This is a genomic window from Nostoc sp. NMS4 (assembly GCF_017115095.1).
Lineage (GTDB): Bacteria > Cyanobacteriota > Cyanobacteriia > Cyanobacteriales > Nostocaceae > Nostoc.
Genome location: NZ_JABXKI010000139.1, coordinates 1 through 48,116 on the forward strand (window position 1 = coordinate 1; position 48,116 = coordinate 48,116).

Genomic DNA, 48,116 nt, shown 5'->3' on the forward strand with positions numbered 1-48,116 from the left:
CGATGCCACCTCTGGTACGTCAGGTTTTTGACCGCAATACCCGCGACTTTAAAACTAGCTTGTTCGGTGCTTTAACTGATGCAGTGAAGCAATGGCTGACTAAAACAGAAGTAGTCAGTGGCTACGTATTTGAACCCCAACGCAAAGCTGCGATCGGCTATTTTCAAGTGCAACTTGACCGGAATGGTGAAGTTCCCCATACGGCAACGCTGACGGTTCATCCTGCTTATACCTGGCTTTATCCAGAATTATTATCCCAACTGGCTCGCATTGCCCAAGATTTTCCCCAACAAGGGTTACAACTAGCCTCTTCAGACTATCAAGCAGAGCGAGAAGAATATTTGGAGCGAATTGGGGCAAAACGCATAGAACATACATTAGTGATGTCTCGCTCGGTGTGGCATAAGCTACGGGAGTCTAAATTTGTCTCCTTAGAAGGAATCCAGTGGACTGATATGCTGCAAGGTTTACAACCGACTCGTAAACCGATACCAGGTGGGATGTCATGGATACAACCAGGAAAGTTGCCATCATCAGATAAACCTCTGCAAAGCTTGTCAGAACCGATTAACTTTTCGGTAAAAAACCCTAGTATCGAAACATCGCCGATTTCTGAATCAGCAGATGGACAGCAGGAGAATTAGTGTGATATCCCAAGGGCAACCAAAACCCTTTATTTCAGCATTGGGACTAGATTTTGGTCGCAAGCGGATTGGTGTGGCTGGGTGCGATCGCACGGGTTTAATTGCCACGGGAATCACCACTATTGAGCGCACATCTTTTGAGCAAGATGTCAAGCAAATCAGACAAATAGTTAATGAACGTGAGGTGCAAGTTCTAGTTATGGGCTTACCTTATTCAATGGATGGCTCACTAGGATTTCAGGCTCGTCAAGTTCAGAAATTTACTACAAGACTTTCTAAAGCACTAAACCTGCCTGTGGAATATATGGATGAGCGATTAACTTCATTTCAAGCAGAGCAACTGCTGATAGCCGAAAACCGCTCCCCGTCACGCCATAAAGGTTTGATTGACCGCAAGGCAGCCGCTTTGATTTTGCAACAATGGCTGGATGTTAAGCGTGCCAGTTCCCGCAGTTCAGTTGCAGCTATTGAATATTGATACCTTTTAACATGATATTCTAAAAACGATTAGCCAGTAGTTGTATTTACGTGTAAAGCTATTTGGTTGACATAATATGTCATTAATATAGTTAAGCGATTTTCAAGCTTGCTGGTATTTATTAAATTTCTACATTTCGGCTATGTTTTCCCCTCCATTTCCTGAAGAAAATGATAACGCTCATGCGGGTTCCATCACTTTAACCGATGACAAAGGGCGATCGCTCGATTGTTATATAGAGCATTCCCTAGAGGTAGATGGACAAGAATACGTTTTGCTGCTTCCTGTAGACTCACCTGTGGAAATTTTTTCTTGGGAAGGTGACGGTGAGGAAGAAGAAGCGGTTCTAGTAGAAGACGACACCATCATTGAGCAAATTTTTGCTAATGCTCAAGCTGTACTATCTGAGCAGAACTTGATATTAAAGAACACAGCTTATGCTCTAACTGTTGCAGGTGATTTACCGCCAGTAGAAGAATCAGAACTCTTTACCTTAGAAATCGAAGACGAAGAGGCGGATTTAGAGCCTGAGCAATTACAGCTACTCGCTAGCTTTTATGAGGAAGATCAGGAGTATGCAATTTATACACCCCTAGATCCTCTGTTGTTTTTTGCACGGATAACAAAAACAGGTGAACCTGAATTACTTTCTCCAGAGGAGTTCCGCAAAGTGCAGCCTCTGTTAGAAGAACATCTTTTTAATGAAGTTGAATAAGATTAAAAATTCAAAATGTAATATTTTCATTTTGAATTTTTTAATTATGAATTTTCATTCTCAGCACAATCTACTTAAACTTTTTACCATGTCCCATTAAATGTGGATGAATGGAAACAATTAATCTTGTTTAAGATTCGGGTAAAAATACTTTGGTAAGGATTTTCGAGCCAAAATAAAAAATTGGTATAAGATGCTGAAAATGGCTTATGGCGATTTTACATTAAGTAAATTTAAAAAGTCATTCAGCATCCGCATTGATGAAGAAACTGATTTATGTGCTGACATAGGACCTTTACAGGCAAGTGATAAACTCAAAAATTCTTTAGAAGAAACTACAGAACTAGCTTTAGCAATTAATACTGAAAAAGCTCGTTCAGAAATGATTATCACTCCGATATTATTGGAGGTAAGACGCAGGGCTAACTATCCAATTAGTTTATTTTCGGGAACAGATTTTAATGTAGATTTAGAAAAAGGTCTGAATGGATATTGTGACTTTATCATCAGCCGTTCTAAAGAACAACTAACGATTAATGTGCCTGTGGTGGTTATTATTGAAGCAAAAAATGAAAATATTAAAGGTGGATTAGGTGAATGTGCAGCTGCAATGTTGGCAGCACAATTGTTTAATCAACAAGAAGGAAATGAAATCAGAAAAATTTACGGTGCGTTAACAACAGGGGATATTTGGAAGTTTTTAAAGTTAGAAGAAAACGATATATTTATTGATTTAAGTAATTACTACATCAAAGAAATAGATAAGATTCTAGGGATTTTATCTCAAAATGTTCAGGGGGATATTCCAGGATGGAGTTCGACTAACTAAACTATATTGGGTTATGCTCATTTGTCTTAACTATCTACATTTGACTGTTGACTATGGTCTGGAACAATCTTTTACAGCCTGACTTGATTTTAGAGGGTTCAGTGTTGAACCTAACACCAGATATTATCCAAAAATACGGGCTTAAAGGGCTGGTATTGGATGTAGATGAAACTTTAGTACCCTTTACAGTCGGAATGGCTTCCCCAGAGCTACGAGAGTGGGTAGAGCAAATCCGTACCTATACTGCATTGTGCTTGGTGAGTAATAACCTGAGTGAAGCGCGAATTGGTGGAATTGCGCGATCGCTCAACTTACCTTACTACTTAGGTGCAGCCAAGCCTTCCCGCCGCAAAATTAGAGCCGCACTTCGGGGAATGGATCTACCAGTGCATCAAGTGGGGATGGTAGGCGATCGCTTATTTACCGATGTTTTGGCTGGTAATCGTTTGGGAATGTTTACCATTTTAGTTGAACCAATAGTCCATGCAGACGCAGCCCTCCGTTCTCATCCCATCCGCAACTTTGAAGTTTGGATATCTGAAATTTTGGGAGCATCTATTACACCAAAGAAAAAGAAGATTCACAAAAGTTGACAAATCGTCAGGAAAGTAAATCTAAAGAAATGCTTAAGGAATCATACTGGAACCAAAAAATCGGGGATCATAAGTATTAATAACATGGGGTCAGCCAAAAAAGACCCTAACTCATACTAAGTAAATATACTTCCGTAAAGCGTCAACCTTCACTATAGAGGGATTGGCGCTTTACAAATTGAGTTAGGAGTTAGAAGTTATGAGTTATGAATTAAATTCAACTCCTAACTCCTAACTCCTAACTCCTAACTTTTTAGATGTCACTAACAATTGTTGTCAAAATCGGTACTTCCAGCCTAACTCAACCAGAAACGGGACAATTAGCACTTTCGACGATCGCTACCTTGGCGGAAACACTCTGCAATTTAAGAAGCCAAGGACATCGAGTGATTTTGGTTTCTTCTGGCGCTGTGGGGGTGGGTTGTGCGCGGTTGGGCTTAACTGAACGTCCGAAAGCGATCGCACTGAAACAGGCTGTAGCAGCAGTTGGACAAGGTAGGTTAATTCGGATATACGATGATCTATTTACTACTTTGCAACAAGCGATCGCTCAAGTATTACTAACACGTAGCGACTTAGTACAACGCAGCCGCTATCTCAACGCCTACAACACCTTTCAGGAATTACTGGGACTGGGAGTGATCCCCATAGTCAATGAAAATGATACCGTCGCCATAGACGAATTAAAATTTGGTGATAATGATACCCTTTCGGCATTGGTTGCTAGCTTAGTAGAAGCAGATTGGCTATTTTTACTTACTGATGTTGATAGATTGTACTCAGCCGATCCGCGTTCCGTGCCAGATGCGCGACCGATCGCATTAGTTAGTAGCATTAAAGAATTAGCAGAATTACAGATACAAACAAGTTCCCAAGGTTCCCAGTGGGGAACTGGTGGGATGACGACAAAAATTTCGGCTGCGAGAATTGCGATCGCGGCGGGAGTACGTACCGTAATTACCCAAGGGCGATTTCCCCGGAATATCGAAAAAATTATTCAAGGTGAACTGATTGGGACGCATTTTGAACCGCAACCTGAACCAACTTCGGCGCGTAAACGTTGGATAGCTTACGGACTTTTACCTGCGGGTAAATTGTATTTAGATGAAGGTGCGATCGCGGCAATTTCTCTAGCCGGAAAATCGTTATTAGCTGCTGGAATTAAGCTAGTAGAAGGAGAGTTTGACACACAAGAAGCAGTGCAATTATGTGATACCAACGGTAACGAAATTGCCAGAGGACTTGTAAATTACAACAGCAATGAACTGCAAAAGATTCGCGGCTATCATTCACGAGAAATTTCCACAATTTTAGGATATGCCGGTGCAGAAACCGTGATTCATCGGGATAATTTGGTTTTGACTTAAAATGGAAATGAGATAAATTTTGTGACTGCTAACTGAGAGGGCAAAAAATATTATGACTCAAACGTTAGAAAATGCTGTTAACTTACCAGAAGAACAACGCTTCTTTCGACATGGGTTAAGTTGGGAAAAGTTTAAAGCGATTCAAGCCAGCTTTGAAAATGTACCAGGTGTGCGGTTGTTTTATTGTCAGGGAATTTTAGAAATTGTGACTATTGGTAAGCCGCATGAGGTAATTAAGTGTTTAACTGGTTTACTCCTGGGACAGTATTTTGTGGAACAGGGGATTGAATTTTTTCCCAGTGGGAGTTTTAGCCAGATTATTCCTGAGATAGTAGAATATCAAGCTGACTTATCTTATTGCTTTGGAACCGACAAACCTGTACCAGACTTGTGCATTGAAGTAGTGATTACTAGCGGTAGTCCCATCAAACTACAGAAATACAAATTAATGCAAGTCCCAGAAGTTTGGTTTTGGGAAGACGGCACATTTGAGGTTTACTGCTTACGAGAACAAGAATATGAGAAAGTTGTTAAAAGTGAGCTATTAGCAGAATTAGATTTATCCTTGCTCAATCGTTGTCTTTTGTTGTCGTCTCCCTTGGAAGCAATTAGGGAGTTTCGTCAAAATATTCAAAAGTCATAGTGAAACGATTAGTGATTTTTCAATTTCACCATATTCTTAAGGGACTTCCAAGAAATAAATTATTCAAATAAACGAACCACAGAGACAAGGCAGCGCGGTCTTGGGGGTTTCCCCCATGAGCGACTGCCGCGCAGAGAACACAGAGGGAAAATAAATAGAGAGAATTCTTGCATCAGTTTAGGGATATTTTTTTATTTGGAAGTTTCTAACCTAACAGTATTGAGTCAGCGCCAGTCGTACAGAATACCCAACTGAATTCTGACTCCTGACTCCTGAATTCTCTTTTATCAACGTTCCTTACCACTCCCATCGACCGATGTCAGGTGCAGAACCGGAGTAAGAAAGTCCGACATTAGTTCCTTTATCCACCACAAGACTACGTGACGAAGCCGGTTTGTAGTAAGAGTTCCAACGATCGCCCGTGCTTGTAAATCTTGGTTCACCCTGGATATTTGTCGCATTAACCGCGAATTGGATCTGCCAAGTTGACTTTGCTGGGTTCGTATTTCTGCGGAGATTATTAGTAAAAGCAATGTTCTTACCTCCTTGCACATCGTCTCCTTGAGAGTTCAAAAACACATTATTTTTGAGCGATATCCTGTCTGCGGAGTTGATCTGTAGGCTATTCCCTAATGTATCGAACACGTTGTTGTGAATATTGATGTTGGAAGCTGGATCGGGAATAAAGACGGCAGCACTGTTCCCGAAACCAAATTGAACTTTACGAGCGACATTTGCGAAAATATTATTGTGGATATTGATGTCGTGATTTTCTATAGTTCCGCCCCATGCTTTCCCTCCCCAGATCGCAATACCGAAGCCCTTATCCTGAAAGTAGGAGTCAGATATCTCCACTCCGCTTAAGGCAACCTCGATTGACTCCTTAACACTCTGTCCGTCAATATCTTTTATTCGTAAGTTTCGGATCTTGAGATTGCTTGGGTGTGTAGCTGTCGGCTGGTATTCATTCATTATTGAATGATTGACCATCGATAACCACGTATTACAGGTAACGTTGTAGATTTGGTTTCCATAACTCAAATTCCAAAGTTCAATGGCAGCATCCTCGCTCCACTGGGAATCAATTTCTGGAACCTGGATGTCGCAATCGTGAATCTTCACGTTACGTATATGACCGACATGCATGAACTTTATGCCGTATCCTTTATTTTCTCGGATAGTAATGTTGTAGATGTCAGCGCCATCGAGTCCTCCAAGTCTCAAGTTACCGGTAGATCCTCCCGATACTCCATCCGATGCAGAGTTGATAAACGTACAATCATGTATCGTTGTGTTCTTCATCCACTTTCCCTCTGGAAGCGGCACGTACCACCACATGTTGCCACGCGTAAAAACTGCACCACTGTGCTGGAAGTTTTTGAACGTGACATGATGCGTAGTAACGTTGTTACGATTTTCTACCCAGATGCCGGCTTTGATGGTTTTGCCGTTCCCGTCTATGGTGAAGCCGCCTAACGTCTGATTACCGTCTGTCGCTTCAATCATCTCGGAAGGAGATCCGTACCGAGGGTTCGAGCCGGAGTAGCTAGGCGAGACAAGCTGAATAATGCTTCCATAATGCCAAAGACTCCAGTCACTAGTGCCAGTATTTACTCCTGGAGCCGGAATAGCACCGTTGCTAGTGATAGTCACGCTTGATTCACCAGCTCCCTCGATATTCACTCCCGGTGGAAGTACCGTCGCTTCCGTTTCCCTGTAGACACCTGGGTTCAAATAAATCGTGTAGTTTTGATTCGGTTGAACTACTTTTGCTGCATACGCCAACGTTTTCAATGGATTGGCTAGCGATCCATTGCCTTGGTTATCGCTTCCCGTGGGAGATACGTAGACGTACAAGCTCGTGGTAGATTGGGCAGCCACAGTTTTCTGCGTAGTTCCTAACTGGGTTGTGACTACAGCTACTAAAACAATAGTAGCTAAAGCTGCGTAGGAAAGAAGGGAGCGGAGAGTCTTTATCATTACTCAAAGGAGGGAAAGGCGATAGATGGACAGAAGGGAGCGGAGAAATGAGAATAGAATCTTTTCTACCGCATGAAATACTACGGCGGGGAAATCTTCCTCGTCTCTGCAAGCAGCAAATAAGCGTACTTGGAAATTTTTGTCTAGTACCTATCGATAGATAAGCTGTAAAAAACTTACCATTCCATCTTTCACCTAATTATTAAGATTTATTCACCTAAATTCACATCCTCTACCCAGTTCTGTTTGCACTTATGGATTCCACACCTCACTCATTTACAAATTTGAGATTGTCATAGAAGCGATCGCCACACCGCCCCACAATGGTGCATCATCACCCAGCAACGCCGGCACAATTTCAAAATCAACCTCTGGTAAAGCCGTCTCCCGCGCCACCTGACACACCACCTGCCAAAAATCCTCCCCCGCCTTCATCACACTGCCTCCCAATACAAAGCGCTGCGGATTCATCAAATTTGCCACATTGCCAATACCCACACCCAGCGCCCAAGCAGCCTTATCCAAAACTTCCTTAGCCAAATCATCACCCCTTGCCGCCGCCTCACTTACCAACTGTCCCGTCAGCAACGTTAAATCATCCCCCACCAAACCCCTCAAAACCTCTCCATCTCTGAGTCCTCCGCGCCTCTGCGGTTCGCTTTCCAAAATTTCCCTAACATTTTGCGCCAGATAACGCCCCGAAGCCAAACGTTCCACACATCCCCGCTTCCCACACAAACAAACTGGCCCAGCAGGATCGACAACGATATGTCCAATTTCGCCAGCCATCCCACCAGCACCCCGCCAAGGCTGGCCATTGAGTATCCAACCACCACCTACGCCAGTGCTGACAGTAATATAAAACAGGCTATCGTATCCCTGTCCCGCACCAAAACGGTGTTCACCCAAAGCAGCAATATTAGCGTCATTGTCTACATCAACAGGAACACTAAACTCATCTTCTAACAACGCTTTGAGAGGAATGTTTTCCCATCCAGCGACATGATGAGATAGTCGCACCGTCCCCGTGGAAGCATCAACAGGCCCGCCAAAGCTGACACCGATCGCAGCAGGTTTTGTGTCTTGCAACAGAGAGTAAATTAGCGATCGCATTATTTCCAAGTCAGTGCTAGCATCTGCACCTACTGGCGAGAGACGACGTTCATAACGCAACCACGTTCTAGAACCAGCATTTACCAATGCCGCCGCTAGCTTAGTTCCGCCAAAATCGAGAGCTAAAATTAATGTCATAGTTTTTTATACCTCTTTTGAATTATTACCATACGTGGTTTATTTCTCAAGAAAGATGTTTAAAAATGAAATAAATGCTATGCCTACGGCGGTAAACCACGCAGTCTTAGCAATGCTGGAATTCATCAAGGAGCGATCGCACTTTATTCTGGTAGTTGATGATTAGGGATCGGTAGAACCGTAAACGCCGTGAACCAAAAAAGAAGTTAAAATAAGCAAACTGCGCGACTACGCCATCTTTAATTTGCTCATCTGGAAACAGACTGGAGACTCAAATGACCCCAGCAGCGATGTCTGACGACAAGCCGCAAAGCGTCTACGTTACACCCCGTCAGGAATCACCCCTGTTGTTTGAGGGAGTGACCTGGAGAGAATTCAAAGCAGTTGAGCAGTTGTTAGACCGTCCAGGATATCGGCTGTCTTTTCTGGATGGAGTATTGGAAATCCGAAAAATGCCAGGAGAAGCACACGAAACCGTTAAGAAGAGAATTGCCGCATTGCTGGAACTGTACTTGCTGATGACAGGGTTTGACTTTACCCCAACTGGTTCAATGACCCTAGAAAGTGAATCGGGTGCTGTCAAGCGAGAAGCGGATGAATCCTATAAACTTGCTCCTGGTAGAGTGCGTCCCGATTTGGCCATAGAAGTGGTGTTTACCAGTGGCGGAATCAACAAACTGGAAGCATACAAGCGACTCTTGATTCCTGAAGTGTGGTTTTGGGAAGACGGTGTGTTATTAGTTTATCACCTACGCTTTGAGGGAAACTCACTTCACTATGAAAGGGTTTCCAGTAGTGAGGAGGTCAAAGGGATCGATCTAGATTTGTTGTTACGTTGCATTAATATAGTAAATCATGTTGATGCCATCAAAACTTTTCAACAGGCGCTTTCAAAATAGCTAAAGTCTGCCAAATTCTTGCCAAATTGCAATGCTCTCGATTAATAATGAATGATGGCAAGATATGGGTTAGTTAGCCGCATCAAAAATTTGTTGTGCGGTTAAATTTAATTGAGAAAATATAGATGATGAAATCGCAGCGTTGCCTTGAAACGGTGTCATTTGATATTCACCATCAACTAATTCGCATACAAAAATAGTGGGTTGCTTAGGATTGCCAATGAACTTTCTTGCACCCAATGCAGCATAATCAGCAATCCAATATTCAGGAATACCCATTTCTTCATGCGCCTCTGTGGTTCGATTTTTTGTTACCTGTGCGTAAGTTCTAATTCAATCTATTTGCGATCGCTGATTTGGTAAAACCCAAGGGTGAGAAAGCCTCAAAAAATGGGAGATTCTCACCTGCTGATAATACCGTGGTCAAAAATAATTGAATTTTGCATGTAAGTATAAATATGCGAGCGCTATTGCTACAGATATTTGAATTTAGTAAATGCGCCCTTATTAGCAACAATTTGTCACAATCGCAAAACTCTATCTATCATGATGTAAAGAAGTCATAAAGATTCTTAAATACTTGCATTTCTTATTGACTTCAGTTACAGTCAAAACAGATACCTATCATCAAACCCTGACATCAGCTTCAGAAAGTTAGATTAGGTAAAATGCTAAATACCAGGTTTGTTAATATTGATATCAGTGACGCTGCTAATAGTAGTCACTAGTTTATTTTGATTATTAACTTATCGCGCATGGATTACGGGGTAGTAAAGCATTTACCCCGGATTTAATTGTTTTTATTTTTTCTTATCTAATTGAGAATTATTTGCAATATATGGACATCAAGAGATACATTAAAACCAGATAGTGTAGAAGAAGTCTTAAAACAGTAAGGCTTACCAAAGCGATCGCTGTTTATGAAATGTTTCCGCATCTACCTTTAGAAATATATTTTTTCATAAGAGCAGCAGAAAACTATATCTTTATGTGTAAAAAAAGTTAAAAAAACTGAGTTTCAGCAAGTGAAAATTTATGAGATACCAAATAACAATAAAACTAGATACAAAATTAACGCCGCTTATACGGAAAAATCTATCTTGACGCTGTTTATCTCTATTGTGGAGAATTTATTAACCGGAAAGACCTTGATAAATAATGATGTTATAAAGTGGCTACCTAGTTTTAACTGGGAAATGAATATTGTTCTTTTTATCTCCTTTAGCCAAGGATATTGTAGCTAAGAACACAATTGTATTTTGTAATACCTTTTGTCCATAAAATACGCTAATGAGTACAGCGAGATGAATGCTTTTTTTTGTTCTGACGATTCACGGCAAATAGGAGAAGATGTTATTGGTAGCGCCACCAATTATCAAACTTATATTTTAGTTGAGTGTCCTTTACCTTGGACATCAGAAGCCTTTAACTCCAAATGGGTGCCTGAGAATTTGAGGATTTTAGTAGAGGAAGTGAAGCGTGCTAAACTACCGATTAGATTTCTCTTAATTGCTAATGATGTATCACACAAAGTCAATCATACTACGCTTTTAATTTATCAAAAACAAGAGGGTCTAAGTAATGGATACCAGAAGCAAGAGTTTAAGCTAGCAAATATTGAGCAAGTAGCAGAAATCGTTCAAAAATCGATATTGGGTATCAGTTCTAATTTTGAGGTAGAAACTACTAAAACTAGAGATATTTTAGTTTGTACCCACGGTAGCCATGACAAGTGTTGTGCGAGATATGGCGCTCCTTTTTACTTTCATGTTACAGCGAGTAATGCTGATTTGTGCTTAGATGATGTGCGAATTTGGAAATCATCACATTTTGGTGGACATCGCTTTGCGCCAACAGTGATAGACTTGCCAGAAGGAAGATATTACGGTCGTCTCGATCGAGATTCATTTAGATCAATTTTGACTCGTACTGGTGATATTCAATGCTTGCATCAAGTCTATCGAGGCTGGGGAATTCTCCCTGCTGCACTTCAGGTTTTGGAAAGAGAGTTAATCCTCTGTAAAGGATGGAATTGGTTTAATTACAAAGTTGCAGGTAAAATTTTAGAGCAAAGTTTAGACAACAATACTATCCTAGCTGAACTAAGTTTTGAACAACCTTCTGGTTCTCTCTACACTTACCAGGCTAAACTTGTGAAAGATGAAACTAAGACTCAACAACTGAAGAGTTCGTGTAATGCTACAAGGGAGTTGGTAGTTACTAAATATGCTGTGGGTAGTCTCTGGATTACCTCTAGTAAAGTGATGAGTTATAGTACTTAACAAGAGTTTTTCAACGCAAAGGGACGCAAAGGGAAGCGCAGAGGTACGCGGAGTATTGCTAAGTTTAGTTCGCTACGAATTAATTAAATGCTAGATTTAGTATGAGGCTGTATCAATTCGTAATTAAAACTTTGCGTTCCTTTGCGTTTACCTCCGCGCCCCTACCCTTCGGGAACGCCAAGGGCGAATGCGTTGAAATTCCAAATCAAGATGAAGCCATATTTAAGACTTTTCGTAGCAGTATTTGGTCTTCTAATTTGGCTTTTAAACGACCATTTTCAATATCTCTAATCCAGCTTTGGCTTTTACCTGTGAGTTTTGCCAATTCTCTTTGGGAGAGATTCAAATTTTTTCGCGCTTGCAAAATTTGTTCGCCTAGTAAATCGTTTGTGGCTTTGGGTTTTCTTTTGGCTTTGGCAGTTCTTGTTTTCTTTTTTTCTGATTCTGAGATTTGCTGTTCCCATTCTGGTGGGAGTTCAAATGCTAAAATCCGCGCATTCATTAACAGATTCCATTTACCACGGGGGCCTGTGTCTGTGAGGCGAGTTTCGGCACCACCGTCATTAGTCCAAAATTCTAATGCTTCATCTGGATCTTCGGGAAGATCAATTAATTTCGCCCACAAAGGTTGAATTTCTGGTGGGTAGGTAACTGGATCGAAAAGTGGTTTCATTCCATAGTGATTGAGAATTTCTAAATCGCTTTCAAAGGTTCGCAGCAGACGTTTGCGTTCTTCGCGTTGTCTGGATGCAAGGGCAACTTTTTCCTCACCGTAAGCAATACGTAGCAAGGTAGGAATGGTAATGCGTTGTTCTTTGCCCATTTTTGTTTTAAACAGCAACCACAGCATTAATCGGACTGCGCCTTCGTGTTGCTGCCAAATGCTCATAACTGTGGTTAGCAGGGTTTTGGGGAGACTGCCATATTGATAGAATGCGGTTCGCTCTTTACATGCTTGTTTGTTTAAGAAATATTGCGCCCATAATCCGGCTTTGATTTTAAATGTTAGCCCAATCAGATATTTACATCCAAGATTGTCTTCTTGGAAGTGGTGCTGAATGTCTACTAAGTGCCATAAGCGGCTGTTTGTAACAGAGAATCCGTTAATTCGACCTTGTTGAGGCCAGTCAATGGAGATAATTAAAGAGCAAGCTTGCTGAACGATATTTTTCATTAAAGCTAGCTTGGCAGCTTTGCTTAAATCTTTGCGTTTCTCCATCCCCAAATATTTCTCGATTTGTCGCTCATCGATCGCAAATTCTTGTTCCCAAGGTTGATCTAAGGCTGTAGCGTAAGCTGCAAAAATTAGATTTATGCAAGCGGCTCTAATGTCAAGTCCCTCAATTGCGGCTATATCTGTGGCCTTGTCGTTGACTTTGAAGGGATCTTGGATGTGAAAAGCGATCGCACCTCGTCCTTGATTTACTTGTCGGCTGTAACTGATATAACCTTCTTCATCGGTTTCCCAATGTAGGGATGTGCGCTGTGCTAAGACATTACAAGCTTCCCAAATTGCGATCGCTGAAGCAAATGGGTTATTCTTGCCATTAGAAAACAAGTCTAAGCTGCTAGCATCTCTCGGTTCAACTTTGCATCTCCCCTTTTTCGACTGCCAAGGAATTGGAGAATTAGTTGGACAAGCTATTACACATTGCGGTTCTGAATAATAGCCCTCACAATTATTACAAAGACTAGGATCGATCCAGTATTCATTGTCCTCTATTCTGATTGCACCCGTAGGACATTGGGGGCGGCAGTTGTCACATCCAACGCAACTGTTGTTAGGAATTGTATAAGGCATTTGGCTCTTTTCCCACTCTAATCGTTGAGATGTCTGTCTCAGTTCTCCCCTGGATGAGTCCTGTTTATTCATGACTCGCTACCACATTATCTTTCTGGCGATAAAAGATTATTCTCGCCGCATTAACTTCATACATCCATATTTGAATTTGTATCCAATTGGAAGCTATTTAAGGCTTTAAAAATGAGCCAAATAAAACTTCTTATTAACTATACATTTCATGAAGAAAATGATTAAGTTGTTCGTACTGAGCTTAGAAAAAAATCTTAACATTTATTTAATTACGTACTTAATGGACATTTTATCTTTGACCATAAAACCTTACAGAAGGTCTTTCTCGGAAATGTTTAAGCTTTTGACAATTGCACTTCATCTGATTTGTTAATAATTTTAATATTTAATGCATGACAATATTCTGCCATAAACTTTACAGTTCCTTTATAAATTAATTATGTTTATTTTGATGAAAAAATAATATTTAATTTGTCAGCGTTTACCTAAATATTTAAATCAAACTAATTAAAAAAATGTTGCTTTCTAAAATACATATTGCAGATATCAAAATGTAACTGGCGAACATTATTTATCGTATATATCTATACTGTTTATCTAAAATTATTTGCCAAAGTCTAAAAATATTTGCCAAAGAATATCATTACTCTCATAGATATAGTTGCGTCTGCTGGAAATAATAGTTAAATCGGCAGTTAGAAACCACATATACACGAGGCTTTTCTCACCTGAATATGCTTCCAATCCTGAACTTTTTATTCAAAGCGACGGGAAACTCTATTCCAAGAATGGGTGTGCCGTGATAGTTGCCGCGTTGCTTGGGGTATTGGGCATAGGGTATAGAGCATTGGTAACTTATTCACCATTCCCCATGCGCTTGTGAGTAGGGTTTTTATAAGAATTATTAGCAATAGCTTCATCGATAAAATTAAATGAAAAACAGTTGAGTATTGTGTTCAAAGTCATCGAAATTTGATGAGATAAAAGTAAGTTTTGAATACAAAATAAAAAAAGATTAGGATAATATGATGATTAATGCACAAACAGATTGACAGGCAAAATTGCCGAGGATTTATTCATGGCGCAACTAACAGGTTTGACATTTGGCGGTAAGACTTGGACACCAAAATTCGCTCAAGAAATCAACAAGGATAAATGTATCGGCTGTGGCAGATGCGTTAAAGTATGCGGGTACAATGTGCTTGGTTTAAAGGCACTCAATGAAGAAGGTGAATTTGTCGAAGATGAAGATGATGAAGAAATTGAACGGAAAGTAATGGCAGTTACTTCTCCAGAAAACTGTATTGGTTGTGAAGCTTGTTCGCGGATCTGTCCCAAGAATTGCTACACACATGTTGCATTAAACAATTAAGATTTTTGGAGTTAGTCAAAATTGTTGTTCATTCAAGGAGGCACTGTTTGTATAGAGCGTAAATGCTCTAGGCAAGGTAACTTGAGGGGAATATTAAATATTTACTGTAACTAATAAAAAGTTCGCAGTAAACAAATCCGTAAATCGTAGACTGTTCGCTATTAACAAATTTAAACTTGCTGCTAATATAGCCTAATCAGTATTAGGATTAGGTCTAACAGTGCCCTCTTGGAACAACTAGCTTTTCTGAAAGCAGGGGGCTAACTTTGTGGTATGAGTTGAAATATAAATTGTCATTTTTTGGGGGAAAGATATGGAAAAAATCTGGAAGTTTCCCCCATTTTTTGTGGCTGCACGTTAGAAAGTTAATAAGTGAAAAGGAAATGGGAAATGGGGAATTGGGAATGGGGAATAGATAACGATGCCCAATGCCCAATGCCCAATTTTCAGAAAATAACACCTCTACAGACGGTTTACAAAGCAGGTAGCATATATGCAACAAATTCCTGTTTCACTATGGACTCTGGTTGCTGGGATAGTAGTTACAGCAATCAGCATTTGGATTGGTCAAAACCACACTCTCATGCCGGTGCAAGCATCGCTACAAGCGCCTTTGGTGGACGGTTTTTTCAACGTCATGTTTACCATTGCGATCGCATTCTTCTTGGTGGTAGAAGGAACTATTCTGATTTTTTTGGTTAAGTTTCGTCATCGTCGCGGTGATGATACCGATGGTTTACCAATAGAAGGTAACGTTCCCTTAGAAATCTTTTGGACAGCAATTCCCACAGTGATTGTGCTTGGTTTGGGCATCTACAGTGTGGATGTTTTTAACCAAATGGGAGGTTTTGAACCTGCCGGTCATCCTCATTCAGCAGCTCATGTGGCTCATATTCCGGGGAGTGCTTTGGCTGCTACATTAAGCGATACTGAAGCAACAACTGCCCCAACAATTGCCCCAACAATTGGGATCGGTGCGTCTCCTCAAACCCTTAACAAACCAGCCGATTTAGTTGTTGATGTCAAAGGGATACAGTACGCCTGGATATTTAATTACCCCGATAGTGGCATTACCTCTGGGGAATTGCACATACCCGTCGGTGCTGATGTGCAACTCAACCTTTCAGCACAAGATGTAATTCATTCATTTTGGGTTCCCAACTTTCGGTTGAAGCAAGATGCACTTCCTGGTATCCCTACCGAACTACGATTTGTTGCCACCAAACCAGGTACATATCCCGTAGTTTGTGCTGAATTGTGCGGTGGTTATCACGGTTCAATGCGGACACAGGTAATCGTCCACACACCAGAAGAATATAATAACTGGCGCACAGAAAATCAGATTGCTCAACAGCAAAACCTCAATCAAGTTGTTGCAGTTAATCCCGCCGACTTATCGACATCAGAGTTTCTCGCGCCCCACACCCATGATATGGGAATTAATGCAGCAACTCTAGAGTCATTGGTCATTGGTCATTAGTCATTGGTCATTGGGTAATATTATGTCCGCTCAATTAACCATTATTAAGAGAAACTCCACCCCGCTCGATAGTCGAATTACCCCCCTTAATCCCCCCGTTTATTGGGGGGAAACCGGAAATCCAGTTCCCTCCCCAATGCATCGGGGAGGGTTAGGGTGGGGTAAAACCTTGATGAGCAAACTGTTTCAGACTTGTGTCTACACCGTAGGCTTGCGGGGAGGGGTGCTTTTACTATAGGCGACACATAACTGACAAAGGACAAATTGACAAAGGACAAATGACAAATGACAAACGATAAAGGACAAAAATATGACGCAGGTAGAATTTCCACGGAATACTCCACCAGAAGAAAATAAACCGGAAACTCTGGTGGCTGGCCACACCTCCCATCCGAAGGCGTGGAAATGGCAAGATTATTTTACATTTAATGTTGACCACAAGGTTATTGGTATTCAATACCTGGTGACAGCGTTTGTGTTCTATCTTATCGGTGGATTGATGGCTGTTGCTCTCCGTGTTGAACTAGCAACACCAGACGCAGACGTACTCGACCCCAATTTGTATAACGCTTTCATGACCAATCACGGGACGATTATGATCTTCCTGTGGATTGTCCCTAGCGCCATTGGGGGATTTGGTAACTATTTAGTGCCGTTGATGGTCGGTGCTAGGGATATGGCTTTCCCGAAGCTGAATGCGATCGCTTTTTGGTTAAATCCCCCAGCCGGTGCGCTGATTTTAGGTAGTTTCATTTTTGGCGGTTCCCAATCTGGTTGGACAGCTTACCCGCCTTTGAGTTTGGTGACAGCACCAATCGCTCAAACTATGTGGATATTAGCGATCGTTTTGGTGGGAACTTCTTCAATTTTGGGTTCACTGAACTTTGTGATCACCATTTTGATGATGAAGGTTCCTAGCATGAAATGGGATCAAGTACCCCTATTTTGCTGGGCAATCTTGGCAACTTCCTTGTTGGCACTACTTTCTACACCTGTATTAGCAGCCGGTTTAATTCTGCTGTTATTTGACCTCAACTTTGGCACTTCCTTCTTTAAACCAGATGCGGGTGGTAACGTTGTAATTTATCAACACTTATTCTGGTTTTATTCTCACCCGGCAGTATATTTAATGATTCTGCCCATCTTTGGCATCATGTCGGAGGTGATTCCAGTACACTCGCGCAAGCCGATTTTTGGTTATAAAGCGATCGCTTATTCTAGTGTAGCCATCTGCGTTGTCGGTTTGTTCGTCTGGGTACACCACATGTTTACCAGTGGCACACCCGGTTGGATGCGGATGTTCTTCACCATCTCCACACTGATAGTTGCAGTTCCCACTGGGGTAAAGATTTTTGCCTGGGTTGCTACCCTCTGGGGTGGTAAAATCCGCTTCACCACGGCGATGCTTTTCGCCATTGGTTTGTTGTCAATGTTTGTCATGGGTGGCTTAAGCGGTGTGACGATGGGAACAGCCCCCTTTGATGTTCACGTCCACGACACATATTATGTAGTCGGACATTTCCACTACGTTCTGTTTGGCGGTTCCGTGTTTGGCATTTATGCCGGCATTTATCACTGGTTCCCCAAAATCACTGGACGAATGCTCAATGAAAACTGGGGACGGGTTCATTTCGCCCTCACCTTCATCGGCACTAATCTCACTTTCCTACCCATGCACGAGTTGGGTTTGAAAGGAATGCCGCGACGAGTGGCAATGTATGACCCCCAATTTATCGACCTCAATCAAATTTGTACCTTTGGTTCGTTTGTTTTGGCGATATCGGTAATTCCCTTTGCGCTCAACATGATCTACAGTTGGCTCAAAGGACCTTTGGCTGGTGATAATCCTTGGCAAGCTTTGACCTTAGAATGGACAACTAGCTCACCACCTGCGATCGAAAACTGGGAAGTGTTGCCGGTTGTGACTCATGGCCCTTATGACTACGGGCAGGAGCATAGAACTGAATTACAGTCATCAGCGACACCGGAAGTTAGTGCTTAGGTAGTAGAGTGAGTAATGCGATCGCACTCAAAGTCACTAAAACTTCTAGTCATTAGATTTAAAAACTCGAAACTCCAAGCTTGGAACCTGAAACTTCAAGCTTGGAACACACAGGACTTACGCAAAATCATGAAAAAACGAACCGCATTCGCGCAGCGTCTCGTCAGAGAAGGACACAAAGGAATAAGGTTTCAGAGAGTTATTGCGTAAGTCCTAACACAAATGCCCGAATTCAATAAACAAACGTCCGAATTCAGAAAACGGATGCCCGAATTCAATAAACGTACACCTGAATTCAATAAACGGATGCCCGAATTCAATAAACGTACACCCGAATTCAATAAACGTACACCTGAATTCAATAAACGGATGCCCGAATTCAATAAACGTACACCCGAATTCAATAAACGTACACCTGAATTCAATAAACGGATGCCCGAATTCAATAAACGTACACCCGAATTCAATAAACGTACACCTGAATTCAATAAACGTACACCTGAATTCAGAACACAAAACTCGGAATTTTCAAAATTCCTGAACAAGTCAAGAGTTTGGCTAAACAAGGATTTTGGATAAAGAATGGAAATTTTGCTGAAAAATCTATGACTATAGCTACAACCACGAGCAAAGATCACAGTGCAGGACACGAAGAACATCCAGATTTAAGAGTTTGGGGACTGTTGACGTTCCTCGCCTCTGAATCCCTGATGTTTGGCGGATTTTTTGCTACTTATTTATTTTTCCGAGGTACTACAGCAGTTTGGCCTCCTGAAGGAAGTGAAGTTGAACTACTTGTACCGACGATTAACACCATTATTTTGGTGTCGAGTAGTTTCGTCATTCACTTCGGTGATACGGCGATTAAAAAGAATAACCTCAAGGGAATGCAACTGTGGTATGCAATTACTGCAATCATGGGCGCAATTTTCTTAGGTGGTCAGGTTTATGAGTACTCAACATTAGGATACGGACTGACTACCAACGTCTTCGCCAACTGCTTTTATATCATGACCGGGTTCCACGGTTTACACGTTTTTGTAGGACTGTTATTGATATTACGTGCATTGTGGCGATCGCGTCTTCCCGGTGAATATTCTGCAACCAATCATACTTTCATCGAAATGACAGAAATTTACTGGCACTTCGTAGACATTATTTGGATTGTTTTATTCACTTTGGTCTACGTTCTCACTTTGTTTTAAATTGGGCATTGGGCAAAGCAAAGACGCGATAAATCGCCGTCTCTACAATGATCAATCTTTCGTAGAGATGACGATTTATCGTGTTTGTTGCCTTAACCGAACCGTATTGCCTCATATCCCTGATCCTCCTTATCTCCATTCAGGAGTTTATTATGCAACTTGATACAAACAAATTCTCATGGTTCCAGGTTCCAGAGGATATCAAAAACCTATTAATTTTAGCTGCACAAAACTGGGAAAATACATCAGAATCAGAAAAGTATATTCAACAAGCTTTAGCTAAAACTGGTGAAAATACAGATGTATTGGTAGCAGCATATAGATTTTTCTATTATAAAAATAATTATTCTCTTGCACTACAAACAACAATCAAATTATTAGATAAAATTAAAGAACTAGAAAAACTTCCTGATGACTGGAAGCAACTTAAGCCGATATTAGTCAATCGCAAAGAAGACCCACAAATTCGATTGTACTTAAATGCTTATGCTGCTTCTGGATTAGTGCTAGCAAAATTAGGAGAAATTGAACAAGCAAAAGAAATCAGCACCAAAGTCAAAGAGATAGACGAAAAGCATGATTTTGGAGCCGGAATTCTCCTGGATATTTTGACACGTCCACCAGAAGAAGATGATTAATTAGTCAATGTACTTCTCTACAAGAAAGAGTGGGGAGTTTGTAGAGACGCGATTCATCGCGTCTGTAGAGAGTGGGGAGACAAAGAGAATAACCCATGCCCAATGCCCAATGCCCTTTTAGTGAACAATCATGAACAACTGGTTCTCTACATCACATTCTTCTTACTGTCTTTTGGGAGTAACTAGTAATAGTGACTCTATCATTCCTCCTATTACCATACCTACGAAACTTCCTACGAGCAATATGCCGAACGTCTCTCCGATCATTGTCATCCAATCTTCTCCCTTATCAATTTAAAATTTATGAAAGGTAGAGATTGGCTACTAACGGGGGATGGTCAGTATCAAGCCTGTAAATCTGTAAGAGCATGGGATTTATTGAGAGAGAATTATCGTCTGTATCGGTTTTTAACTGAGATAGAAGATGTTCTCAATAACACTAACAATGAAGCCGATTGTCTTCCAGAAATTAGGATGCTTGTAAGGCGTTTAATAGTAAATTCCTACTGGGTACGAAGTCAAAATTTAGAACCTTCACCCAAAACGGGAACCTCTGTTTTACTCCTATACGATGAATTGAGTTTTCCGTTGACTGTGCAAACAGTAACATTTGCACCAGGAACCCGCTCAAACATTCATAATCATGGGACATGGGGAATAGTCGCGGTGTTAAAAGGTCAGGAAAAAAATACTTTTTGGCAACGCACTAATAGCCCAGAATTTGAGGACAAAATTGAACAGACGGGAGAGCTAACTCTATTTCCAGGAGATATTATTAGCTTTACTCCCGATGCAATTCACTGTGTAGAAGCAGTGGGTGATGAACCAACTGTGACTTTTAATGTTTACGGCGAAACTGATCCCAGTGAGAGATTTGAGTTTGACTCAGTTACTCATCAGGCTAGGAATTTTTAATTAGGAATTGTCATGTCAAGTTTGTAGTTGGCGCTTTAGCGCTAAAGCGCAACTACGAACAATTGAGTAATTAGGAGTAGTTAAATGGCAAGAGTAATTTTCTATAGCAAACCAGGCTGTCAAGGTGGTACTAAGCAAAAAGTTTTGCTCACTGCTGCGGGTCATGAGGTGATAGCATACAACCTGCTAACTGAACCTTGGACAGTTGAGCGGTTGCGTTCTTTTTTTGGCGATCGCCCCGTAGCTGAATGGTTTAATCGTTCCTCTCCAAAGGTAAAATCTGGTGAGGTGGTTCCTGAAAAAATTGATGCAGAAACCGCTTTGGTGCTGATGCTCAAAGAACCACTATTAATTCGCCGTCCTTTGTTAGAAATAGGCGATGCCTCCGGCGGGCAAAGCCTACGCCGCGAGGTAGGATTCGATGTAGAAAAGATTGATGCTTGGATTGGCTTAAAGCCTGTGGATGAGTCTTTGCAGGAAATCAGTGAAAGCCTGATGAAGCAAGATTTGCAAAGCTGCTCACACGGTAAAGAGCATACTCATCATCGCCAGAATCAGCAGGGTGGCTGTAACCATCATGGTGAACAACATCAAAAGCAAGGCAGCTTATAGTCATTAGATTTCTTGCATAAATCAAAAACCCTCTCCCAAGCTTGGGAGAGGGTTTTTGAAATTGCTTCTAGTACAATGTCTAAGCTAGTAATGAAAAGTTTGTAGTAAGCACTTCAGTGCTTAGAAAATCAAGGACTAAGGAACGTGAATTAAATAAAATGCAAAACTTCATCCTGTATCTAGCTTCCCTCTCCTTTATAAGGAGAGGGATTGAGGGTGAGGTAAGTCAAGGACATAAATTGTATGTTATTTAATTATTATTCCTAAAGTCCTGACTACAAACTTATTCACACCTCAGGACTGATGAGACAGACCACTAGTGGTCTGTCAAATCCATTTTGACGGTTGGAGAGACGCGATAAATCGCCGTCCCTACAGAAAATTTATTCGTCAATTATTTCTTCACAGACTACTAGTCTTTAGCTGACTTGTTGTTAGAAGTGTAGTAAACCTTAGTACCAGTATCGGGTACAAAATGACAGCTAATACATGAATGCCATAATGACTTCCAAATAGGTTCTTCCGATTTGTGGAAATACTCACCCATTACTGGTTTTATTGCCTCAGTTGCCTTTAGCAAATTGTAGTGAGGGATGTTAAGGAATATATGGTGAGCAACATGAGTACCAATATCGTGATGGATATGATTAACTAAACCATAATCACGGTCAATACTAGAAATTGCGCCTTTTAAGAAAGTCCAATCTTCTCCACGATACCAGGGAAGCTCTGCCTCAGTGTGGTGCAAAAATGTCACCAAATCTAGCCAAACTATGAATACAAGATAGGGTACAGCGTAATATTTTAGCAACCACATCCAACCCCATTGGTAGGTGAGGAAACCGAGCAAACCCACCATGCCAATCAAAAGTACAGTACTAGTGATGACATCCCATTTTTCTGATGGCTTGAAAAGCGAACTGCTGGGCATAAAGTGGGAGCCTTCTTTATTAGGAGAACGCTTGAACAAATACACAGGATAAGCCAAGAGAAAAACATAATATCTGCCGATCTTTTGGGCTAATGGCATCTCCTTATATTGTGATTCTGTCACCGGATACCAGCTTTCATCGTTATCGATATTGCCAGTATTTTTGTGATGGGTTCTATGGCTGATCCGCCAACCATGATAAGGAACAAGTATTGGTGTGTGAGAAAGATGTCCAATCAAATCATTCAGCCATTTATGCTTAGAAAAAGATTGGTGTCCGCAGTCATGTCCAACCACAAACAAAGCCCAAAACATCGTTCCTTGCATTAGCCAGAAAATTGGGAAGAAAAGCCAAGAATCCAGGTAGGAAGCAACTGCATAAAGCAGACTGATAATCAGGATGTCACGAAAGAAGTAAAAAAGTGATTTTGTCACATTGGGCTGAAAACATTCAGCAGGAATGGCAGCTTTTAAATCCTGAAGGGAGAAAGGTAATTTAGTGGAATCCTCAGACGTTTCGCAGCCAGCAGGATTATTGAACGTGACGATATTTGATAGCACTGGATTCTTTTGTTGGATATAAATCGGAACTTTATTTGAGACAAAATCATCTCACCTCTAGGATGCCCACGAAACTAGCGATCGCTAACACCAAAGAAGATAATTTTTGGCAATTTACTTAACAATTTTTAGTTAGTAAAAAGTCGCCAAATTCTATTTAAACACAGCATGATAAACGCTCTCGCTGAGTCAAGAGCGTGAGTGTAGTCACAGCGCTATTTATCGCTCTGTATAATATTCGTCGAAAGTCTTATAGCCAATATCAGTTGTGTATAGCTGACACTGGTCTGTAATCTGCTTCATTAAAGGCCAAGAAAACTGACACTCATCATGTAAATAAGGCTCCCAATTTTCTTTGATGCTGCTGTAAGCTAACCGCAAATTATAAGAAGGAATAGCAGTGGAAATATGATGAGGGACATGAACATTGATATCGTGGCACAATATTTCTACCCAACGCGGATAATCGCAATGAATAGTTCCATATAACTGTGCTAGAGCTTCGTTCCACTTGTGGGCTGTGGTAAAAGGAACATCTGCGGCAGTGTGGTGAACGATTGTAAAAGTACTCATCCAAAAATGGTAAATCATCCAGGGTACTAGCCAAAATTTGACAAATCCCCAGATGCCAGTTGTGGCGACCAGAAGCGGGAAAGCGATCGCAGCAAATACCACTACTACAGCCACAGACAGCTTGATACTCGATTGGTCTTTAGTTTTGAAGTTCCGCCAATCAAAATGCACCACAGCCCAATGGCCAATGGAACCTACCCACCAGAAGCGTTTACGCATGAACAGTTCAAAAGCAGATCGTCGGGTTTTATCCCAATTTTCAAACACTTCTGGTCTGATTGGATGCCAAGCATTATCCTCATCCAGCTTGTTGGTATGAGTATGGTGATAATTATGCTTAATCCGCCAACTATGAAAGGGGTAAATTAACGGCATCATAAAGAAATGGCCTACCAAATCATTTACCCAACGACGTTTGGCAAAAGACCTGTGACCACAATCATGGGCAATTACAAAAAAACCTGTTAAAGCAGTACCCGTAAAAATCCAAGCTAGGGGCAAGAGAAACCAAGGAGTGATGATCAGGCTGTAATAGCCCAAGGCGACTGCCAAGACACTGAGTATTACTTGTGTCCAAGCTTTGCGACGGTTCTGTTGAAAACATTCCCGTGGCAGGGTTTTGACAATATCTTTGAGCCGGAAGTCGGAATTACTAGGCTCGTCACTTAGTTTCTGGCTATTAATTATTGATGTAGTCATGGACACCTAAAAAACAACAAACTCCTCCACCAAGTCACCAAAAAGTAACTTGCCGTAAAAATTCTTCACATTAGCGCTTCGGATTATAGCAACCTAACCGACACAAGCGCACCCGTAAGTAAATAGCTTTTTGAAAAGTTAGGAGTTAGAAGTGTTCGATTACAAACCTTACACATCCTAACTCTTAACTCCTAACCCCTAACTAACTTTTGTTGGGGCCAACTTCACATTAGTAGCCAGACCAACTGCTTGCAGCAATTGAACTGTCATCCAGGTTAAATCGATTTCCCACCATTCCAGCCCATGACGAGCTGAGTATTGAAAAGCATGATGGTTATTATGCCAGCCTTCACCGAAAACTAGTACGGCTACCCACCAGCAATTAGTCGAGCGATCGCCAGAATCATAGCTCCGATAGCCAAATTTATGAGTGGCGCTGTTCACCAACCAAGTGCAGTGGTAAACCCAGACAATGCGAACAAAAATGCCCCAAATCACAAACGGCCAGCCACCCAGAAGCAAAAGCAATACACCCAGAGCAACCTGGATTAAAATGAAATATTTTTCTAAAAACTGATAAACTGGGTCTTCGGCAATGTCTTTGGTGAAACGAGGAACATCAGCGTGAGCGGGACAGTAGTGAATCAGCCAATCCATGTGGCTCCACCAGAAGCCTTTATTAGAATCATGGGGATCGGCATCAGTATCAGAGTTTAAATGATGGATACGATGTGTCCCAATCCACTCAATCGGGCCTCCTTGACACGAGAGTGTGCCAAAGAACACCAGGAGATACTCTAGCCACTTGGGAGTTTGAAAACTGCGATGAGTAACAAGGCGGTGAAATCCGAGAGTAACTCCTAAGCCACCAGTTACCCAGTACAGCAAGAAACCTACACCAACTGCCGTCCAGCTAAAGTTACCAGGAACAAAGGCAAATAAAGCGCCGATGTGCAGTCCAATGAAAAACAGGGTATTGACCCAGTTAATTTGAGGTTTGGTTGAAGTAGCAATTGTCATGCAGTAACCTGAATTTGAATTTTCCAGCCTAGTCTGCGCGATCTAAAAATCCGCATATCTATAATTTAATTTTTTTTTGAACGAGGAACTGATGAACAGCTTAGAACAGCTGCGGCAAGCAGAACAGGCACTATTAGAAATTTTTTCTGGAATTGACACTCAGGTTAAGCATAATCTAAAACGAGTGCTGAATGCTTTTCGTAATCACCGTGTAGGCGCACACCACTTTGCTGGTGTAAGTGGCTATGGTCATGATGATTTAGGACGAGAAACTTTAGATAAAGTTTTTGCCGAAGTTATGGGTGCCGAAGCTGCGGCGGTGCGAGTGCAGTTTGTTTCGGGAACTCATGCGATCGCTTGTGCTTTGTTTGGTGTCCTCCGTCCTGGCGATGAAATGTTAGCAGTGGTCGGTTCTCCCTACGATACCCTTGAAGAAGTCATTGGTTTACGAGGTCAAGGTCAAGGCTCCCTGATTGAGTTTGGCATAAATTACCGCCAATTGGAGCTAACCCCACAAGGAACTATAGATTGGCAAGCTTTAAGTACGAGCGTGGCCCAAAACACTCGTTTAGTCTTAATTCAGCGCTCTTGTGGCTATTCTTGGCGACCTAGTTTATCAATTACTGATATTGAAAAAATCGTCCACTTAGTCAAACAGCAAAATCCGAACACTGTTTGCTTTGTAGATAACTGCTACGGCGAATTCATTGAAACAAAGGAACCCACAGCCGTAGGTGCTGATTTAATGGCGGGATCATTAATTAAAAATCCTGGTGGTACTATTGTCAGCGCTGGCGGTTATGTCGCTGGTCGCGCCGACTTAGTAGAAGCATCCGCCTGTCGCCTCACTGCTCCCGGTATCGGGAGTTATGGCGGTGCTACTTTTGACCAAAATCGCTTGCTGTTCCAAGGCTTATTTCTAGCGCCGCAAATGGTGGGAGAGGCGATGAAAGGGACTTATCTGACTGGTTATGTATTTGATCAACTCGGTTATCCAGTAAATCCGGCTCCCCTAGCTCCCCGTGGAGATGTAATTCAGGCGATTAAACTCGGTTCAGCCGAAAAGCTAATTGCTTTCTGTAAAGCCATCCAACAGCATTCTCCGATCGGTTCCTACTTAGACCCTGTTCCAGATGATATGCCGGGGTATGAGAGCCAAGTGGTGATGGCTGGGGGGACATTTATTGAAGGGAGTACTTTGGAATTATCAGCAGATGGGCCTTTGCGATCGCCTTATGTAGTTTATTGTCAGGGGGGAACTCATTGGACTCACGTGGCGATCGCTCTGGAAGCTGCGATCAATGCAGTTGGCAGTAATGGCAGACAGGAGAATGGTGAGTAATGAGCGATCGCCACAGCACAACTGCTACACGCCTCAATGTCTACATCCAAGGTCAAGGATTCCCAATTTTGGGCTTACATGGTCATCCTGGTACTGGTCGTAGTCTTTCTGTTTTTACCAATCATTTATCAAAACGCTACAAAACTTTTGCTCCAGATTTACGTGGATATGGCAAAAGTCGCTACAAGGGCAATTTTGACATGAATGACCATCTCACTGATTTAGAAGCGCTGCTAGACCGCTTAGAGATTGAAAAGTGCCTAGTATTGGGATGGTCACTTGGGGGCATTCTCGCAATGGAGTTGGCATTACGTTTACCAAAGCGCATTACTGGGCTGATTTTGGTGGCGACAGCCGCGAAACCCCGTGGTAGTCATCCGAGCATTACTTGGCAAGATAATTTATATACTGGCGTTGCTGGGCTATTGAACTATATAAAACCGAGTTGGCAATGGAATATTGAAACTTTTGGTAAGCGATCGCTTTTCCGCTACCTAATCCAACAACATACGTCTATCACTTACAATTACATCGCCAAGGAAGCAGTACCAGCCTATTTGCAAACCTCTCCTGCTGCGACTCGCGCCCTCTATAGCGCAATTCAATCAGGATACAATCGGCTTCTAGATTTGCCACAAATACAATGTCCTAGTTTAGTACTGGCTGGCGAACAAGACCGCCACATTACATCTGATTCCAGCTTAGAAACTGCTCGAAACCTCAATAATTCTCAGTGGCAATGCTATCCCAACACTGCCCATCTTTTCCCGTGGGAAGTTCCCCAGCAGGTGCTGAATGATATTGACCGTTGGCTCGAAGTTCATCCAGAGGTAATTAGTAGTGAATTGAGCAAATAATTCGTAATTAGAACTCGAAATTACGAATTACGAATTACGAATTACGAATTATGTTGACTCTGGCCTAAATTAAATCTGACCGCCAAAGGCAGGCTGTACTTTGCGGTCAAATCTTTCCCCCAAGTCTTCAGCAATTGTTAAGGTATTAGGTTTGCAGCGCTTGACATTCACAATGATTCCCGTAGCTCCTTCAAGCTCCAAATCTTCTATGTATCCAATGCTAGAGAATCTTGCATCAGAAGAACTTAGAAATGGCCCGAAGTAGTACGTGCAACGGGGATTTTGAGTTACAATCTCTACCCACCAAGCCAAGCCGATATAGTCGAATGTGTTAATTAACACTTCCTTGAGGTTATGCCAAATGGTTTTCATGGTTTTCGCCAATTTATAAACGTCTACAGGCTGTTAAACGATATGGTGCTTTATTATCTTTTACATTTCTTTATATTCTTTATACTCTGTTACTGTTATTTTTCAAAGAGAATTTTTGCAATTTATCTAAGTGGAGCGTATTTAGCGATCGCTGGCGATAAATTTCATAAAGCGCCATACCCGCCGCTACGGAAGCATTGAGGCTGGGAGTCTTACCCTGGAGAGGAATCGATACTAAAAAATCACAAGAGCGTTGAGTTAACATACTTAGACCTTCACCTTCTGAGCCGATTACCAAAACGATTGGGCCAGTGAAATTGACTGTATGCACAGGTTCGCTGCCACTTGCAGCAGTACCGTAAATCCAAAAGCCAGCTTCTTTTAATTCTTCTAAGGAGCGGCTGAGGTTGACAACTCTAGCTACAGCAAAATTTTCTAAAGCGCCTGCTGCCACTTTCATGACAGTGGAAGTGATTCCAGATGCCCTTCTTTGGGGAATCACCAATCCTTGAGCGCCTATTGCTTCGGCAGTGCGAATAATTGCTCCCAAGTTGTGGGGATCAGTAATTCCGTCAGCCACGACAATTACGGCATCGGTTACAGATTTGCACTGCTCAATTAGATCGGGCAATTCGGTGTAAGCGTAGGGAGCAATTTGTGCTGCCACACCTTGGTGATTAGCGCCGTTGGTGAGATAGTCTAAACGCTTGGGTTCAACTTCATCAATAACTGTGCCATTTTCCTTTGCTTGCAAGAGAAAATGGTGAAAGCTGGGATCGTACCGCAGACGGGTAGTAATCCATAGACGGTTGAGATTGCGCTGATTTTGCAATGCACTCAATACTGGATGACGACCGTAGATGAGATCGTTATCTTCTTCTGTAGATTGTGTAGATGTAGATACAGATGGCTGGGAGAAGTTATTATTTCTTTGCCGGGAGTTGCCATAACTGGCGTTGCTATCTATTTTCCTGGGATTGCGATTCGGATTAACAACAGAGATGGTGTTGCCATCTACTTTTCTGGGATTGCGAGTCGGATTCTCAACAGAGATGGGGTTGCTATCTACTTTCCTGGGGTTGCGAGTTGGATTAGCAACAGATATGGGGTTGCTATCTATTTTCCTGGGATTGCGAGTCGGATTGGCAACAGAGATGGGGTTGCTATCTACTTTCCTGGGATTGCGAGCCGGATTAGTAACAACACGTTTACCTTTAATTTTTACGGGTTGTCCACGATTTGGTTCGCTAGAAGTCTTGACTTTTCTGGGTTTATCCTGCATTGGAGTTATGAATATAGCGTATGGTTGATCGTTCCGATTACCTCAATTTTTTGAACCTAATCTAGTGTTGTGGCTACTGCGAAATTGAGTTTTCACTCTTTTTCTAGATGAAGTATTTGCAACAGTTCGGTTAGACGTTGGTAATCGGTGATATATAAGTAGCCTATTAAAGTTTCTAGACTAGTTGCCTGTTGATAAATTTCGGGATTAAGTCGCTTAGGGCGTCCTGTTGCGGCGTTTCTACCCCGTCGGACAATTTCTAATTCGTTATCCCTGAGATGAGGAATTAGCGATCGCAAATGTAGCGCTTGTGTTTCTGCTCTTACCTGCTCCACTACCAGACGATGGTAAATTCCTGACCGCTGCAATGGCAGCAGATAGAACATTCTAACATACAACTCATAAATTGCATCCCCCAAATATGCTAAAGCACTAGGAGAAATTTGTTGCACTTGTGAGAGGGAAATCTGTTGGAATAGCCCTGTGGTTGCCAAGAGTGCTTGAGTCCAAGACAAACTCTGTTTAGAAGTTTCATCTTGTCCATCTAATAGCTCTTCCTCCTGTGACTTCACAAATAAATCATTCCTTTACTGGCTCTATTTGGCGGGCATTGTTCCCAAAGACTGAATTTTTCGGAAGTATGCCATGATAGTATACTTAGCATAATCAATACTATCAAAATTACTTCCTAATTTCATCTTTTTGATTGAGAGTTGGCATTTTAAATCACCCTGATGTCAACATCTATAAACCAAATTTCGCCTACTTCTTGTGGTCTGTGTCTAAGATAGGGTAAAATTTGAACATCAAATTCACCCTTTCTTTTGGTAAGCTAATCGGCATTTAAGTTGCATAAAAGCAGGGCTGAAGCCCTTACTACAAGCGAATCATTCTGGAAAAATGAATGACGATTAGCTTAGCATTGCCATACTTACTTAGTAAGCGACAACTTTTAACTATACAGTATCGAGTCAAGTCTATCTATAAACAAATCTGCTGGCTTTGTATTTCTTACAAATATTTCAGACTTGATTATTTATCCAATATTCTAGCCGACAATTACATACCCAAGAGTTGGGTGTTTATATCTTTAGTTATTACTCAACTTTAAACATAATAGCTCAACTGGCTTGATGCCTCTCTCACAAGGAGAGAGGTTTTTTGCCAGAAGTTTTAAAAATTAAGCTATCCAATATTGAATCTGGATAGCTAAATTTAACTCTCAGGTCTAGCAATCAAGACTACTTGACGTTTTCTAGAGCCTCTTCGACTGATTTTTGCAGGGAGAGAAACTTCTCTAGGCGAACAAGCTTGACCGTTTGAGTTACGCGGGCATTCGTGACGATTTGCAACGTGCCATCAGCAGTTTGAGCTTGCTTGGCTAGCTGCACCAAAGCACCCAAGCCAGAACTATCAACAAAGTCAATTTGTGAGAGATCCAAGATAATGTGCTTAGGGCCTTCGTCTATCTTGCTGCCAAGTGTCTTGCGAAATGTCGGCTCAGAAAAAGCATCTAACAAACCTGTGAGGCGGAATAGCTGACAGTTATCCCGGACTTCGCGAGTACCCCTCAGGCTAACGGTTAGATTCAGTGGCTCAGCAATAATTCCCTCCTCATGAGTTAAAGTGAACGCTCAAGTATAGATGGTTTTTGAGCAAATTGTCTACAATCTGTTGGAATAGGGCATTGGGCATTGGGTATTGTCCCTAGTCACCCATTTGCATTTTGCTATTTTTATTTAATCCCAGATCCGACAACTTGACTCTTGCTTTTTGCGCCAATTCCAAATTAAAAATGCATAGTTCAAAAAGAAATCTTTCATTTTGAATTTTGAATTTTTAATTTTGAATTCCCCGTTCGCGTAGCGTCCCGTAGGGAAGGGGTTGACGTGCTGTTCGCATGGATTGAACGAATTGCTCAAACAAGTAATCAGCATCGTGGGGGCCAGGACTGGCTTCTGGGTGATACTGTACGGAGAACACAGGTAGAGATTTGTGCCGTACTCCGGCAATGGTGCGATCGTTTAAGTTTAGGTGGCTAATTTCCACAACTGCCGTAGGTAAAGAATCTGGGTCAATAGCAAAACTATGGTTTTGGCTAGTAATTTCTACCCGTTGTTGTAAACCGGCGGGCTGATTCAAACCACGATGACCAAATTTGAGTTTATAGGTTTCTGCCCCTAGTGCATGACCTAAAATTTGGTGTCCCATACAAATACCAAAAATCGGTTTTTGACTTAACAGGAGTGCTTTGGCAGTTGCAATCCCTTCGGTGACGGCAGCAGGGTCGCCAGGCCCGTTAGAAAGAAACACACCATCTGGATTGTAGTTGAGGATTTCCTCTGGTGGTGTATCAGCAGGTACAACAATTACCCGACAACCATAACTTACTAAGCGACGCAAAATATTACGTTTTACGCCAAAGTCAAGGGCAACAACGGTGAAGGCTTCCCCAAGATTTTCCGCAGTTTCAGCGTTGAATTCCCAAGCTGGAATTGTGGGATCAGACCATTCATAAGCTGTTGAGGTGGTGACTTCACGAGCCAGATTCAACCCTGCCATGTTGGGGGCTGCTAGTACCTGCTCTAGCAATTCCCCTTCATCGAGAATGGTTGTAGAAATGCCACCGTTCATTGCTCCGAACATCCGAATTTTGCGGGTGAGGGCGCGGGTATCGATGCCGTAGATCCCCGGTACTTGGTTTTGTTTGAGGTAATCTGGTAAAGATTGTGTCGATCGCCAGTTACTCGGACGCTGACAAATATTTCGGGCGATCGCACCCCGCACTTTGGGACCATCTGATTCTTCATCTTCAGGATTAACGCCAGTATTCCCCAATTCAGGATAGGTAAAAATGACAATCTGACCGAGGTAACTAGGGTCAGTCAAGACTTCTTGATAGCCTGTCATGCCAGTGTTAAACACCACTTCTCCGATCGCGGTTCCCGTCGCACCGAAAGACCAACCGCGATAAGTGGTTCCATCTGCTAGGACAAGTAAAGCTGGTATTGAGTCAGTCAGGGGCATAGTAGATTGGGGATTGGGGATTGGGCATTAGGAGTGCTGAGTTAGGAGAGACGCGATTAATCGCGTCTGTACAAGAGTTAGGAGTTTTGTTTATCTCCTTGTCCCCTTGTCTCCCTCATCTTTCCCAATGCCCCATACTGCGATTGTTAATTATCCCATGAGTTGAGCAATTGGGATTTTTTCGGATAGTTAATTAAAATTAAAAGGGAATTAAAGTAGCGGGAGTAGATTTGCCAAAGCTTAGGCAGTTAAAATTAATTATGCTTGAGTCTTTTTTATCCCGTACAACCCTAATTTTTGTATCAAGCGCTCTAGCGGTTTTGTGTGTTGCCTGTAGTGAAGACAAACTAAATATTGCTGCTGGTGGAAATGAGCAACCCACGCCAATTGGGGATCTAGTACCAGTACAGCCTACCGTTAAACCAGTAAGACCAGCACCTACCCCAGAAACGCAGCCGCTAGATCCGTTTGAAAGTGAACCAAGTCTTTTTGAGATTGGACGAGACAAAGCTGTTGGCGCTTGGAGTATTAGCCAATCGGCTCAATCTCCAGATGATTGGAAATTGGTGGCGAGTCAGTATCAGGAGGCGATCGCGCTGATGCAAAAAATACGGCGACAAAGCCCAGAATTTGCGATCGCTCAAACCAAAATCACGGAATATCGCCGCCAAGTTAAATATGCCCAAAGACAAGCTAATCCTCGTCCTATTGGAGTTAGAGAACCTCATAAAATAGTAGTAGTTGTTCCCCAGAGAGAAACCACACCAAAGTTCACTTTACCTCCACGAGAAACAAAACCGTTATCACCAGAGCCAGGTTTGCCGTCATCAGCAGTGGTGATTCCCGATGAAGCAGTATTTACAGCGCCGATTAAAAGGCGAATTGGTGGTACGCCAATTGTGGAAGTCACCTTCAACGATCAGCAACAATTTGAGATGATTCTGGATACGGGAGCAAGTGGTACTGTCATTACCCAACAGATGGCTGATGCTTTGGGAATCATCACAGTGGGAAAAGCTAAGGCAAACACCGCGAGTTCCAGAGCGGTAGAATTTCCTGTGGGCTATGTTAATTCGATGGCAGTTGGCGGGGTAATAGTGAATAAAATACCAGTAGCGATCGCTGGGGCGGAACTAGAAACTGGACTTTTAGGACATGACTTTTTTGGTAACTACGATGTCACCATCAAACGTGATGTGGTAGAATTCCGCCCGCAATTGCGATCGCAAATCAATTCCCCAGAAACTTCACTAACTCCTCCAATTTCGTCCAAGCAGCCCCACTTTGTAGGATATCCTTAGCGATTTTAATACCCTGTGCGTGATCGAGAAATGCGATCGCCCCTGCTACTTGCAGCGCCAGCGAAGCATTTAAGGCAACTGCGTCCTGTTGCGCCTGAGTCCCCTTACCTTGGAGTACCGCCTTGAGAATCAGTGCATTTTCTTGGACATCTCCACCCCGAAGCATACCTATAGAAGCAGGTGTTAAATCCAAATCTAGGGGATTAATAGTCGTTAACTGTACTTCTCCGTTTGATAACACCGCTAAGTCAGTTAAATCTCCTAACCCAGCCTCATCAAGTTTTTCTCGCCCATGCAGCACAATCGCCTTTTCCTTGCCCAAATTTTGTAAAGCTTCGGCAACAGTTGCCAAAAGTTTGGGAGTAAATAAGCCCACAACTTGCCCAGTTGGACGCAAGGGATTTACTAAGGGCCCAAGCAAATTAAAAATTGTTCGCACTTTCAAAGTCCGCCGTAATGATGCAACCGCCTTAAGTGCTGGATGCCAACCAGGGGCAAACAAGAAAGTGATCCCCACTTCTGGTAGTGCTGCTTGCACTTTTTCACTAGAGGCACTCAAGTTTACACCCAAAGTTTCCAATACATCTGCACTTCCTGTAAGACTTGACGCTGAACGATTGCCGTGTTTAGCCACAGGTACGCCATAAGCTGCGGCAACAAATGCAACTGCTGTAGAGATATTAAAGGTTGATGAACCATCTCCACCAGTGCCACAGGTGTCAATTAGGGGGATTGGGGATAGGGTGGATTCTTGCCCATTCCCCAGTTTTGATTGAGATTGTAATACTTCAGCCATGCCGGTTAACTCGTCGGCAGAAATGCCTCTAAAGTTCAGCGCTGTTAATATAGCCCCTGATAACTCTGGGGGAACCGCTTCACTGAGCCAACCTTGCATCAATTCAGCAGATTGAGTACGAGATAAGGATTGGCCATCGATTAATTGTTGCAGCAGGAGATACCAGCTACCAGAGGATTCTTGAACAGGGATTGGGAAAGTTGTCATAGCTAAGGTTTGTATGTTGTAGCTATATCGAGAGCTATGGGAGTTATCCTACCGGAAAATTGGAAGCTATCAAAGTTATGTTTAAATATCAAGGCTTAATTGCAAAGCCGGATTAGCAAGGTTATGATTTTGTGCTTTATTTTCCAAATAAAGTTTAACTTCGTAATTAGTAATGAATAGCTCTTTTCCCTTAGCAGCACCACTCTGCTTGTAGTTATTCATCCCATATTGTAATTCCCACTCTGAAATATTAGCCCATTGAAAATTTTCTAGAATTTCTGTTGAGTTGTCGTAGGTAATTAGCCAGCGATGATGACATTGTTGCAAAAGTTCAGCAAATCTCTGATGTTCAAATGAGGTGTGCAAGTCACCCCTTTTACCATATAGCTTTGATTTTGTAGCACTAAAATATGGTGGATCTAAAAATAAAAATACATCTTTTCCTTCTGATTCTAATAAGTGGCTGTAATCCAAATTAGTAATCTGGACATTTTCTGATAGAATGTTTTCTAATTTTTCTAATCGTTCTATTGAAGAATCAGTAAATCTTTTATGAAAAGCTTCTGGGGAAAAGCCACCTGATTCTACGGTTCCAGAAAAAGTAATTCTATTCAGGACGAAAAAGCGGACTGCTCTATCTAAATCAGATAAATTATTGACATCTACACTAGTCAATTCTGTAAAAAGTAATTTACCATCTGTATATTTGACTTTAATATGTCGAATTTCTTTAACTAACTGAGCTAGCTCGGATTGAGCAACTTTCCAGAATAAGAAGAGTTCGCGGTTTAAATCGTTAATCCAAACTTTGATATCAGGAAATTTTTGTCTTAAATAAATGAATACTGAACCACCACCTACAAAAGGTTCTCGAAATTCCGAAAAGCTTTCTGGTAAATATCCAATTATTTGATTTATTGCTTTCGACTTACCACCAGGATATCGGAGAGGGCTTTTGAACATAAATGTAAATCGTCACACTTGGGGTAATAACAAACGTCAAATACCTTCCGTAGCATAACCGAGGTTAATGCTTCCAGCATGACTTCGGAAACGTTGGCGAGCGGCTTCTTTTTCTGTTTCAGTTTGCGAGTTTTCACCTCTTAGAGAACCATATTTCTGTTCTATGGAAGTAGCTACCAATTCTGCAAGAGATACACCTGCAACCTCGGCTTGCTGCTGCAATGCCGCGTAAACTTCATCACTTAATTCCAAGCTTAAAACTTGACTCACTGCACTACACCTCAGCTACTATATGTAATTATGAATCTCATATTAGCTTAGTTTCTTGACGATATATAACCTTTTAATTATTTCAATAATTACACAAAAATACTATTTAACTATCTGTAAAATAGTCTGAATCTATCTTTTTGATTTCATAAACCGATACTGTTGATACACCTACATTATTATCAATCATCAATTGTGCTAATTCTTGTCCATCTATTAATACAACTTTTATATCTATGTCAGCGACATAATTCTTTGCATCTTGAGTAAAGTTAGAAGTGGTAATAAACACTCCTTTTTTTGCTCTTTGACCATATAATGCACCAACAAACTTCTGTATTTCTGGTCTGCCTATAACATTAGCGTCCCATCTTTTAGCTTGGATATAAACAACATCTAATCCTAATTTATCTTCTTTAATTATACCATCAATTCCACCATCACGACTTTTACCAATTGCTTTACCTGCATCACGCCTTGAACCTCCATAACCCATTTTAATAAGTAAATCAATCACGAGTATTTCAAAAAAATCTGACGAGATAGTTTTAATCCGATTAATTAAATCTATTTCCAATTCCTTGCGGATTTTTTGATATCCTAATTCTATAGATTCTTGAGGAGTTTTTTCTGATATTTCATCAAACTCTAAACTAGGCTTATCAGCTTGTTTTTTGGAACTCTTGAAGTTAATAAATTCAGAAAACTGACCAAGAAATTGAACATCTATCTCTTCTAGAGATTGTCTAGCTACGTTTATACCTTGTTCTGTAATTTCAAAATAACCTCTTTTTGGGGTTGCTAATAACCCTGCTTTTTTTAAGTATGTTCTTGCCCATCCTACCCGATTATCAAATAATGGTTGTTGACCACTAGGTAATAATTCTTTTCGTTCGTCTTCACTTAAATTAAACTGGTCGGCTAAAGTTCCAATGGCTTCTCTCATGGAGTGTTCTTGACCATCAAGTGCATATTTAAGCAACGGAAGCATTATCTTTTGATAATCAGGTATTGCCATTTTTATCTATCTAAAAGTTTACAGACATGAGACTATAGGCATTTTTAACATCCTTCTCAGAAAATTGGTGAAAAATAAGTTAAGCGATCGCAAACCTGCTAAGGGACTTCCAACAAATAAATTATCCAATCTTGTGGGGTGGGCAACATGAGCGCCCACCCCACAAGGCGGGCAAGATGCCCACCCCACAAAGAATAGTTGAGTATTTTTTGATTTGGAAGTCCCTAAAATAAAAGTACGTACTCGTAATATATAATCGCTAACTAAATTCTGTCTTGAGTTATGTTGCAATTTCGTAAAAGTCTGTTACATTACTTTACAGGCAGTTATAACTGTTACAACATAAAAGCTCGGAGTATTATTTATGGCAGACGTTAAGAAGACTACGCCTTCAGTTTCAGAAGATCCTAATGCTTTGCGCTGGGGTTTCACTCCTCAGAGCGAAAACTGGAACGGTCGTTTTGCAATGATTGGTTTTTTATCTGCTGTTGCACTTGAAGTATTTTCCGGTCAAGGAATTTTACACTTCTGGGGCATTCTCTAAATTTAAACGTTTTTACCTTCATTAGATTATGAGGCAAGGCGGGGATTGGCAAAATTGTCTGCCTTGCCTCGTAATCTCAAGAATTAGAAAACTTGCCAGCACTTACCGTGATGACCGAAATATCACACGCCCTGGAGATTCTTCTTGGTTAATTCGCGCATACACTCGAAGACAAGTTAAGACTTCGCCAGGAATACCACCACAGTCTAGTTGTAAGTCATCTTTAGATAAAGCACAGATATCTGCATAAAGTCCCGATAATTGGCGAATTCTCACTTCATTACCTGCATTAATCGCTTCATCAGCGACTTTCTTCAGGATACGCCGTGATTCATGTTGTAGCTTTCCCCACCAAGAATAGCGTTCAGCTGGTGGTACGAATACCAGGGAATGTATCGCCTCGTCCATGTCAATCCAGGTACGGAGAATTGACAGGGGATCAGTGTTTTTCTCTGCTTTTTGGGTGCGTTGGAAGCGATCGCTTAAAGCATCAATATACTGATCGCGCTGTTCTGGTTTTGAGTGTAAGGAAATGACATCGAAGCTAAAAACGCTCTTTAAAGCATGATGTAAATCTGGGTCTATTTCAATAAAATTCATATATAAAAATAGAAATGCTGCTGGTAAATCAGATGCATTTCCTTGAGTAACTAGTGGATTTGAAAGTGCTTGTTGATATAAGGTCAATCCCTGAGTTTGAACAGTACCACTAAGACCGGGATAGATAATTTCATCACGAATAAAAGGAAGCTGAAAGAGATTAGAATTATCTGCGATCGCACCAACTTCTTGAGCTAAATCTAAGGTGCGCTGTTGCCAAGATGCAGCCAAATCTTCTGGAACTCGCAGCAGTTTACGTTGAATCTCGTTCCATAAATCTGAGTCTGTTTGGCTTTGCAGTTGGGAATTACCCAGATAATAACTAAGTTCTGAGTCAGAATTAAAAGCTTCTCGGAGGTGATTTAGTTTTAACTCATCTGGTGGATTTTCATAACCAATATTTTGCTGTGGGGGTTCAGGTTGTAAGAGGTTATGAAGTTCTTGCAGCACCTCATCACATATTTTAGATCCTGGATCTAATGGTAATTCTGTGCGAGCCTGATTTAAACTAGCCTCTAGTCCATACAAACTAAATCGCAGTAACCGGGCTAATTCAGAGTTTTCTATCTCTAATAATTGACGCAAGTGCTGCATGAATCTCACCTCTAAATATTACCTGTATGCGACTCATAACGAATAAAACTTAGCAAATCTCTGTGTACCTTTGCGTTTACTTTGCGCCCCTTTACGTTGAAAAAATTAAGATTTTAAACGCATAGGTACGCAAAGGTTAGTGCAGAGGAACGCAGAGTTTAAGGGACTTCCAAGAAATAAATTATCCAATCTTGTGGGGTGGGCATCTTGCCCGCCTTGGGCTGTGGGCGGGCAAGATGCCCACCCCACAAAGAATAGTTGAGTATTTTTTTATTTGGAAGTCCCTAATGCGAGAGTTAATGTATGCCGCAAAAGGGATCGCGTTCTTTATCAACTTCATTAGGTTGTAACTCTAATTCAGCACGGTAAACACATCCTTCTTGTTTGAGGCATTCTTGATTTTGTGATGTCCAGTAAGGGACTTCACCAGCATGCATCCTTAGAATACCTTGATCGTCAAGAGTTACACGATATTGGCAAGGGTAATCTGTGGTTACATCTGGTTTGCTGAGTGCGCCAATTCTGATCCATTTTTTGCTGTTGGTTTCAGCATCTGTTTGATAAACATAGAAGGTGTGCTGTCCAGTTTGCGGGAAGGGAGGTAAGGGATTACTAATTAACCCGATTCCTGGTTGCGTCACTCCATCGCGCAAATAGTGAAATTTGTGAAAGGTTTTACTACCATCATTTCCTACTTCAAATACAAGATGATAGGCATCTGGTTGATCGACGGTTGCTGACTCAATCACATTGACGGCAATATCACCATCATTCAAGTCTTTATTTAAGCCTTCTACAGCAATATTCCAGTTCAATTTACCATCTGTAAATAACTCTGAAGCTTCTGAAACTACCGATTCTAAATCAATGCCAGAAATGTCTATTAAATAGTGGGGGCTTCCCTGACAAAGTAATACGTTAAATTCGAGGGTTTGGTCAATTTCAAACTGGACTTTTATTTTTTTCAGAAACTCTGATTCTTGGATATCCAGTTGATTCATCAGGTTTTTGCCGTCAAAGCTTCCCCAAAGTCGTAAATCTCCTTCTTCGTAATCTTGACGGTAGATAATGTTAGTTAATTGTATGCCTTGCCAATGAGTCCGAACTTTGGCGACAGTTTCCCAAGGTGCGAGTTGATAGAGTTCTTGTCCAGCTTTGAATATAGTTAGTAAATCGTTACTTTGGGTTTTGCGTTTGAAGTTGCAGGGCAAATAATAAAACAGATTTTTAACATCAATTTCTAGCTGGTTAGCTCCCTTACGCAGCAAGCTTTTAGACTCTTCTGGATCGAATCTTAATCTTCGCAGCTTTTCCGCATAGCAAGCACCGGCTGAGGTGGCTAATTTAGTAAATTCCAACACAAAGGTAATCCGTTCTGGATTCCAGACAAAATAGGGAGACTTACTAAATTCTTGGTAAATCTGGCGCTGTACTATGTCTAAATTACAAGTTTTACCAGACAAAATTAACCAATCAACTTTTTGGGAATTCCAAGAATCTTTGGTGATATCATCGGGACGCAAACGACTTTCCATTAATCCTTTAGCAATGCCGATCGCTTCTTTAATTCCCGAAGCGGCGGCTCGTTCAAATTGCTGGTTATCTAGGGTGATGCAGATGTTATCTGGATCTTTAACTTGCATTTTAACGGCGCTTTGGGTAAGCAATTCCGAAATTTGCTGCTCAGAAAGTGTGAAGGTTAACAGAGAATTCTCTGCTGGTGGCTTTTGCCCAAGTTTAAGTTTAGCTGCTTCGGCATGATCCCAGAGAATATAAAAAGATTGCAAGCGTTGGGGTGCTTGTTGCCAACGGGTAGGTAATACTTTCTCGGCAGTATCTAGGGCATCTTTGTAAGCGATATCACCTTCAGGATTCTCCCTATCTAAACATTTTAAAAGACTACCAGTTTTGAATTTACCTTGTTCTAAAAAGCGCTCGTTTAATTCAGAGTTAATTAAATCTTCTAGCTTTTCGTTTTCAATACCACCTGTTGTTACTGCTGTCAATAAAAAGTCTGCGATCGCAACTTTTAATAATCTAAAAATTCGCAGTGTAATTAACTCACCGCCAAGCTGTAAATGACCAGATGAACCTAATAGTTTGGGGGTTAGTTTATAGTAACGTCCACCTAAACCTCGGTCTTCATAATCAGCAAAGGCTGGGGTTTTATCTTCTAAAGTCAGTTCAATTAAAGCTAAGTCTGTGGTTCCCCCACCGATATCCAAGACGAGAACATTTTGTGACCATTTGTTTCCGGCTTGGCGACAACGAGTTTTGAATGACTCAATACCAATGTTGAGATTACCGCCAAATTCTCGCCATAAAAAGAATATCGCCACGGAAACGGCTTCATCATAAGCAGTTTGTACATCGTCGATCCCCAATTGCTCAACTAATTCCCTAACTTCCTTACGAACAACTGGTGGAGCGACTGTAGGGTAGGTGACAACTGCTGTTAAAAAATCTCCTTCCGAAAATCTGCGTCGTGCGTGTTGGCGGTAGTCTTCAGTTAACTCGATTAAATGCGCCCAAGCAGATTGAATCAGTTGATTTGCGGTGATTGTTTCTTCTTCACCATCCAAAATAACTGAAAACGATCGCTCCTGGCCAAAATAGCGTTTTGGTGAATGGTGAAACCTGCTGATAATTTCCTTTAAAGAACCGCTTGTACCTTGAGCGATCGCTTTTTTTCGGTTATCTCTAGCTTCCCTACCCATCCGCAATTTTAAGTTTCCTAAGTACGAGATTTCCGACTCGCTGGGAATTTCCGTATCGCGGCGATCGATATCCAGCACAACTGGGATCAGATTTTGCGACTCTAGGGTAGGAACGCGGAAAACCTCATGATAAATTTGGTAAAGTTTTTTGCTGACAGCACGGCGGAATCTCTCGCTGTTTCCTAAAGAAAGTTCAATTTGGCGAATTGCTTCCAAAAATCGCTCTTTATTGTCACTTTCAAAGACTTCACTCAATCGGCTGGGTTCTATCTCCAGATTTTTGCTAATTTCTGCGATAAACTTTTCCCAATCATCAGCGCTGACATCTGGTAAAGCTACAGAAGCGGGAGAACTTAGCCATTGTGATAAGCGATCGCGCAACCGCATTTCTTGTTCTTTGGGTAAAATTTCTGCGATCGGTACTTCAATTGGATCGAAAAGTGTGACTGTCGAATTCGACGTACCAAAATCTAAAGCAAACCATCCTGGAAATCTTTTTTGTTGTTTCTCGCTTGGTTCGCGATCGGTATAGTTGTTCAATTTAAAAGGGTTCATTATAGTATCAAATGATTCTGTTGAGCGATCGCTTTTTTATCTAGGGCGATGCCTACGCTTTTATATGAAAAAGCGTAGGCATCGCTATGAAAATTGCAGCAGTTACTAAGTTGATATTGAAGATTCTTGCTCACTTGCAAGTCTTATTTGTTCGACTTGTTCGATAGTTAAATTAAGTATCCTCGCAACCTCTTCTATCGGAATACCATAAGCTAAACACCGAGGTATAAGTTCACGTTTTGCTAGTTCTTGCCCTTCTTGTAGTCCTTGTTGTATTCCTTCTTGTAGTCCTTGTTTTAGTCCTTCTTCTTTAGCTTCTCGATAAACCCTAGTTTCTTGTAACTTAATTTCAAACATTGCCTCTACCTCTTCACGGCTTAAGTTTACAAATTTATAACCAGTAATTGTTGTGATTACTCAGCTGCGAGTCTTACTTGTTCGATGGTTAAATTAAGTGATTGGGCAACCTCTTGCATCGACATACCAAGAGCTAAGAATTGAGGGACAACTTCAAGTTTTGCTTGTTCTCGCCCTTGTTGTAATCCTTGCTGTAATCCCTGTTCTCGTCCTAGTTGTATTCCTTGTTCTAATCCTTGTTCTAATCCTTGTTCTCGCCCTATTTCTACTCCTTGTTCTAGTCCCTCTTGTTTAGCTTCTTGATAAACCCTAGTTTCTTCTAACTTAACTCCTAACATTGCCTCTACCTCTTCACGACTTAAGTTTGCGAATTTATAAACTGCAATTGTTGTGATTACATCTATTATCTCCTTCTTAGCCAAGACAGTTATCTGTTCTTGTTGCACCCGCTCAATTAAACGTTTCGCTTCTTGCACCATTTGAGTCTCTGAGGCAATAGTCAACTGCATCAAACTGATACCTAGTCTTTGCTCATCAGGACTACCTAACTCATCTAAATAAATCCGTTGTACTTGGGAACTGTTCAGTAGCGATCTGTGAATAGTGGTTTTTTCCGGTTCCAAGCTGCGAGACTGTAAAATAATTACTCCGTACCAGTCATCGTAAAGCGACGGGTTACGATACATATACAGCATGGATTCTGAGAAAAATCGATGGTACAGTAACTCATCCTTTTGGAATTGTACCTCAGCAAAAAAGATTGTTTGAGATGTTGCATCCGGTGGAGGTAAAAATACCCCATCAATCCGAAATGTTGGCTCTTTAACTTCAACTGATTCAAAGCGATAGCTACTAGCTTCAGGTGGTGGCTGTTCTACTAACTCGAAAAATAATCCGGGAACACGTTTAAAAATTGCATAAAAAATCGCATCACGTCTCACAAATATATCCTCATAACCGTAGCCGATCGCAATAAATTATTTTCTGAGTTAGCTTATCTCAAATCATCTAAATAAGAAACTGCGGCGATTTCGGAAATAATTTGCAACCAGGCAGGAATCTCGATCTCAGATGGCAATTCCCCAGCCGCTAAATATCTCAGCAAAGTTTCTTTTTTTGAAAGGTTTTGCAAACTAGGAATAATTTGATCCAAAATACCTTCTAGTTCGGAATTAATTTGCTGATTAACTTCGCTGACATACTGCACAAGATGGAGGCTGGCGCTAGCAGTAATTTCATCTCGCAGCCGCAGTACTAAAAGTTGGTGATTGCTCGATCTGGGTAATCCTTGGCTTTTCTCTGGTGCCCAATCAAATATTTGACCAACGTTGTGTTTATCGTCTTGACGTGCTAAAGGGAAAATAATTTCAGGTGCAACAGTTTTGTCTTTACTAGTAATTTCCGAGATAATTGCTTCTTTCCATTCGTTAGGATCGCATCCTAGTAATAATTTGTAAAATAGATCGGCATCTTCAAAACCAAATTTTTCTTCAATTTCTCGCTCCATTTCTGGATGGAAAAACACCTGCAATTGTTCGCGTTCTGGGGCGATATGATTTGACAATTGGTTTAACAAATCTACCACTGCTTGCTGGATGCGATCGCGGGCAAAATCTTCTACTTCTTTAACGGTTTTCTCAAATACTGGATAAAAATCATCGCTTTTAGTGGGAAGGGAAGTATTTACACGGTTTCCCCGGTCGAATAATTTACCGGCTGCACCCTTAGATTCTGCCAGAGCGATCGCGCCATTATTGGCTTTGTTAAAAAGTAAAGTCCACTGGTTCCAATTAAGGATTCTAAAGGTGAGTTCGTCTTTCACTACATCACTGACAACAACACCGCGCCGATCTTTGAGTGGTTCTTTCCCGATATCTTTTTGGAAATTTCTATAGATTTTATCTAAGCTTTCGACCACAAAACGCAATTCGATAAAAGCGGGACTATCGCCTGTGGGGATACCTTGCTCGTGAATTTCATCTATGATGTCTTTCAAGTGATCTTGTTGCTGATTAACCACGTCAGCCGCTCTTTTAGTATCTTCATGTAGTTGCTTCAAACCATGAGTAGCTACATGAGTTTGAATCAATTCCCGCAGCTTACTAAGTCCTCCATCTTGACTAAAGTAACCTAGCTGTCTGCCCAAATAGCTACGGGTATCAGATTCTATCAGCTTTTCACTTAATAGCTCCCATTTCTCTTGTAGCCGTTTAGACCGATCTAAATAATCAGGATAGTCTAAGTTAGCCAAAAACTCTGGTGAACCAGCTTTGACTTTACTAGAACGTTTTGCCAATTCAGCCAATCCCAACAGTGGCGATAGTAAAACGATACGGTCTTTTTGGGTTGTAAATGCTTCTGCACCGTCAATAGTAGTTTGCAGAACTTTGAGTTTTTGGAGAACCGTTTTTTCCTGTAAATGTTGACTATCTTCAATTAATTGGTCAAGTTCTCTTTCGCCACCCTCGCTATCTAAAGGTAGTTGATCGAAGCGACCCACACCAACGAGAATTAAATCTTTCAGGTCTTGTCCCGGTCGCTGCTGCTGCATCATGGTGAAAATTTTATTGGCGCGATCGCTCCCCGGAGATTTACCATTTAGCAATACCAAAATTGTCTGTACTTCTGCCAATTCCCGCAATGACAAAAAGGTATCCCTAGCACCCGAATTCGCAGCCCCCAATCCCGGAAAGTCAATGAGAATAAATTTCGCTGCGTCTGCAAAATCCCAAATTTCCCGTGAGATTTTCACATCAATATCGACGCGACGGATCAATGGGAAGCTATTTTGTAATAACTTTGTTGGTAGCCTCTGGGGTGGACTTGGTAATCGGATATGCGCCGGGGGTAAATCCTCAAATTTCAGAGTTTGGATTGCCATTGGCTGCTCGACTAGCTGTAGCCCCTCACGGGCGGTGGTAGCATCAATTTGGTAGTGTCCACCACACATAACTTCCCCATAAGCTTGATAAGCCCGCAGGAATAGTACCAACTCTCGAAGTAAATAACGTAGCTCTAAATTGTTACTACTATTCCATGCTTCTTCACACCAGCTAATAATATCTTTGCCAGAGTTGAGTTTCGATACTGGTATAGGAGGAAGCCCTGCTGCTGTGGTTCGTTTATTAGCTTCTCCTAGCATGAATCGCAGACACTCATGTACTCCCTCATGAGAAAGATACTCTACCGTAAAGTTACTTAATTGCGTCGTTGCAAAATCGTCTTGCGGGATAATATGTATGGCGGTAACATTACCTGTAGTGGGGTTTTCACTGACTGGCAAACCATCTGCATATCCAATTAGACTGCCTAAAAGTAAAGTTTTCCCACTACTAAATTCCCCCATCACCCCAATTTTCACGGGCGAAGTTGCCAGGTCTACAGTTTTCTGGGCAGCCGATCGCAAACGAAGCAGACAGTCATCAAGACTAGCTGGAACCCAATCTTCTTGTTTAGAAGGATACTGGGGCACAGAATCTATCTTTCGGAGGATGAATTCGCCGTACTCCTTAAAACGGCCTAGTTTATCTGGTTCCATAAAGTAGTTTCCGCCTAACATTAATTTCTGTGAGCTTTATAACATATAAAATGCGATTACCAGCCATTGTTGCAATGTGTTGATATCACATTTAGCATTTCTCTGATTTAATTTGCGATTTTGCTATAGCAATCCTAAATCATTCGTGAGATTTGTAAATTCTATTTTTGTTCTCTTTTCCTTACTGGTTCAGCATCACCGAGATTTTTACTAACTCAGATAGGATTGCTATATCAGGCGTTTTGAATGGTCAGGACAATTTTGAAAAATTGGGTTTTGTTGACAACAATAAAAAAGAATACATTCGTCATCATCCAGCATTACAAATAAATAAAGTTGGGTTTTATACCACTAATTGACTGAGGATTGCTTAGTATAGATGTGGTTATCAAACTCTTTTATACCCGTGATTTTAATCAAGCTATAGCAGTCCGTAAAAATAAATTAACCGCAGGGTGGCGCAGAGAACGCAGAGAGAGGAATCAGAGATTTTCACGACTCATTTAGGATTGCTATAGATCCATCAGCCAGATTCTAATTCATGCTGAATTTTTCTTGATGAAAAATCAATATTTATTTGGGGTGAAATTCTTGATTATTGTAAATTTCTTATAAAGACGTAAACGCTTCACAGAAAATCATATAGCTTCTGTGAAGCTAAATCAGGTTTTTCAGCAATGCAATTGCATAGTTAAGATGAATTTCTCAGTAATTTAAAGAAGAAACAAAGTCAAGCAAGTTCTCTGATATATAAATAGCTTAAATTTGCCAAAAAATGCTGAAGTTAATCTTAATGATAACTTCAGCATTTTTTCAATTTATTTACAGTAAAAGAGGAATTACCGCATATATAAAAATAAATAAAGTATTAAGATCGTAGCAGGTTGGCATAAACAAGATTATATCCATGTATTAACCATATTTTCAGCATATTACTTTAATAATTTAGGCAGAGCAGGTAGGTAAAAGTGTTTTCTAAAAAGGTGCAGAGCTACGTTAAACAAATCATCGTTGAAGAGGAAGAAAGACAACAGGATGAAAAGGTATTTTGTCAGCAAGCGGATACTGCTCCTCTGATGATTTGGATGTCTCGATGCAATGCACTTTACTGTTACTTCAATTCCAATTGGCTGGAATTTACTGGAACACATCTAACAACAGCCGTGTCTACATCTGCTCAAGAAGCGGAAATAGACAATATTTGGACTTGCAGCGTCCATCCAGAAGATAGACAGCGATGCGAAGATATCTATCTGAGTGCATTTGCGAGGCATGATTCCTTTCAGAGGCAATATCGTCTGCGTGGGGCTGATGGTGAATATTGCTGGATTTTAGATACAGCCGCGCCACGATTTGCACCAGATGGTAGCTTTGTTGGTTACATCGGTTATTGTATCGATTTAACAGAAGTACCGATAGGGATCGGCCAACCTTCCCTCACAGAAAGCTACTCGCCATCTAAAAATTCTTCTCGCCGCCTACGTAAAATTACAGATAGAGAACGGGCGACAGAGTTAGCAACAGCATTAGAACAACTGCAAGCTGAAATTAGCAAACGCCAAGCAGTTGAAGCACAGTTACGCCAAAAAACATCAGAATTTGCAGCGATTTTGCAAGTACTTCCTGATTTGTACTTTCGTCTTGATGCTGATGGAAGTATTCTGGATTACAAGCCAGGATTGATGCAGAATCTGCACATTCCACTAGGAGATTGTCAGGGCAAGAGTTTGCGAGAATGCTTACCGACTGCTGTAGGCGATCGCTTCCAGCAAGCAATAACTCAAGTAGTTGAAACTCAATATGAAGTCAGTTTTGAATATACTTTACCTTTACTAGAAGAAAATAATAATTTTGTAGTTAGGTTATTACCACTACCAGAGCAGCAAATCATAGTTCTGATCCGCGACACCAGCGACAACATCCAAGCAGCTTTAATAGAAAGTGATGCCAAGTTCCGCAGCATTGTAGAAAACGCCAATAACGTTATTTTTGCGTTGACACTTACAGGAATATTTTCTTACGTTTCTCCCAACTGGACTGAGATTTTTGGGCATGACCTTGCAGAGGTTGAAGGCAAATCTTTTATTCCCTTTATACATCCTGACGATGTGCATATTTGTACCGATTATTTCCAAAGAATTTTGACAACGAGTAAAAAACAAGACGCAATTGAATATCGAGTCAAACACAAAAATGGTACTTGGCGATGGCATACAAGTAACTCATCTGTGATCAGAGATGCCAATGGTAATGTTTTAAACTTCATTGGTATTT

At 41.3% G+C, this 48,116-nt stretch carries 41 protein-coding genes and 1 pseudogene; 21 read left to right on the forward strand and 21 right to left on the reverse strand.

Annotated features, from left to right (window positions below; translation table 11 throughout):
• The 7 genes and pseudogenes from HWQ37_RS11200 to HWQ37_RS11230 all read left to right on the forward strand — a co-directional run.
• Positions 1-644 (forward strand): annotated as a pseudogene (locus HWQ37_RS11200) (GNAT family N-acetyltransferase); the annotation flags it as partial.
• Positions 625-1,122 (forward strand): Holliday junction resolvase RuvX, encoded by a 498-nt coding sequence (gene ruvX / locus HWQ37_RS11205; protein WP_292746991.1) that lies wholly within the window; start codon positions 625-627, stop codon positions 1,120-1,122. The pseudogene HWQ37_RS11200 and the gene ruvX, both read left to right, overlap by 20 nt.
• Positions 1,123-1,264: 142 nt before the next feature.
• Positions 1,265-1,837, forward strand: a complete 573-nt coding sequence (locus HWQ37_RS11210) for a DUF3727 domain-containing protein (protein WP_292746993.1) — start codon at positions 1,265-1,267, stop codon at positions 1,835-1,837.
• Between the two features lie 202 nt (positions 1,838-2,039).
• Complete coding sequence (locus HWQ37_RS11215; RefSeq protein WP_292746996.1) at positions 2,040-2,666, forward strand: hypothetical protein; 627 nt, start codon at positions 2,040-2,042, stop codon at positions 2,664-2,666.
• Between the two features lie 53 nt (positions 2,667-2,719).
• Positions 2,720-3,259 (forward strand): YqeG family HAD IIIA-type phosphatase, encoded by a 540-nt coding sequence (locus HWQ37_RS11220; protein WP_292746999.1) that lies wholly within the window; start codon positions 2,720-2,722, stop codon positions 3,257-3,259.
• A 257-nt stretch (positions 3,260-3,516) separates the two neighbouring features.
• A complete protein-coding gene (proB, locus tag HWQ37_RS11225) occupies positions 3,517-4,626 on the forward strand; it encodes a glutamate 5-kinase (RefSeq protein ID WP_292747001.1) in 1,110 nt (369 codons plus the stop codon).
• A gap of 52 nt (positions 4,627-4,678) precedes the next feature.
• Positions 4,679-5,269: a Uma2 family endonuclease gene (locus HWQ37_RS11230; protein WP_292747003.1), complete on the forward strand. Its 591-nt coding sequence runs from the start codon at positions 4,679-4,681 to the stop codon at positions 5,267-5,269.
• A gap of 297 nt (positions 5,270-5,566) precedes the next feature.
• On the opposite strand, the gene HWQ37_RS11235 is transcribed toward HWQ37_RS11230, so the two are convergent.
• Positions 5,567-7,150, reverse strand: a complete 1,584-nt coding sequence (locus HWQ37_RS11235; protein WP_292747005.1) for a hypothetical protein — start codon at positions 7,148-7,150, stop codon at positions 5,567-5,569.
• Between the two features lie 375 nt (positions 7,151-7,525).
• On the reverse strand, positions 7,526-8,500 hold the full coding sequence (locus tag HWQ37_RS11240) for an ROK family protein (RefSeq protein ID WP_292747008.1): 975 nt from the start codon (positions 8,498-8,500) through the stop codon (positions 7,526-7,528).
• Positions 8,501-8,775: 275 nt separating this feature from the next.
• On the opposite strand from HWQ37_RS11240, the gene HWQ37_RS11245 reads away from it, so the two are divergent.
• A complete protein-coding gene (locus HWQ37_RS11245; protein WP_292747011.1) occupies positions 8,776-9,399 on the forward strand; it encodes a Uma2 family endonuclease in 624 nt (207 codons plus the stop codon).
• Between the two features lie 69 nt (positions 9,400-9,468).
• On the opposite strand, the gene HWQ37_RS11250 is transcribed toward HWQ37_RS11245, so the two are convergent.
• Complete coding sequence (locus HWQ37_RS11250; RefSeq protein WP_363318104.1) at positions 9,469-9,732, reverse strand: Uma2 family endonuclease; 264 nt, start codon at positions 9,730-9,732, stop codon at positions 9,469-9,471.
• Between the two features lie 971 nt (positions 9,733-10,703).
• On the opposite strand from HWQ37_RS11250, the gene HWQ37_RS11255 reads away from it, so the two are divergent.
• Positions 10,704-11,681: a sucrase ferredoxin gene (locus HWQ37_RS11255; RefSeq protein ID WP_292747015.1), complete on the forward strand. Its 978-nt coding sequence runs from the start codon at positions 10,704-10,706 to the stop codon at positions 11,679-11,681.
• A 205-nt stretch (positions 11,682-11,886) separates the two neighbouring features.
• Here HWQ37_RS11255 and HWQ37_RS11260 read toward each other — a convergent pair whose 3' ends face one another.
• Positions 11,887-13,482 (reverse strand): helix-turn-helix domain-containing protein, encoded by a 1,596-nt coding sequence (locus tag HWQ37_RS11260; RefSeq protein ID WP_292747097.1) that lies wholly within the window; start codon positions 13,480-13,482, stop codon positions 11,887-11,889.
• 1,090 nt (positions 13,483-14,572) lie between these two features.
• Here HWQ37_RS11260 and fdxB point away from each other — a divergent pair.
• From fdxB to HWQ37_RS11295, 7 genes are all read left to right on the forward strand, one after another.
• Entirely contained in the window at positions 14,573-14,866 is a 294-nt protein-coding gene (gene fdxB, locus HWQ37_RS11265) for a ferredoxin III, nif-specific (RefSeq protein ID WP_292747018.1), read from the forward strand.
• A gap of 493 nt (positions 14,867-15,359) precedes the next feature.
• Positions 15,360-16,346 carry a cytochrome c oxidase subunit II gene (locus tag HWQ37_RS11270; protein WP_292747021.1) on the forward strand — a complete coding sequence of 329 codons (987 nt, stop codon included), beginning with the start codon at positions 15,360-15,362 and terminating at the stop codon, positions 16,344-16,346.
• Positions 16,347-16,656: 310 nt separating this feature from the next.
• Entirely contained in the window at positions 16,657-18,348 is a 1,692-nt protein-coding gene (ctaD, locus tag HWQ37_RS11275) for a cytochrome c oxidase subunit I (RefSeq protein ID WP_292747024.1), read from the forward strand.
• 605 nt (positions 18,349-18,953) lie between these two features.
• Complete coding sequence (locus HWQ37_RS11280) at positions 18,954-19,553, forward strand: cytochrome c oxidase subunit 3 (protein WP_292747027.1); 600 nt, start codon at positions 18,954-18,956, stop codon at positions 19,551-19,553.
• Between the two features lie 152 nt (positions 19,554-19,705).
• Positions 19,706-20,191, forward strand: coding sequence for a hypothetical protein (locus HWQ37_RS11285; RefSeq protein ID WP_292747030.1), 486 nt, complete (start codon positions 19,706-19,708; stop codon positions 20,189-20,191).
• A gap of 303 nt (positions 20,192-20,494) precedes the next feature.
• The gene (locus HWQ37_RS11290; protein WP_292747033.1) at positions 20,495-21,106 is read left to right on the forward strand and encodes a cysteine dioxygenase family protein; all 612 of its coding nucleotides are present in this window, start codon (positions 20,495-20,497) and stop codon (positions 21,104-21,106) included.
• An 84-nt stretch (positions 21,107-21,190) separates the two neighbouring features.
• Positions 21,191-21,718, forward strand: coding sequence for an ArsC/Spx/MgsR family protein (locus HWQ37_RS11295; protein ID WP_292747036.1), 528 nt, complete (start codon positions 21,191-21,193; stop codon positions 21,716-21,718).
• 412 nt (positions 21,719-22,130) lie between these two features.
• Here HWQ37_RS11295 and HWQ37_RS11300 read toward each other — a convergent pair whose 3' ends face one another.
• The 3 genes from HWQ37_RS11300 to HWQ37_RS11310 all read right to left on the reverse strand — a co-directional run bounded on the left by HWQ37_RS11300 (position 22,131) and on the right by HWQ37_RS11310 (position 25,502).
• On the reverse strand, positions 22,131-23,210 hold the full coding sequence (locus HWQ37_RS11300; RefSeq protein WP_292747039.1) for a fatty acid desaturase: 1,080 nt from the start codon (positions 23,208-23,210) through the stop codon (positions 22,131-22,133).
• A 219-nt stretch (positions 23,211-23,429) separates the two neighbouring features.
• The gene (locus HWQ37_RS11305) at positions 23,430-24,482 is read right to left on the reverse strand and encodes a fatty acid desaturase (RefSeq protein WP_292747042.1); all 1,053 of its coding nucleotides are present in this window, start codon (positions 24,480-24,482) and stop codon (positions 23,430-23,432) included.
• 198 nt (positions 24,483-24,680) lie between these two features.
• Complete coding sequence (locus HWQ37_RS11310) at positions 24,681-25,502, reverse strand: acyl-CoA desaturase (protein ID WP_292747045.1); 822 nt, start codon at positions 25,500-25,502, stop codon at positions 24,681-24,683.
• Between the two features lie 91 nt (positions 25,503-25,593).
• On the opposite strand from HWQ37_RS11310, the gene HWQ37_RS11315 reads away from it, so the two are divergent.
• Positions 25,594-26,844: a methionine gamma-lyase family protein gene (locus HWQ37_RS11315; RefSeq protein WP_292747048.1), complete on the forward strand. Its 1,251-nt coding sequence runs from the start codon at positions 25,594-25,596 to the stop codon at positions 26,842-26,844.
• Positions 26,844-27,701 (forward strand): alpha/beta fold hydrolase, encoded by an 858-nt coding sequence (locus HWQ37_RS11320; RefSeq protein ID WP_292747051.1) that lies wholly within the window; start codon positions 26,844-26,846, stop codon positions 27,699-27,701. The genes HWQ37_RS11315 and HWQ37_RS11320 overlap by 1 nt, the downstream gene beginning before the upstream one ends.
• 69 nt (positions 27,702-27,770) lie before the next feature.
• On the opposite strand, the gene HWQ37_RS11325 is transcribed toward HWQ37_RS11320, so the two are convergent.
• From HWQ37_RS11325 to carA, 5 genes are all read right to left on the reverse strand, one after another.
• Positions 27,771-28,073, reverse strand: coding sequence for a DUF1816 domain-containing protein (locus HWQ37_RS11325; RefSeq protein ID WP_292747054.1), 303 nt, complete (start codon positions 28,071-28,073; stop codon positions 27,771-27,773).
• Between the two features lie 79 nt (positions 28,074-28,152).
• Positions 28,153-29,355 carry a 23S rRNA (guanosine(2251)-2'-O)-methyltransferase RlmB gene (gene rlmB / locus HWQ37_RS11330; protein ID WP_292747057.1) on the reverse strand — a complete coding sequence of 401 codons (1,203 nt, stop codon included), beginning with the start codon at positions 29,353-29,355 and terminating at the stop codon, positions 28,153-28,155.
• A 92-nt stretch (positions 29,356-29,447) separates the two neighbouring features.
• Positions 29,448-29,927, reverse strand: coding sequence for a Mini-ribonuclease 3 (locus HWQ37_RS11335; protein ID WP_292747060.1), 480 nt, complete (start codon positions 29,925-29,927; stop codon positions 29,448-29,450).
• 669 nt (positions 29,928-30,596) lie between these two features.
• Positions 30,597-30,962: an STAS domain-containing protein gene (locus tag HWQ37_RS11340; protein WP_292747100.1), complete on the reverse strand. Its 366-nt coding sequence runs from the start codon at positions 30,960-30,962 to the stop codon at positions 30,597-30,599.
• Between the two features lie 232 nt (positions 30,963-31,194).
• Positions 31,195-32,382, reverse strand: a complete 1,188-nt coding sequence (gene carA / locus HWQ37_RS11345; RefSeq protein ID WP_292747062.1) for a glutamine-hydrolyzing carbamoyl-phosphate synthase small subunit — start codon at positions 32,380-32,382, stop codon at positions 31,195-31,197.
• A 260-nt stretch (positions 32,383-32,642) separates the two neighbouring features.
• Here carA and HWQ37_RS11350 point away from each other — a divergent pair, with 260 nt between their 5' ends.
• Positions 32,643-33,683, forward strand: coding sequence for a retropepsin-like aspartic protease family protein (locus HWQ37_RS11350; RefSeq protein ID WP_292747065.1), 1,041 nt, complete (start codon positions 32,643-32,645; stop codon positions 33,681-33,683).
• Here the strand turns inward: HWQ37_RS11350 and trpD are convergent.
• From trpD to HWQ37_RS11370, 4 genes are all read right to left on the reverse strand, one after another.
• On the reverse strand, positions 33,613-34,686 hold the full coding sequence (gene trpD, locus HWQ37_RS11355; protein WP_292747068.1) for an anthranilate phosphoribosyltransferase: 1,074 nt from the start codon (positions 34,684-34,686) through the stop codon (positions 33,613-33,615). The genes HWQ37_RS11350 and trpD overlap by 71 nt on opposite strands.
• 81 nt (positions 34,687-34,767) lie before the next feature.
• On the reverse strand, positions 34,768-35,649 hold the full coding sequence (locus tag HWQ37_RS11360; RefSeq protein ID WP_292747071.1) for a DNA adenine methylase: 882 nt from the start codon (positions 35,647-35,649) through the stop codon (positions 34,768-34,770).
• A gap of 36 nt (positions 35,650-35,685) precedes the next feature.
• A complete protein-coding gene (locus HWQ37_RS11365; RefSeq protein ID WP_292747074.1) occupies positions 35,686-35,919 on the reverse strand; it encodes a hypothetical protein in 234 nt (77 codons plus the stop codon).
• Between the two features lie 106 nt (positions 35,920-36,025).
• Positions 36,026-36,937: a restriction endonuclease gene (locus HWQ37_RS11370; RefSeq protein ID WP_292747077.1), complete on the reverse strand. Its 912-nt coding sequence runs from the start codon at positions 36,935-36,937 to the stop codon at positions 36,026-36,028.
• A gap of 364 nt (positions 36,938-37,301) precedes the next feature.
• Here HWQ37_RS11370 and HWQ37_RS11375 point away from each other — a divergent pair, with 364 nt between their 5' ends.
• Positions 37,302-37,481, forward strand: coding sequence for a high light inducible protein (locus tag HWQ37_RS11375; RefSeq protein WP_069071239.1), 180 nt, complete (start codon positions 37,302-37,304; stop codon positions 37,479-37,481).
• Positions 37,482-37,583: 102 nt separating this feature from the next.
• Here the strand turns inward: HWQ37_RS11375 and HWQ37_RS11380 are convergent, their stop codons facing one another.
• The 5 genes from HWQ37_RS11380 to HWQ37_RS11400 form a co-directional block, all read right to left on the reverse strand.
• Complete coding sequence (locus HWQ37_RS11380) at positions 37,584-38,675, reverse strand: hypothetical protein (protein WP_292747080.1); 1,092 nt, start codon at positions 38,673-38,675, stop codon at positions 37,584-37,586.
• Between the two features lie 296 nt (positions 38,676-38,971).
• Entirely contained in the window at positions 38,972-41,947 is a 2,976-nt protein-coding gene (locus tag HWQ37_RS11385) for an acetate and sugar kinases/Hsc70/actin family protein (RefSeq protein ID WP_292747082.1), read from the reverse strand.
• A 105-nt stretch (positions 41,948-42,052) separates the two neighbouring features.
• Positions 42,053-42,304, reverse strand: a complete 252-nt coding sequence (locus HWQ37_RS11390) for an RpnC/YadD family protein (RefSeq protein WP_292747085.1) — start codon at positions 42,302-42,304, stop codon at positions 42,053-42,055.
• 56 nt (positions 42,305-42,360) lie between these two features.
• Positions 42,361-43,245, reverse strand: a complete 885-nt coding sequence (locus tag HWQ37_RS11395) for an Rpn family recombination-promoting nuclease/putative transposase (protein ID WP_292747088.1) — start codon at positions 43,243-43,245, stop codon at positions 42,361-42,363.
• Positions 43,246-43,298: 53 nt separating this feature from the next.
• Positions 43,299-45,842: a P-loop NTPase family protein gene (locus HWQ37_RS11400; protein WP_292747091.1), complete on the reverse strand. Its 2,544-nt coding sequence runs from the start codon at positions 45,840-45,842 to the stop codon at positions 43,299-43,301.
• A gap of 968 nt (positions 45,843-46,810) precedes the next feature.
• Between HWQ37_RS11400 and HWQ37_RS11405 the strand changes: the two genes are divergently transcribed.
• Positions 46,811-48,116: PAS domain-containing protein (locus HWQ37_RS11405; protein WP_292747094.1), on the forward strand; the 1,306-nt coding region annotated here is incomplete at its 3' end.

What these genes read in the sequence shown, in the direction of transcription:
- HWQ37_RS11210 (WP_292746993.1), top strand. Translation starts at nt 1,265, where the DNA reads ATGTTTTCCCCTCCATTTCCTGAAGAAAATGATAACGCTCATGCGGGT.
- HWQ37_RS11240 (WP_292747008.1), bottom strand. Translation starts at nt 8,500, where the DNA reads ATGACATTAATTTTAGCTCTCGATTTTGGCGGAACTAAGCTAGCGGCG.
- HWQ37_RS11400 (WP_292747091.1), bottom strand. Translation starts at nt 45,842, where the DNA reads ATGGAACCAGATAAACTAGGCCGTTTTAAGGAGTACGGCGAATTCATC.
- trpD (WP_292747068.1), bottom strand. Translation starts at nt 34,686, where the DNA reads ATGACAACTTTCCCAATCCCTGTTCAAGAATCCTCTGGTAGCTGGTAT.
- HWQ37_RS11370 (WP_292747077.1), bottom strand. Translation starts at nt 36,937, where the DNA reads ATGGCAATACCTGATTATCAAAAGATAATGCTTCCGTTGCTTAAATAT.
- HWQ37_RS11325 (WP_292747054.1), bottom strand. Translation starts at nt 28,073, where the DNA reads ATGAAAACCATTTGGCATAACCTCAAGGAAGTGTTAATTAACACATTC.
- HWQ37_RS11390 (WP_292747085.1), bottom strand. Translation starts at nt 42,304, where the DNA reads ATGTTTGAAATTAAGTTACAAGAAACTAGGGTTTATCGAGAAGCTAAA.
- HWQ37_RS11230 (WP_292747003.1), top strand. Translation starts at nt 4,679, where the DNA reads ATGACTCAAACGTTAGAAAATGCTGTTAACTTACCAGAAGAACAACGC.
- HWQ37_RS11305 (WP_292747042.1), bottom strand. Translation starts at nt 24,482, where the DNA reads ATGACTACATCAATAATTAATAGCCAGAAACTAAGTGACGAGCCTAGT.
- proB (WP_292747001.1), top strand. Translation starts at nt 3,517, where the DNA reads ATGTCACTAACAATTGTTGTCAAAATCGGTACTTCCAGCCTAACTCAA.
- HWQ37_RS11360 (WP_292747071.1), bottom strand. Translation starts at nt 35,649, where the DNA reads ATGTTCAAAAGCCCTCTCCGATATCCTGGTGGTAAGTCGAAAGCAATA.
- ruvX (WP_292746991.1), top strand. Translation starts at nt 625, where the DNA reads ATGGACAGCAGGAGAATTAGTGTGATATCCCAAGGGCAACCAAAACCC.
- HWQ37_RS11310 (WP_292747045.1), bottom strand. Translation starts at nt 25,502, where the DNA reads ATGACAATTGCTACTTCAACCAAACCTCAAATTAACTGGGTCAATACC.
- HWQ37_RS11220 (WP_292746999.1), top strand. Translation starts at nt 2,720, where the DNA reads ATGGTCTGGAACAATCTTTTACAGCCTGACTTGATTTTAGAGGGTTCA.
- carA (WP_292747062.1), bottom strand. Translation starts at nt 32,382, where the DNA reads ATGCCCCTGACTGACTCAATACCAGCTTTACTTGTCCTAGCAGATGGA.
- HWQ37_RS11315 (WP_292747048.1), top strand. Translation starts at nt 25,594, where the DNA reads ATGAACAGCTTAGAACAGCTGCGGCAAGCAGAACAGGCACTATTAGAA.
- HWQ37_RS11320 (WP_292747051.1), top strand. Translation starts at nt 26,844, where the DNA reads ATGAGCGATCGCCACAGCACAACTGCTACACGCCTCAATGTCTACATC.
- HWQ37_RS11245 (WP_292747011.1), top strand. Translation starts at nt 8,776, where the DNA reads ATGACCCCAGCAGCGATGTCTGACGACAAGCCGCAAAGCGTCTACGTT.
- HWQ37_RS11285 (WP_292747030.1), top strand. Translation starts at nt 19,706, where the DNA reads ATGCAACTTGATACAAACAAATTCTCATGGTTCCAGGTTCCAGAGGAT.
- HWQ37_RS11260 (WP_292747097.1), bottom strand. Translation starts at nt 13,482, where the DNA reads ATGCCTTATACAATTCCTAACAACAGTTGCGTTGGATGTGACAACTGC.
- HWQ37_RS11215 (WP_292746996.1), top strand. Translation starts at nt 2,040, where the DNA reads ATGGCTTATGGCGATTTTACATTAAGTAAATTTAAAAAGTCATTCAGC.
- HWQ37_RS11375 (WP_069071239.1), top strand. Translation starts at nt 37,302, where the DNA reads ATGGCAGACGTTAAGAAGACTACGCCTTCAGTTTCAGAAGATCCTAAT.
- HWQ37_RS11280 (WP_292747027.1), top strand. Translation starts at nt 18,954, where the DNA reads ATGACTATAGCTACAACCACGAGCAAAGATCACAGTGCAGGACACGAA.
- HWQ37_RS11295 (WP_292747036.1), top strand. Translation starts at nt 21,191, where the DNA reads ATGGCAAGAGTAATTTTCTATAGCAAACCAGGCTGTCAAGGTGGTACT.
- rlmB (WP_292747057.1), bottom strand. Translation starts at nt 29,355, where the DNA reads ATGCAGGATAAACCCAGAAAAGTCAAGACTTCTAGCGAACCAAATCGT.
- HWQ37_RS11350 (WP_292747065.1), top strand. Translation starts at nt 32,643, where the DNA reads ATGCTTGAGTCTTTTTTATCCCGTACAACCCTAATTTTTGTATCAAGC.
- fdxB (WP_292747018.1), top strand. Translation starts at nt 14,573, where the DNA reads ATGGCGCAACTAACAGGTTTGACATTTGGCGGTAAGACTTGGACACCA.
- ctaD (WP_292747024.1), top strand. Translation starts at nt 16,657, where the DNA reads ATGACGCAGGTAGAATTTCCACGGAATACTCCACCAGAAGAAAATAAA.
- HWQ37_RS11270 (WP_292747021.1), top strand. Translation starts at nt 15,360, where the DNA reads ATGCAACAAATTCCTGTTTCACTATGGACTCTGGTTGCTGGGATAGTA.
- HWQ37_RS11255 (WP_292747015.1), top strand. Translation starts at nt 10,704, where the DNA reads ATGAATGCTTTTTTTTGTTCTGACGATTCACGGCAAATAGGAGAAGAT.
- HWQ37_RS11380 (WP_292747080.1), bottom strand. Translation starts at nt 38,675, where the DNA reads ATGCAGCACTTGCGTCAATTATTAGAGATAGAAAACTCTGAATTAGCC.
- HWQ37_RS11385 (WP_292747082.1), bottom strand. Translation starts at nt 41,947, where the DNA reads ATGAACCCTTTTAAATTGAACAACTATACCGATCGCGAACCAAGCGAG.
- HWQ37_RS11290 (WP_292747033.1), top strand. Translation starts at nt 20,495, where the DNA reads ATGAAAGGTAGAGATTGGCTACTAACGGGGGATGGTCAGTATCAAGCC.